Origin of the sequence: Aeromonas genomosp. paramedia, from assembly GCF_023093515.1 — a bacterium.
GTDB lineage: Bacteria > Pseudomonadota > Gammaproteobacteria > Enterobacterales > Aeromonadaceae > Aeromonas.
The window spans coordinates 1-57,671 of record NZ_JAAROG010000016.1 but is presented as its reverse complement, the minus strand read 5'-3'; the positions used below and the strand labels follow the sequence as shown (position 1 = coordinate 57,671).

Sequence of the window (57,671 nt, the reverse complement as noted above, 5' to 3'; positions counted from 1 at the left end):
ATCCGGGTACATGGTGGAGGAGAGGTTGTTGTCCGCCGCCACCTGCCAGCCGGAGAGGTAGATGGCCTCTATGCCTGCCTTGGCCTGCTGCACCGCCTGGCCGCCGGTCAGGGCGCCGAGGCAGTTGACGTAGCCCTTCTTGGCGCCGCCGTGGATCAGCTCCCACAGCTTGTCGGCGCCGCGCTGGGCCAGGGTGTGTACCGGCTGCAGGCTGCCGCGCAGGTTCACCACGTCTTCGGCGCTGTAGCCGCGTTTGATCCCTTTCCAGCGGGGGTTTTCTGCCCAGTCTTTCTCGATAGCCTGGATCTGTTGCTCACGGGTCAGTGCCATATCAGTTCCCTCTTTCATTGATTTCACGTTTCCATTGATTTGTTATGGACGAGCCCCTCCCGGGGCCCGGATTCAGAGCCGCTCGTAACCGGGCAGCGTCAGAAAATCGATCAGGGTGTCGGCGCAGGTGATCTGCTCCATCAGCTCGCTCGCCTCGGCGAAACGACCTGCCTGCCAGCGGGCCTCGCCCACCTCGGCTTTGACCACCTCCTGCTCCTCAGCCAGCATCTGGCGGAACAGCGCCTTGGTCACCACCTTGCCATTGGTGAGGCTCTTGCCGTGGCGGATCCACTGCCAGATGGAGGTACGGGAGATCTCGGCGGTGGCGGCGTCTTCCATCAGGCCGTAGATGGGCACGCAGCCGTTGCCGTTGATCCAGGCCTCCAGGTATTGCAGGGCGACCCGGATGTTGGTGCGCATGCCCGTCTCGGTGCGCTCCCCCTCGCAGGGGGCCAGCAGATCGGCGGCGGTGATGGGGGCATCCTGCTCGCGCAGCACACCGATCTGGTTCTTGGCGCCAGCCGGGATGGCGGCGTTGAACACCGCCATGGCGGTATCGGCGAGGCCGGGGTGGGCGACCCAGGTGCCGTCGTGGCCGTTGTTGGCTTCACGCTCCTTGTCAGCCTTCACCTTGGCAAATACCTGTTCATTCACCGCAGGATCTTTAGCCGGGATAAAGGCAGCCATGCCGCCCATGGCGAGGGCGCCGCGCTTGTGACAGGTCTTGATCAGCAGGCGCGAGTAGGCGGAGAGGAACGGCTTGTCCATGGTCACCACCTGGCGGTCCGGCAGGACACGGTCAGGGTGATTCTTCAAGGTCTTGATGTAGCTGAAGATGTAGTCCCAGCGGCCGCAGTTCAGCGCCACTATGTGATCCTTCATCTGATAGAGCAGCTCGTCCATCTCGAACACCGCAGGCAGGGTCTCGATGAGGACGGTGGCCTTGATGGTGCCGCGGGGCAGACCGAACTTGTCCTCGGTCCAGGCGAACACCTCGCTCCACCAGCGACCTTCCAGGTGGCTCTGCAGCTTGGGCACATAGAAGTAGGGGCCCGAGCCCTTGGCCAGCAGCGCCTTGTGGTTGTGCAGGAAGTAGAGGGCGAAGTCGAACAGGCCGCCGGGGATGGCCTCGCCATCGAAGGTGACGTGTTTTTCCGGCAGGTGCAGACCACGGACCCGGCAGATAAGCACGGCGGGATCGGGATTGAGGGTGTAAGCCTTGCCTTCCGGACTGGTGTAGGAGACGGTGCCATTGACCGCATCGCGCAGGTTGATCTGACCCTCGATCACCTTGTTCCAGGCGGGCGCCAGTGAATCCTCGAAGTCCGCCATGAACACCTTGACGTTGGCGTTGAGGGCGTTGATCACCATCTTTCGCTCGACCGGGCCGGTGATCTCCACACGGCGGTCCTGCAGATCGGCGGGAATGCCGCGCACTGTCCAGCTGCCTTCGCGGATGTGGGCGGTTTCGGGCAGGAAGTCCGGCAACTCGCCGCCATCGATGCGAGCCTGGCGAGCCACCCGTTGTTTCAGCAGTTCATTGCGCTGAGGAGCGAAGCGTTCCACCAGTTCGGATACCAGGGCCACCGCATCCGGCGTCAGGATCTGCGCGTAATCGGGAAGCATCTCGCCTTGGATGCGCAGACGGGTGCTGCTGATGGTCTGGGCCGGTGCCGACATAGGTTTCACTCCTTTGAAAGTTACATTTTGAACTTACTAACTACGACTAACGTCTATATCCGTTTCTCTTAAACTCCCCGTAACAGCGGGGTAACACGACTCATAAGGTGCAAAATAATGCTTGGTTCGTCAACTTGATTTTTAAAACAGGTGTTTTTGGTTGGTATTTAAGTTAATGTTTTTAAAGTGGTTATGTGATTAGCATAAAAGCTCTACGCAGATGGTTATGCTCTCGACTGGCAAGGCTGTCAGGGGGGATGAAAGCGCCGGGTGCGGCACATCAAAAATGTAATTAATTACGTAATAAAATTACCAATGCAAAAACAAATCCCGACCTTACTCCAGGCTTTGCGAAAACAGCTGTATGAAATGCCTGCTACCAACACAGTCAGCATCTGGTATATGACGTCATTGACAGGTGAACTGCCGTTTAAAACGAAATGGTCAAATCTTGCGAAGTGGGGGCATAGGGGGGCGAGTGGTAGAAATGACGAGCAATAACGTAGGTTTGTATCAAGGGGCAGGGGCAGGGGGGAGGGCGATGACGGGGAACGGAGTAGTGAATAACACCAGTCCCTGGATGTTTATCAGCATTTTATGGTTATTTTCGTTGGCGGCTTTTTAGCCGGGTCGGGACGGGGTGCCGGACAACAAAACCGGCCTTTCATCCGCAGGGTTTGGAGAGGGGCTGGGCCAGAATCGCCTCAGTAGTCATCATCCGGCGCGGCGAGATCGATCACATCGAGATGCACTGTGCCGCCGAGGCCGGTGTCGGTGGATTCGAGATCGGAATGGGGTGAGGAGAGAAGGGGCTGATCGGGCTGAGTGTCGACTGCTTGGTTCATGGGTGCTTGCCTCAATGGATTGCAAGCCGGTTGGTGATTCCCTCACCCTGATGCCACCTCCCTGTCTGATGGCCGGCGGAAAAGTTGCGTATCCTAGCGGGACTTTATGAAAGCTTCAAGTGGTTCTGTATAAAATTCATGCCATCACAGCCTCTGTGCAAGCCACCGGGGTGAGACAAGAAGAGGACGTGCAGGGGACGGGTAGAAAGAAGGCAAAAAAATAGCCCAGTCGTTTGACTGGGCTATTTTCGGGGAAAATGGTCGGTGTGAGAGGATTCGAACCTCCGACCCTCTACACCCCATGCAGATGCGCTACCTGGCTGCGCTACACACCGACGGAGTCAGCTCGGCTGACGGGAAGGGAGTCTAATAGGATGAACTCTAGGGTGCAACTCCTTTTTTATCAGGGAGATGCCGATTGCTTCTTTATTGCTCAACCAAGATGCAACTTGGGCCTTGGCAGGAGTTTTGGCATAATCGCCGCCCACCTCGCCCGGTGCAGGTGGCCCTGGATCCGGGCCGAGCGGACAGGGCCGTCTTTGATGATGAATACAGATAAATGAGAGGAGCGGCCGTGGAGCCAGCACAGAAGAACGCAGCCGAGATGCAGATCACCCAGGACGAGCGCTGGATGCGTCATGCCATGGCCCTGGCGGCCAGGGCGGAAGGGATAGGGGAGATCCCGGTCGGTGCCGTGCTGGTGCTGGGGGACGAGGTGGTCGGCGAGGGGTGGAACCGCTCCATCAGCGCCCATGACGCCTGCGCCCATGCGGAGATCATGGCGATCCGTGCCGCCGGCATCACGCTGGAGAACTACCGGCTGATCGACACCACCCTCTATGTGACGCTGGAGCCCTGCTGCATGTGTGCCGGCGCCCTCATCCACAGCCGGGTGAAGCGGGTGGTCTACGGGGCCCGCGATCTCAAGACCGGGGCGGCGGGCTCGGTGTTCGACATTTTGCAGGACCCGCGCCACAACCACAACGTCGAGCTGACGGGAGGCGTGCTGGCAGAGGCCTGCTCGGCCCAGCTGTCGGACTTCTTCAAGCGGCGCCGCGCCGAGAAGAAGGCGGCCAGAGAGGCGCTGAAACAAAGTGGTGGCCCGGCCCTCTGAGGCGGGCGGGGCATCGTCTTGCCCGTCCCGGATTTATTCACATATCCACATATAAAACAGAGGGTTGGCACTTCGGCTTGCCCTCGCTCTCCGGTCAGTATCCCCCCTGAAATAACCTCTTCACAGAGACTCTCGATGTAACAAAACTGTCATGCAACCGCCATATAATGCCGCCAAGCCTAGCTCACATTGAGGTCTTGCATGTCATCGGAATCGTTAAACCTGGTCATGGCGGGCAGTAGAAAACGCCGGATCAAGGATAAATTGGCCAAGTACGGCGTCACCACAGGGGGAGCCCTGGTACTGGTGGCCCTGCTGCTTATCTTCTTCTACCTGCTCTATGTGGTGAAACCCATCTTCAATGGCGCCAGCGTGGAGGCGACCTCCTCCTTTACCCTGCCGACGCAGGGCAAGACGGCCTGGCTCGGCGTCGAGGAGCAGAACGAGATAGGGTATCGCTTCAACGACCAGGGTCAGGTCAGCTTCTTCGCCGTCAAGGCGGATGGCGGCGTCAAGGTGGGTCAGGTGCTGGGTCAGGCCAGTGTGGCCGGTGACGTCACCGCCGTCGCCCCTCCCGCGCCGGGCCAGAAGCTCATCGCCTATGGCTTTGCCGATGGCAAGGCCATGGTGGTGCAGCCCTCGTTCAAGGTCTCCTACCCGAATGACGTGCGCGTCATCGAGCCCAGCCTGCAATATCCCTTCGGCGAAGAGCCTGTGGTGATAGATCCCCAGGGCAAGGCGCTGACCCGCATGGTGTTCGAGGCGACCAAGGACAAGATGGCCACCGCCGCCGTGACCGAGGATGGCCGTGGCGTGATGACGGTGATGAGCGGTGAGGAGAACTTCCTCTCCGGCGAGATCGAGTGGAGCCGCCAGAACTACGCCATTCCTTCCCTGCCTCGTCACGTGGATCAGATGCTGCTGACCCCCAATCTGCGCATCCTGTTCGTGCGTGAAGGCAATCGCCTGTCTGTCTATGACATCCACAACCTGAGCGACATCTCCCTGCGCGACGTCATGGAGATCAATGCCCCCAACGCCGACGTGACCCAGGTTGCCCTGCTCTCCGGCGCCTCCTCCCTGATGGTGGGCAATGACAATGGCGTCATCTCCCAGTGGTTCGAGGTGGCAAAAGATGGCAAGCGCCAGTTCACCCAGATCCGTGACTTCAAGGGCGACGGCCCGGTCGCGCTGCTGACCCCGGAGCATTTCCGCAAGGGCTTCATCAGCGCCGCCAACGACGGGACCATCAACTTCTTCCACGCCACCGGCGAGGCCAAGCTGCTTGGCGAGACCATAGAAGGGGGCGCCCTGGCGGCCCTGGCCATCTCTCCCCGTCACAACCTGTTGCTGACCCAGCAGGGGAATGACTTCAAGGTATTCGAGGTGGAGAACGATCACCCCGAGGTGACTTGGTCCGCCCTGTGGCAGGAGGTGTGGTACGAAGGGTATCCGGAGCCCCAGTATGTGTGGCAGTCCACCTCTGCCAGCAACGACTTCGAAGCCAAGCTGAGCCTGGTGCCCCTGGTGTTCGGGACCCTCAAGGCCTCCTTCTACGCCATGCTGTTTGCGGTGCCGCTCGGCGTCGCCGGTGCCATCTACACCGCCTACTTCATGTCGGCGGGTCTGCGCAAATACGTCAAGCCGACGGTGGAGATCATGGCGGCGCTGCCGACCGTCATCCTCGGCTTCCTGGCGGGTCTGTGGCTGGCCCCCATCATCGAAGGGGCGCTGCCAGGGGTGATCCTGCTGCTGCTGTTGCTGCCGATGGGCATGTTGCTCACCGCCCTGGTGTGGAACTACCTGCCGGAGCGCGGCCGCTCCTGGCTGCCGGAGGGCTGGCACGCCATCCTGCTCATTCCTGTGCTGCTGCTGATTGGCTGGGGCGCCTTCGCCTTGAGCCCGCTCATCGAGAATGCCTTCATGCACGGGGATTCGCGCATCTGGCTGACCCACGAGATGGGCATCAAGTTTGACCAGCGCAACTCCCTGGTGGTCGGTATCGCCATGGGCTTCGCCGTCATACCCACCATCTTCTCCATCGCCGAAGATGCGGTCTTCTCGGTGCCCAAGCACCTGACCCAGGGCTCCCTGGCGCTCGGCGCCACCCCCTGGCAGACCCTGAGCCGGGTGGTGATCCTGACCGCGAGTCCGGGCATCTTCTCGGCGGTGATGATGGGCCTGGGCCGCGCCGTGGGCGAGACCATGATAGTGCTGATGGCCACCGGCAACACCCCCATCATGGACTTCTCCATGTTCCAGGGGCTGCGTACCCTGGCGGCGAACATCGCGGTGGAAATGCCGGAGTCGGAAGTGGGCAGCTCCCACTACCGGGTGCTCTTCCTCGCGGCCTTCGTCCTCTTCGTATTCACCTTTATGTTCAACACCCTGGCCGAGTTCATCCGTCAGCGGTTGCGTGAAAAGTACAGCTCTCTGTAATGAGCCGTTCCATCAAAAGCGGCGCTCTGCATATGAACAAGGAATCGATAATGGGTAAGTGGTTTAAATCGGGGGCCCCCTGGATCTGGATGACGGGGGGCGCCGTCAGCCTGAGTCTGGTGGCTGTACTGGGTCTGCTGTTGCTGATCGGCTGGCGTGGTCTGGTCTACTTCTGGCCGCACCCCATCTATGAGTGGCAGCTTGAAGACGCCAGCGGCAACAAGAGCGTGCTGATCGGCGAGATCAACGACCGCGAGCTGGTACCTGTGGAGCGGCTGCGCGCCGCGGGTCAGGCGCTGGAGGGGGAGGAGCGCGAGCTGCTGACCCGTTATCTGGTCAAGACCGGCAACCGCGAGTTCGTCGACCTCGACTTCCGCTGGGTGCTGGAGACCGACATCAAGTCCCGCACCCAGCCCGCCGAGCTCGCCATGGTGGAGCGTGCCACCAACGGCAACTTCTACGGTTACATCACCTCGGTGAAGGAGGATGGCCGCGAGCTGACCCAGGATCTGCATCCTGCCCTGCAACGGGTACTGGCCCGTGCCAACGCCCTGTCGGAACAGGCCAACGATCTGCAAAAGGGAGACATCGGCGGCATCAACTACCAGCTGGAGCGACTGCGCCTGAAAGAGCGCAAGGCGGAGCTGGAAGGGGAGCTGACCGACGCGCTCAAGGCGGACCTCGCCGCGCAGCGCCAGGCCCTGAACGATCGCTATCAGGTGCTGGAGAAGGAACTTTTCTCCCTGCGTGCCCAGGCGGACAGAGACGCCATCACGGTCAAGGACATGCGTGGCGAGCAGGTGACCATGCCCATGTCCAAGGTGCTGGACGTGGTCTGGCCCAACGACATGAGCCTGCCCGCCAAGGTGGGTCACTGGTTCCACCAGATTGGCAAGTTCGTCTCCGACGATCCCCGTGAGGCCAACACCGAGGGCGGCGTCTTCCCGGCCATCTTCGGCACCGTCTTCATGGTGTTGCTGATGGCCATCATAGTGACGCCCCTTGGGGTGGTGGCTGCCGTCTACCTGCACGAGTACGCGGGCAAGAACAGCCTGACCAAGATCATCCGCATCGCGGTGATCAACCTGGCGGGTGTGCCCTCCATCGTCTACGGCGTGTTCGGTCTGGGCTTCTTCGTCTACACCCTCGGTGGCTCCCTGGACCAGCTGTTCTATCCGGAAGCGCTGCCGAGCCCGACCTTTGGCTCACCCGGCGTCATCTGGTCGGCGCTGACCCTGGCCATCCTGACCCTGCCGGTGGTGATCGTCTCCACCGAAGAGGGGCTGGCGCGGATCCCGAGCACCATACGCCAGGGCTCCCTGGCCCTGGGGGCCACCCAGGCCGAGACCCTGTGGCGCATAGTGCTGCCCATGGCGAGCCCGGCCATCATGACCGGCCTCATCCTGGCGATCGCCCGGGCCGCCGGTGAAGTGGCACCGCTGATGCTGGTGGGGGTGGTAAAACTGGCACCGACCCTGCCGATGGATGGCAACTTCCCGTACCTGCACGTGGAGCGCAAGTTCATGCACCTGGGCTTCCACATCTATGACGTCGGCTTCCAGAGCCCGAACGTCGAGGCGGCGCGCCCCCTGGTCTACGCCACCTCCTTCCTGCTGGTGACGGTGATCGTGGGCCTCAACCTGACGGCCATCGGCATTCGTAACCACCTGCGCGAGAAATTCCGGTCGCTGGAGCATTAATCCAGCCACCCCTGAGACAAGAGATGCGCGGCCCGGCGGCCGCCATCAACAGCATGATGGTCGCCGGAGTGTATCCGGCCACCTTGAACTGATTTGAGGTAACAGATGATTAACGTAACACCGACTTCGACCCAGCATACCGCCCTGGACCTGCTCAACCTGAGCCCGGAGCAGACCGCCCTTGAGGTCAAGGATCTCAACCTGTACTACGGCAACAAGCAGGCGCTGTTCAACGTCAACATGAAGATCCCGAAAGGGCAGGTGACGGCCTTTATCGGTCCGTCCGGTTGTGGCAAGTCGACGCTGCTGCGCTGCATCAACCGGATGAACGATCTGGTGGAGATCTGCCGCATCGAGGGGGAGATCCAGCTGCATGGCCACAACATCTACGACAAGAGCGTGGATGTCTCCGCCCTGCGCCGTCAGGTGGGCATGGTGTTCCAGCGCCCCAACCCCTTCCCGAAATCCATCTACGAGAACGTGGTCTATGGCCTGCGCCTGCAGGGCATCAACGACAGACGCACCCTGGACGAGGCCGCCGAGCGCTCACTGCGCGGCGCGGCCCTGTGGGAAGAGGTGAAGGATCGCCTGCACGACAACGCGTTCGGCCTCTCAGGTGGTCAGCAGCAGCGTCTGGTGATCGCCCGTGCCATCGCCATCGAGCCGGAAGTGCTGCTGCTCGATGAACCGACCTCGGCGCTCGACCCCATCTCCACCCTCACCATCGAGGAGCTGATCAACGAGCTCAAGAGCCAGTTCACCGTGGTGATAGTGACCCACAACATGCAGCAGGCGGCGCGGGTGTCGGATCAGACCGCCTTCATGTACATGGGCGAGCTCATCGAGTACTCGAACACCAACACCATCTTCACCACCCCGGCCAAGAAGAAGACCGAGGACTACATCACCGGTCGTTACGGCTAAGGCATGGTTGGTGCAACAGGGGTTATTGGTATGAACAAGATGAGCATCAATAAACAGATTACCGGTCGGTTCAACGGCTAAGGCATGGTTGGTGCAATAAGGGTTATTGGTATGAACAAGATGAGCATCAATAAACAGATTACCGGTCGGTTCAACGGCTAAGGCATACTCGGAGCAACAAGGATTATTTGTATGGACAATATGAACCTCAATAAACACATCTCCGGTCAGTTCAATGCCGAGCTCGAGAACGTGCGCAACCAGGTGCTGGTGATGGGCGGTCTGGTGGAGCAGCAGCTGACCGACGCCATCTCCGCCATCCACATCCAGGATCTGGATGCGGCGCGCAAGATAGTGGCCAACGACCACAAGGTCAACGCCATGGAAGTGGCCATCGACGAGGAGTGCACCCGCATCATCGCCAAGCGTCAGCCCACCGCGTCCGACCTGCGCCTGGTGATGGCCATCATCAAGACCATCACGGATCTGGAGCGCATCGGCGACGTGGCGGACAAGATAGCCCGCATGCTGACCGACAACGCCAACAAGCCGCAGCCGCCGCTGGTGTCCCTCGAGAACATGGGCCGTCGCACCATCAAGATGCTGCACGACGTGCTCGACGCCTTCGCCCGCATGGATCTGGAGGCGGCCATCGCCGTCTACAAGGAAGATGACAAGGTGGACCGGGAGTACGAGTCCATCATCCGCGAGCTGATGACCTACATGATGGAAGATCCCCGCACCATACCCCAGGTACTGAACGTGCTCTGGGCGGCCCGGGCCATCGAGCGGGTCGGCGATCGCTGCCAGCACATCTGCGAATACATCGTCTACTACGTCAAGGGCAAGGACGTGCGCCACACCAAGGCGGATGAACTGAGCGACCTGCTCGGCAAGCATTGAATCCACGATGAATAAAAAGGCGCGTTGAGCGCCTTTTTTATTGCATTGGGGGACGGCTTAAGATAACGCGCCCCACTGGGCGCTTTTCTGCTAGAATATGGCCCCTGTGTGAGTCCCGGATGGAGTCACGGTCCGGTTTCCCGGGCCCAGTTTGCCGTCTTGTGCTAAGGCGGCTGTCGCAATAGGTTAATCATGAGTTTTGCCGATAGTTTGTTCTTTTTGATGCTGCTGGTCGCCGGCAGTGTGTTCTTCTCGCTCTCCGAGATCTCTCTCGCCGCCTCCCGCAAGATCAAGTTGCAGGTGATGGCCGACGAGGGCAATCGCCATGCCGAAAAAGTGCTGGCGCTGCAGGCCCAGCCGGGCAACTTCTTTACCGTGGTGCAGATAGGCCTGAACACGGTCGCCATCCTGGGCGGCATCCTGGGCGAATCTGCCCTGAACCCCGCCATCAAGGAGCTTATCTCCGGCTTCTATCAGGGCCCCTGGCTCTCCCAGATAAGCTCGATCGCCTCCTTCGTGTTCGTCACCGGCATGTTCATCCTGATAGCGGACTTGATGCCCAAGCGCCTCGCCATGACGATGCCGGAACGGGTTGCGGTGGTGGTGGTGCGCCCCATGCTGCTGTGCGTGACCCTGCTGATGCCGCTGGTGTGGTTCTTCAACGGCATGGCCAACGCCCTGTTCCGCCTGCTGCGGGTCTCCATGGTGCGTAACGACGAGATCACCTCGGACGACATCTACGCGGTGATGGATGCGGGGGCCGAGGCCGGCGTCATCCAGCGCGAGGAGCACCAGCTCATCGAGAACGTGTTCGAGCTGCAGTCCCTCGGCGTCACCTCCGCCATGACGGCCCGCGAAAGCCTCATCTACTTCACCCTGCAAGAGGGGGAGGAGAGCATCAAGGCCAAGATAGCCGAGCACCCCCACAACAAGTTCCTGGTGTGTGACCACAACCTCGACAGCATCAAGGGGTTCGTGGATGCCAAGGAGCTGCTGATCCGCGTCATCAGCGGCCAGAGCATCGATCTCAACAGCGGCTCCCTGGTGCAGAGCGTCATCATCATTCCCGACACCCTGAACCTCTACGAGGCGATGGAGTACTTCAAGAACCACAGGGGCGACTTCGCCGTGGTGATGAACGAGTACGCCCTGGTGGTGGGGATTGTCACCATGAACGACCTGATGAGCACCGTCATGGGGGAGTGGGCCACCCACGTGGTGGAAGAGCAGATCGTCCAGCGGGACGAGAACTCCTGGCTGGTGGACGGGGTCACCCCCATCTCCGACGTCATGCGGGCCTTCGACATCGAGGAGTTCCCGGACGCGCAGAACTACGAGACCATTGCCGGTTTCATCATGTTCATGCTGCGCAAGATCCCCAAGCGTACCGACTCGGTGAAGTACGCGGGCTACAAGTTCGAAGTGGTCGACATCGACAGCTACAAGATCGACCAGCTGCTGGTCACCCGCATTGAACCCAATGTGATCGACAAACCCGCCCTGGAATCGTGAAAGGAGTTACCAAGGAGTCATGAAGATGCTGTCTTATTCCCGTGCGTTGAGCTGTGTGGCTCTAGCCCTGGCGCTGGGGGCCTGCAGCCAGAGCGCACCCCGCAAACCCGCCGCCGCTCCCAAGCCCGTGGCCCCCAAGGCCGCCGTGGTAGCGCCGCAGCCGGACCCCGATGCCGTGGTGCAGAGTGCAGTGGCAGAGCCGAGCCCGGTGTTCGATGAGGAGTACCATGGTCCGGATCAGGGGTCGCTGGAGTCGGTGACCGCCCTGTTCGCCCGTGGCTACATAGAATCTGCCATGCGTGAGACCATGCTGGCGGCGGTGCACAGCGACTACCCCTTGCTCGGCATGCGGGATGTGCGCCTGACCGACCCTGTGGCCAAGTTCCTCACCTCGGCCCAGGCCCGTACCACGGCCCACGACTACCTCTATGCCGGGGTGCAGCGCAGGTTGGGCCGCCCCCTGAGTCCCGCCCAGTGGGAGCAGATCTGGCAAGGCTTCCCCCAGCAGGGGCGAGTCTCCGACTGGGTCAAGCAGACCAAGCGGGTACTGGCAGGACGCTGAGTCGCCAGCCATCCATGCTTCACAAGAGGCCACCCCCGGGGTGGCCTCTTGTCGTTCAGGGCCATGGCCCGGGCCCAGGGTGGCGAGGACGGGGGGCCTTCCTTTGCCGCTATCATCCCGAGCTTGTCCGGATTTGTTCCTCGTTCCCGATTGCCTCTCTCTCTGCTTTGCGCCATGATGCACAGGACGTATAGCCGTCTAGATGTTTTGATGGCTTAATGTTGTTCCACACAATAAACACCCGTCATGACGGGGAGACGCAGAGAGACAGAGATGGATACACAGAATTTGTGGGTACTGGATGGCGGCATGGGGCGCGAGCTGGCACGGCGGGGCGCACCGTTTCGCCAGCCGGAGTGGTCGGCCCTGGCCCTGATGGAGGCGCCAGAGACGGTGCGCGAGGTGCATCAGGCCTATGTTGCGAGCGGGGCCCGGGTCATCACCACCAACAGCTATGCCCTGGTGCCGTTTCATATCGGTGACGAACGCTTCGCCGCAGATGGCGAGCGGCTTGCGGCCCTGGCCGGGCAACTGGCGCGGGAGGTGGCCGACGACCAGGGGGGCGCCGTGCTGGTGGCCGGTTCCCTGCCACCGCTCTTTGGCTCCTACCGTGCCGATCTGTTCGACGCGGGCAGGGTGAGCGAGCTGGCGACCCCGCTTGTTCGGGCGCTCTCCCCCCGGGTGGATCTCTGGCTGGCGGAGACCATGAGCCTCATTGCCGAGCCGCTGGCCCTCAAGGCTCTGCTGCCAGGCGATGGCAAGCCGTTCTGGGTCTCCTTCACCCTGGAGGACGAGGCGCCGGGCAGCGAGCCGACCCTGCGCTCCGGTGAGCGGGTGGCCGATGCCGTCACCGCGTTGGCGTCGGCCGGGGTGGACGCCATCCTGTTCAACTGCTGCCAGCCCGAGGTGATCGAAGCCGCGCTCAAGGTGGCTAGTGCCGGCTTGCAGACTCTGGGTCGCAGCGACATTCGCCTCGGCGCCTATGCCAACGCCTTCCCGCCCCAACCCAAGGAGGCCACCGCCAACGACGGCCTGGACGAGATCCGCGCCGATCTGGGGCCGCTGGATTACCTCGGCTGGGCCGAGCGCTGGCGCGCGGCTGGGGCAAACCTCATTGGCGGCTGCTGCGGCATAGGCCCGGAACACATTGAGGCGCTGGCCAGCCGGCTGCGTTAAGGAGAGCCCATGAAAGAGAGCAAGATAGGGCTCTGGTCCCTCACCGCCCTGGTGTTCAGCTCCATGGTGGGGGCGGGGATCTTCAGCCTGCCCCAGAACATGGCCGAGGTGGCCGGGGCCCGCGCCGTGCTGATCGGCTGGGGCGTGACCGGGGTGGGCATTCTGGCGCTCGCCGCGAGCTTCCTCTATCTGTCGCGGCTGAGACCCGATCTCGACGGCGGCATCTACAGCTATGCCCGCGCCGGCTTTGGCGATCTGGTGGGCTTCTTCTCCGCCTGGGGCTATTGGCTCTGTGCCACCATCGGCGTGGTGGGCTATCTGGTGATCGCCTTCGCGGCGCTGGGCAGCTTCGTCGATACCCCGGAACAGATCTGGTTTGGTGACGGCAACACCCTGGCGGCCTTCATCGGCGAGTCCTGCATCCTCTGGGCTGTGCACCTGCTGGTGGCCCGCGGCGTGCAGCAGGCGGCCCTGTTCAACCTGGTGGCGACCCTGGCCAAGAGCCTGCCGCTGCTGCTGTTCATCCTGTTCGCCTGCTACTGGTTCGATCCTGTCACCTTCGCGGCGGATCAGCAGGGCAGCACCCTGGCGGTGCCGGTCTCCGAGCAGGTGCGCAACACCATGCTGATCACCCTCTGGGTCTTCACCGGCATCGAGGGGGCGGCGGTGCTCTCGGCCCGGGCCAGAAACAGGCGGGACGTGGGCACGGCCACAGTGCTGGGCGTGGTGCTGGCGCTGCTGCTCTATGTGCTCATCTCTGTGCTGGCGCTGGGGATCCTGAGTCGCCCCGAGCTCGCGGCCCTGCCCAACCCCTCCATGGCGGGACTGATGGCCCAGATGACAGGATCCTGGGGCAAGGTGCTCATCAGCGCCGGTCTCATCGTCTCGGTGCTCGCCTCCTACGTGAGCTGGACCCTGTTCTCGGCCGAGGTGCCGTTCAGCGCGGCGCGTCACGGCGCCTTCCCGGCCATCTTCCGGCGTCAGAACCGCAACGGCACCCCCATAGCGTCGCTCTGGCTCACCAGCCTGACGGTGCAGGGCTGCCTGCTGCTGGTGTGGCTGCTCGGCAAGGGGTACACCAATCTGCTGCTCATCTCCACCTCCATGATACTGGTGCCCTACCTGCTGATCGGCCTGTTCCTGCTCAAGCTCTCCTTGAGTGGAGAGGGCAATGGCCTGGTGCGGGCTGTGGCCCTGGTGTCGAGCGGTTACGGTCTCTGGCTGCTCTACGCCGCCGGGATGGAGTACCTGCTGCTCTCCTTGCTGCTCTACGGGCCGGGTCTGCTGCTGTTTCTCTACAGCCGCCGTCAGCTCGGGGCGGATCAGCGGCTCAGCGGGCGCGAGCGGCTGCTGGCCGGGATAACCCTGGTGAGCCTGGTGCCCGCTATCTGGTCCTTTGCCCACGTCTGAGCGACCTGACGATCAAATGCAAGAGAGCGCCCAGGGGCGCTCTCTTTTTGTCTGCGACGCGGACTTGTTTTAGCTGCGGCAAGGACTTAGCGGCTGGCGGGGCCCGCCGGTTTGCCAAACAGCACCTTTAGCTTCTCTGACCAGGGCAGGCCTCGGGCCTCCTGCACCATGTCGCGCCACTCGTGGAAGGTGAGGGTGAGGGGATTGAAGCTGTGGATGGGCTTGGTGATGCCGAAGCGGCAGGGCTCGGCGGGGTCTTCCTCCACGAAGGTGCCAAACAGCCTGTCCCAGATGATCAGCACCCCGGCGAAGTTGCGGTCGATATATCTGGGGTTGCTGGCGTGGTGCACCCTGTGGTGGGAGGGGGTGTTGAAAATCCACTCCAGCCAGCCGAGCTTGCCCACCACCTGGGTGTGGACGAAGAACTGAAAGCCCAGGCTGAGCAGCACGGTGGCGACCACCGCCTCGGGGGGGAAGCCGATGAGGATCATGGGGATCCAGAACAGCCACATGCCGGAGACCGGATACATCAGGCTCTGGCGAAAGGCGGTGGAGAGGTTGAGCCGCTCCGAGCTGTGGTGCACCACGTGGGAGGCCCAGAGCCAGCGCACGTGGTGGCTCGCGAAGTGGAACAGCCAGTAGCAGAGATCCTGCAGCAGGAAGAGCAGCAAGAGGCTCCAGACATTGAGCTCTATGTCGAACAGTCGCCAGCCCCACAGGGCGTCATAGAGGTAGGCGATGGCGATGGCCGCCAGGGCGTCGCCCCCTTGGTGCATCAGGGCCAGGGCGGCATTGGCGAACAGGTCGCGCCACTGGTAGGTGGCGGTGGGAAAGGCCGCCCCGTGTTTGCGCAGATAGAGCATCTCCCAGCCGACGAAGGCCAGAAAGAGGGGGGAGAGGTAGAGCAGCAGCAGTTGCACATCCATGTGAGGCATCCGGTTGGACCAGTTGGGTTCCAGCATACCGAATGGATTTAAAATTTCATTAACATCCTGCCACCGTCCGCGCGACGGGCAGCCAGATGACCGCTTGCTGCTCAGTGAAGGATCAGGGGGAGGTGGCGAGGTGAGAATAGTGAAGAGGGAGCCCAGGGCTCCCTCTTGTGCTCCTGTTTACAGCACCTGACTCAGGAACTGGCGCAGGCGCGGGGAGGGGGGATTGTCGAAGAAGTCGCTGGGCTTTTCATCCACCAGCAGCTCGCCGCTCTCCATGAAGAGCACGCGATCTGCGACCTCACGGGCAAAGCCCATCTCGTGGGTCACCACCACCATGGTCATGCCCTCTTTGGCCAGGCCCTTCATGACGTCCAGCACCTCTCCCACCATCTCGGGGTCCAGGGCGCTGGTGGGCTCGTCAAACAGCATGATGCGCGGCTGCATGGCGAGCGCCCGGGCGATGGCCACCCGCTGCTGCTGGCCGCCGGAGAGCTGGGAGGGGTAGCTCTGGGCCTTGTTCGACAGCCCCACTTTCAGCAGCAGGGCCTTGGCCCGCTCCTCGGCGTCCTGGCGGGACAACCCTCGCACCTTCTGGGGGGCGAGGCTGATGTTGTCCAGCACGTTCAAGTGGGGGAAGAGGTTGAAGGACTGGAACACCATGCCTACCTCTTCCCGCAGCTTGTTGACGTCGCCGGGCTCGGTCAGGCTGATGCCATCGACCTCGATATGGCCGTCGTTGATGGTCTCGAGCTGGTTGAGGGTGCGCAGGAAGGTGGATTTGCCAGAGCCGCTCGGGCCCACTATCACCACCACTTCCCCTTCCGCCACCTGGGTGCTGACGTTTTTCAGGGCGTGCACCTCGGTGCCGTAGAACTTCTCTACACCGCTCGCTTTGATAATGGGATCAGTTGCTGCGCGCATATTTCACCTCCAGACGTCGCACCAGGAAGGCGCGGGGCGTGCCGGTGATGGCAGCACTTCTCGACACAGGTTGAGCCTTGATAATGGGATCAGTTGCTTTTCGCATATTTCACCTCCAGACGGCGCACCAGGAAGGAGAGGGTGCCGGTGAGCACCAGATAGAGCAGGGCCACGGTGAACCACACCTCGAACGGGCTGAAGGTGGAGCTGACCACCTCCCGTCCCGCCTTGGTGAGATCCGTGATGGAGATGACCGACACCAGGGAGGAGTCCTTGATGAGGTTGATGAACTGGCCCGCCAGGGGGGGCAAGACCCGCTTGAACGCCTGGGGCAGGATCACATAGCGCATGGTCTGGGCCGAGGTGAGGCCCAGGCTGCGGCCTGCCTCCATCTGCCCCTTGTGGATGGAGCTGATGCCGGCGCGCACGATTTCGGCCACGTAGGCGCCGGTGAAGACGGCCAGCGCCGCCACCCCGGCGGTGAATCTGTCGAGGTTGAGCACTGTGCCGATGAAGAAATAGACGATGAAGATCTGCACCAGCAGCGGGGTGCCGCGAATGAGCTCCACATAGGTGACAGCCAGGTTGCGCAGGGCGGGATTGGGTGAGAGGCGGGCGAGGCCGGCCAGGGTGCCCAGCAGGATGGCGAAGACGCCAGCCACCAGGGAGAGCTTGACCGTGACCCAGACGCCCCAGGCGATGGGGCCGGCGGTCCAGCTCAGTTGCACATCCAGGGTGTCACCGAGGAAGACGGTATCCCCTTCGGCAACCTGGGCGCCTGTGCTGGCGATGGCCTGGCGACGGTTGGGGTCGAGATCGTCTTGCAGGAAGAGCTGCCCCTTCTCTGCGGCAGTGGTGCCGGTCACCACTGTGCCGTCAAATTCTGCGTACTGTTTCTGTTCGGCCTGGTAGGCGATGTACTGGGGAATGCGTTCCCAGCGCCAGGTGTAATCCACCGCCTGCACGGCCTTGTAGATGCCAAAGATGGCGGCCAGCACCATCAGCAGGAAGACGCCGTGCCAGAGCAGCAGGTTGGGCTGTTTTTCCATCTGTCTTGTGATTTTGGGGTTGATCACTGTCACAACCTCTCTTGTCGTTATTGTGTGGGGTCTGCGTGAAGGGGCGGCGAGCCGCCCCTTGAGAGGTTATTTGAGCTGGTTGAGCCAGGCGTTGGATTCAAACCACTTCTTGTAGAGACGGTCGTAGCTGCCGTCGCCCTTGATCTGGCGCAGGTAGTTGTTGAACCAGTTGAGGGTGTCCTGATCCCCCTTGCGGATGGCCCAGGCCAGCGGCTCGAAGGTGAAGGGCTTGTCCAGGTGCACCACGGCGCCGGTGTTCTGGGAGGCGAAGATGGCGTTGTAGGGCAGGTCGTAGACGAAGGCATCCACCTTGCCGTTGATCACTTCCAGCTTGGCGTCGTCCTGGGTTTCAAACTGCAGCAGGGTGGCCTTGGGGATCATGCGCTTGACCGCCTGCTCGCCCGTGGTGCCGAGCTTGACCGCGATCTTGTACTTGGGATCGTTGAGGTCCTGGAAGGACTTGATCTCCCCCGCCTTGTCCTTGCGAAGGACTATGGTCTGGCCCACGACTATGTAGGGATCGGCAAAGTTGACGCGCAGGTTGCGCTGGGGGGTGACCGTCATGCCGCCCATGATGACGTCGAACTTGTCGGTCAGCAGGGCCGGGATGATGCCGTCCCAGGCGGTGTTGACGAACTCCACCTTCACGCCCATCTCCTTGGCGACCATCTTGGCCAGATCCACGTCGAAGCCGATGTACTGGCCCTGCTTGTTGGTCATCTCGAAGGGTTGATAGCCGGCGTCGAAGCCGACCCGCAGCACACCGCGTTCCAGCACGGCATCCAGGGTGGAGCTGGGGGCTGCGCTGGTGGCAGCATTGGCGAGCCCGCACAGCAGCAGGGTAGAGAGAATGAGTTTTTTGATCATAAGTGACGTCTCTGTCGTAAGTGTGTTCGGCCTTGAACCTGCTCCGTGCGACTCCATGGCACAAGAGACTGCTGCATCCGGCAGCAGGCAAGACAGGATTATTGTCTTGATTGAGGCAAAAGCCCCATATGAGATTCTATTCTCCATCCGGTGAGTGAAAAATGTACCAAAATCCGATTGTGTCAGACGACTCAATAGGTTAGTGGCACTTTTTCCTCGCGGCACGGCTCATAAAACCACATGAAAACAACATATCTATCTAAGGGCGCGGGTTCAAGTGCAAAAATAGTTGGCAGGCATTTTGCTGTGTGGTCGGCGGGAAATCTGGGTCCGAACGAACCTGGAGCGTAGGCATCAGGCCGGCTGGCCGAGTGAGAGGGGGCCAGTCGGCTGTCCGGAAAATATTTCTTCACGCCAGAGGGCTCCCTCTGTGTCTTGTCATGGGCTTCCCATATACTCAGCCATCCCCATAGTAAGGTTCGGGAATGGACGCCTCAATTCTGCTCAATCTGGACGTGTTTACCCTGATGTTGATGGCCCTCGGGGGCTACAGCCTGGGGTTCATCACCCTCTCCATCATCTGGTCGACCCACAGGGAGATCCCCGGCCTCGGGCTCTGGTGGTGGTCCAGCCTCTGTGCCCTGGCGGCCCAGTCGCTCTTCTTTATGCAGGCGTTCGCCCCCCACATCGCGGGGATCTGGTTGGCCAACCTGCTCATCACCCTCTGTATCGCACTGATGCCGCTGGCCCTGCAGCGCTTTTTCGGCGAGCCGCCGGCCTGGCGGGCCTTCGCGCTCTTCATGCTGGTCTACCTGCTGATCCTCTGCTGGAGCGTGCTGTTCAACGACGAGATGGCGCCCCGGGTGCTGCTGGCCTGCCTGAGCTACATGGTGCTGGGTGCCGTGATCGTGTGGCAGGTGTGGCGCCACGGTTACCCCGCCTATCTGCCCGCCATTCTAGTGTTTACCGTGGTGAACATTCTGCTCTACGGCTTCAACCTGATCCGGATGGGGGCCCTGCTCAGCGGCGAGGTGAGGGTGCTGATGGATCAGCACGTGGTCAATGTGCTGCCCTTCCTCTCCATGCTGATGGGCAACTACCTCTCCACCTTCGGGGTGCTGCTGCTCTGTACCCAGTACCGGGCCCTGGCCCTGCGCCGGCAGGCGAGCCAGGATCCCCTGACGGGCCTGCTCAACCGGCGTGGCTTCATGGAGCGCTGTGCACAGGCGCCCAAACAGGGAGCCCTGGTGGTGCTGGATCTCGATGACTTCAAGCAGATCAACGATCGCCACGGTCACGAGGCGGGGGACAGGGTGCTGGCGGCGGTGGGGGCCTATCTGGCCGGTCAGGGGGATCTGGTGGCCAGCCGCTTCGGCGGCGAGGAGTTCGTGCTGCTGCTGCCCGAGGGGGATGCCCCGGCCCAGCAGGCGCGCTGCGAGCAGATCCGCCAGGGCATAGCGACGCTGCCCCTGGACGGCATCCAGGTCACCGCCAGCCTGGGGCTGGTGCCTTACGCCCGGGGCTGGCATCTCGACACCCTGTTCGGGCAGGCGGATCGCGCCCTCTATCAGGCCAAGCGCAGCGGCAAGAACCGGGTCTGCCTGCCGGCCTGAGCTGTCGTGATCATCCCGGCTCGGCGGCCCGCGAGCGCGGCGCCTGGGCTTTCAGAACAGCAGGGTCGGGAGGCGGCCTCTTAGCCCGCTTCGGCTGCGAGGGGACGTGGCGCCTGGGCCTTGAGGAAGGGGAGCAGCAGCAGGGCCGAGACCCCGGCCGCCACCGAGATGACCACGAAGAAGCCGTTCCAGTGCCAGATCTCCATCACCTTGGCCAGCGGATACCCCGACAGCGCCGCTCCCATGTAGGCAAACAGCCCGACGAAGCCGGTGGCGGCCCCGGCGCAATCCTTGTGGGAGCACTCGGCGGCCGCCATGCCGATCAGCATCTGGGGGCCGAACACGAAGAAGCCGATGGTGAAGAAGCAGGCCGCCTGCATCACGTAGCTGAAGAAGGGCATCAGCCAGAGCGACCCGACCGAGAGCAGTATCCCCATGGCGAAGATGAGGTTCATCGGGCCCCGGTTGCCGTTGAACAGCTTGTCCGAGCCCCAGCCCGCCACCAGGGCGCCGATAAAGCCCCCCACCTCAAACATCGAGATGGCCGAGTTGGCGCTCATCAGATTGAAGCCGCGCTGCTCCGTCATGTAGAGGTTGCCCCAGTCGTTGATGGCGGTGCGCACCACGTAGACCAGCACGTAGCAGCAGGCGAGCAGCCAGATGTAGGGGTTGCCGAGCACGTATTTGTGCAGGATCTGGCGCGGGTCCAGGCCGACATCCTGGGTCTGCTGGGCCATCTCTAGAGCGTCATTGCGCCACTGTCCGACCGTGGGCAGCCCCAGGGTGCTCGGGGTGTCCCGCAGCCGCCAGCACAGCAGCAGCCCGGCCAGTATGGCGATGAGGCCGGGCACTATCATGCCGTAGCGCCAGCCGTGCTGCAGGGCTATGGTGCTGACGATAAGCGGGATCAGGGCCCCGCCCACGTTGTGGGCCGTGTTCCAGGCAGACCACCAGAAGCCGCGTTCGGTGCGCGAATACCAGCTGGTGAGCAGCTTGGAGCAGGGGGGCCAGCCCCAGCCCTGGAAGAAGGCGTTGGCAATCCAGAGTGCCACGAACATCCAGAGGGCCGACGAGAGGCCGAACAATATGTTGATGACCCCGGTCGCCATCAGCCCCAGCCCCATGAAGTAACGGGGGTTGGCCCTGTCGCTGATGATGCCGGAGACGAACTTGGAGCAGCCATAGGTAAGGTAGAACAGGGTCCACATCATGCCGATATCGGCCTTGTCCAGGATGCCGCTCGCCAGCATGTCCGGCATGGCGAAGTTGAAGCTCTTGCGGGTGAAGTAGAAGACCGCATAGCCCAGGTACATGGTCAGCAGTATGTGGAGGCGCCAATGGCGATAGCTGGCATCGATCTCGGCCTGATCCCGCACCAGAGGGGCCGCCGGGCGGCTCTTCATAAAGCTCAGCATGGGACACCCTGCCTGCTGGATCCTGGATCAGTCATGGGACTCCTCCCGTTTGCGGCTGGGGAGGTTGACAGTCAGCTGGGTTCCCTGGGCGCAGGAGAGGCGCAGCGTGCCCCCCAGCGCCTGTACCCGCTCGCGAATGCCGAGCAGGCCATAGCCCTGGGGCGTCTGCTCGGGCAGGCCGCAGCCGTCGTCGTCCAGTTGCAGCAGCACCCTGTCGGCCTGCTGGCGGGCCAGTATGGTGACGGCGCTGGCATTGGCATGCTTGACCACGTTGTTGAGCCCCTCCTGACAGACCCGGAACAGGGTGACCCGCTGGGCGTCCGAGAGCGCCTCATCCACGAGCCCCCACTCCAGTCGGGTGACGATGCCGCGCCGCTCCAGCTCCAGCTCCCGCAGCAGGCCGCGCACCGCCTGCTCCAGACTCATGTCGTCGAGCTGGCGCGGGCGAAGGCGACCGAGCAGGCCACGCACCGCATCGTAGATGCCGAGCGACAGGGTCTCGATGAGGGCGCTGCTCTGGCCGACATTGGGGTTGTCCGGCGCCAGGCGGCGCACTATGCCCGCCTGGGTGCGGATGGCGGTGATGGTCTGGCCTATGTCGTCGTGCAGCTCCCTGGCCACCTCCTTGCGGATACTCTCCTCGGTCTCCAGCAGCCGCTCGGTGAGCTGGCGGTTGTGGGTGAGCTGGCGGGTCAGCGCCTGATTGAGCTCGCGCTGGCGCTGGATGCCGGCCCCCAGCAGCAGGCCGGTCAGGCTCTGGGCCAGCAGGGAGAGCAGCAGATCCAGGGGATGTTCGTGCCAGGCCTGGCCCGCCATCAGGGCCACCGTATTCATCAGGGTGGCGAGCAGAGCACCCTGCCAGCCGTAGCGCCAGGCCATGGCCATGATGGGAATGGCGAGGCAGAAGGGGGTGAAACGCACCAGGGAGTCCGGCAGGCCGAGCTGCAGCCCCAGGCTCAGCACGAACAGCAGCAGGTACCAGATGAGGTGGCGAAAGCGCCAGTCCACCGGCTGATCGATGAGGGCAGGACCGAGCGGCACCCAGGTGGCGCGGGTCAGATAGTGCCAGATCAGCATGCAGGTGGAGGTGAGGGTGAGGCCGCCGGTCAGGGTGAGCAGCAGGGCGGTGAGGCCATCCTCCCCCGCCAGATGCCAGAGCAGGGATTGCAGGGCCGCCGCCACAGTGACGGTGGCGAGCAGCACCAGCAGTTGCTGCCAGTCGTCACGAATGCGCTGGCGGCGGGCGATGAGTAGCGGCAGCAGGGTGAGCAGGCTGCCAGCCAGGATGAGGGGCCACAGGGGCATGCCCACCTCCCCATCGAGCCAGTGGAGCAGCAGGGCCTCACACAGCAGCAGGGGCGGCCAGTAGGAGAGGGGGCTCTGCAGCAGCAGGCCCAGACGCAGCCCGAAGGGGAACAGCAGCACCGCCAGCACCGGGCTCTCCACCAGGTGCAGCCCTATGCTCCAGAGGCAGAACCAGCCGGCGGCGAAGATGAAGCAGGCCGCCAGGGCGATGGCGACATAGCTGGCAAACCGGGGGATCACCAGCTGTCCAGCATGCGGTGGGCCAGCTCCACGTTGTTGTTGACGTTGAGCTTGTCCATCAGGTTGGCGCGGTGCACGTGCACCGTCTTGGGGGAGAGGCCGAGGCGCTCGGCGATGGCCTTCACCTCCATGCCGCCGGCCAGCAGCTGGGCCACTTCCCGCTCCCGGTTGGTGAGGGGATCCCTGTGGCTGCTGGCGAGCTTGTGGGCGATGTCCGGGGTGAGGTAACAGCCCCCCTGGGCGGCGGTGCGCACCGCAGCGATCAGCTCCTCCGGGCTGCAGCGCTTGGAGAGAAACCCCTTGGCGCCGGCCTGCAGGGCCTGCTCGATGAGGGCCGGGCTGTCGTGCACCGACAGCATCACCACGGCGAGGCCGGCGGGCAGCTGCCTGAGCAGGTCCAGCCCGGATTGATCCGGCATGGAGATGTCGCACACGCACAGCTGGACGCCGCTGCCCGGCAAGCCGGCGAGGGCGTCGGCGGCGCTGCCAAATTCGGCGACGACCCGCAGATCGGGTTCGAGATTGAGCAACTGGGCAAAGCCGGAGCGGACTATCTGGTGATCGTCGATGAGGGCAATTTTTATCATGATGTCAGCCTGAAATCTGCGGCCAGGGCGCTGGCGCGGCCAACAAGATACTCCCGCTCGCCTTCTTGCTCAAGGGGAGGCTCAAGGGGGAGGAGAGCCCCGGGGCTGGAGATGCGGCGATGGGTGCTTCACCCGAGTGCGGTTTTCAGGGCGGCAATATAAGGAGAGGCACGCCCTGCTCGCCTGGGCGGCAGAGCGTGCCCGGCACTGTCAGCGGTGCAGCTCGCCCGCGCGCTCCGGCTGATAGACCACCTCCAGTATCTCCACCTGTATGGTACGCCCGGCCGGGCCCGGCCAGGCGATGCTGTCACCCACCTTCAATCCAAGCAGGGCGCTGCCGACCGGTGCCAGCACGGAGATCTTCGACTCGTCCCCCTGCACGTCCTTCGGGTAGACCAGGGTCAGGCAGAAGTCGTTGCCGCTGTTCTGCATCTTGAAGCGCACCGTGCTGTTCATGGTCACCACGTCCGGCGGCATGTCGGCGGGGTCGCGGATCTCGGCGCGGTTCAGCTCCTCCTGCAGGGCCAGGTGTTGCGGGTGGTTGCCGAGCAGTTGCTCGATGCGATCCAGATCCAGGCTGGAGATGACGAGATGAGGCTGTTGCATTGGGTATTCCTTATCAATGACTGAAAGGACCAGGATGACGGACAAGCTGGTCGAAAAAGGGTTCGGATTGTGAGAATAGATCGCAAGCGCGATGCCCCCGAGCGACTCGCTGTCAGGGGCGAGGGCGGGGGCTCAACGGGGTGTGAGCAGACTGGAAAAAATCATGAGCGCTTTCATGGGGATACCATAACCATTCTGAATGGCTTTGGCAAATGTCCGGCCCGGGGTCAGGGCGCCTGATAATCGTACTGCTTGAGGATGTGCGCCAGGCTGCCATCCTCGCGCATCCCCTCGATCGCCTTGCGCCAGCGCAGCGCCTCGGCCGCAGGAAACCGCGGGCTGGCGGCCAGATAGAGGGCGCTCTCTTGCAGGGTGTCGCCGCGTACCAGATCCCCCAGGGGCAAGCCGGCCCGCTGCTGGTTGTAGCGGGCCGTGTTCCAGGCAACGGCCCAGCCCTGGATGCGGCCCAGCGCCAGCTTGCTGGCATTGTTGACCTCCTCGGTGACCAGCTCCCGGGTCACCCCCTTCAGGGGCTGGATCAGGCTCTGACCATGAGAGCCACGCATCGCCCCCAGGGTCAGGCCGGTCAGTGCCTTGGCCGAGAGGGGTGCCGGGTGGTGCTGACGGTGGCTGACCAGCACGAAGGCCTCCTCCAGCAGGGGGGCAATCCAGAGGAACAGGGGTTCGCGCTGGGGATTTCGGGCCGGTGGCAGCAGCAGGACGTCCGCCCGGTGGCGGGTCTGGCTGAGGGCGCGGGCCAGCGGCATCAGCTCTATCTCCAGGGGCTCCCCGAGGCGGCGGGCCGCCTCCTCCAGCACCTCGATGGCCATGCCGCTCGGGGCCCCCTGCTGGGAGCGAATGACATAAGGGGGAACGTCTGCGGCCAGGACCACCACGGCGTGGGCGCCGGGGCCCGGGAAGAGGAGGGCGCAGCAGAATAGAAGCAGTAGGGGAAGGCGCATAGGAGACCGGGTCAGGGATGAGTACACAGAGTGTAACATCCCGTTACCCCAAGTCAGCCAACCCATCGGGGGGAGCGGGCCGTCAGTCGAAGAAGTCCCGCAGATCCAGGGTCTGGTAGCCGTCCAGCTGCTGCCAGGGCAACTGCCTTGGCAGGGGTTTGAGGGTCACCTCCATCCGGTAGCTGCGATAGCCGTCCAGGCTCGCGGACTCCACCACCAGGGGCAACTGCCATTGGCTCGACCAGAGGATGCGGGTGCGCTGCCTGCCCTCGCGTTTTTCGTACCAGCGGGCCTGCTCGGGGGCCGCGTCGTCGAGGGGGGTCATGCCCTGCAGCAAGGCCGGATCCACCAGGTGGCGAAGCTTGTCCCAGTGGGGGGTGAAGGCCACCTGGCCATACTCCTCCGGCGGCACCTCCACCAGCTGGTTGTGCCAGGCGTCAGCGTAGCGCAGTTGCAGCTCCCCCTCATCACTGCGGCTGACCCAGCGGGCCGCCATCTGGTGGGTGAAGTGCTTGTGGCCCGGGGTGGCATCGTGGCTGGCGTGATAGGCGCGGGCGAGCGGCAGGGGGATGAGCCGCTGGCTCCACACCTGGTTGCCGACCCGGATCCATTTCTCCTGCCAGTGGTTCTCCCGGGCTATGCCGTCGCTGCTGGTGACCCTGTCCTGATAGCGGATGCGGGCGGCCAGATCGGGCGCCTCGTCGGCCAGCAGGGGGAAGCAGAGGCTGCAGCCAAGGAGCCATAACGGAAGTAACAGTCGCATCATGGGTGATCGCTCGAAAGAAGGGGCCCGGTGTGACACCGGGCCCGCTTTCTTACAGGCCGAGCGCCTCCCTGAGCTTGCCGAACACCAGGGTGTTGTCGAGGGTGCCCTTGAAGCGGCCGCTGCCGGCGCCGCCTGCAAACAGCATCACATCACCGCCGCCGTGGGTCTCCGAGCCCAGCTTGACCCCGGTCTCCTGCAGGTAGTCGTCCCCCATCACCTCGTTGCTGGTGAGGGTGGGGCGCTGGTCCGCGCGGTTCGGGCCGTTGCCGAACACCAGGGTAGTGAAGGGCTTGCCATCCACGTCGTTCTGGGTCGAGCCGTCGCCGTTTTTCACCAGATCCAGCACAGGGTTGCCCTTGGCGGAGTAGCCGTTGATGGTCATGGTGTGGTCGTGATCGGCGGTGACCACGATCAGGGTGTCGGTCAGGTCCACCTTGCCCAGCGCCGTCTTGACCGCCTCGTCCAGTGCCACCGCATCGGTCAGCGACCGTTTGGCGTTGGTGGCGTGCAGGGCGTGGTCGATGCGGCCCCCTTCCACCATCAGGAAGTAACCCTGGCTGTTCTGGCTCAAGAGATCGATCGCCTTGGCGGTCATCTCGGAGAGGGACGGCTGGGTGTTGGCCGCTCCCTTGGCGACACGGTCCAGCTCGTAGTCGAGGTGGGACTTGGCACTGAACAGACCCAGCACCTTGCCGCTCTCTACCTTGGCGAGATCGCTCTGGGTGGTGACGTACTGATAGCCCTGGGCACCGAGCTCGGCGGTGAGATCCCGGCCATCGGCCCGGCCCCCCTTGTTGCTGGCGCTGTAGGGGGTCCAGTGATTGGCACCGCCCCCCATCAGCACGTCCACCCCGTCCCCGAGCGCGGCGTTGAAGCCGGCGCCGCCCGGTACCGCCTGCTCGGCGATGGCGTAGGCCGCATCCCGGTGGCAGATGTGGGAGTAGGTGGCCGCCGGGGTGGCATGGGTCAGCTCGGTGGTGGTGACGGCTCCCACCGACTTGCCCGCCGCCTTGGCCAGCTCGAGTATGGTCGGCACCGGGGTGCCGTTGTCGCCGGTGCAGTTGTTGATGCCCTTGTTGCCGTTGGCATCCTTGGACGGCGCCACGGCCCTGGTGTCGCTGCTCATGGCGATCACCTCGTTGTTCATCTTGACCCCGGTGGTGTAGGCCGCCATGGAGGGGGCCGAGTCCGTGGTCTGGGCGTCGTGGGAGAAGGTCTTGATGCGGGCGCTGCGTGGCAGCTTCATCATCTCGAGATCTCCCTCTTCCCCCACCTTGAAGAGGCGGGTGGCGGTGAGCACTGTGGGGCCCATGCCGTCGCCGATAAAGAGGATGACGTTCTTGGCGTCGGCGGCGTGCGCCTGGGAGAGGCCGCCGAGGGTGGCGAACAGGGCGGTGCAGACCAGGGTCTTGTTCATGGTTTTTCTCACGGGAATGATCCTCACAGCTTGGCCGCAGCCTTGACCTTGCCGAACACGGCGGTGTTATCGAGTGAACCGTGGAAGCTGTCAGCTCCCTGGCCTATGGCACCGAGGAAGACGTCGGTGCCGCCGTGGGTCTCGTTGCCTATCTCGCCCACCTTGACCACCACCTCCTGGTGATAGTCGTCGGCGGAGACGGTGGCATCGTCGAGCGGCGCCACGCTGCTGCGCGGGCCATCCACCCGGTTGTAGCCGTTGCCAAAGCCGATGATGGTGTAGGGCATGCCGTCGCTGTCCTTGCTCGGCTCGCCGGTCTCGTAGTTCTTCACCAGCCCGAGCACCCCGGGGTTGCCAGCCGTGGTCTTGCCGGTGCGCTTGGCGTAGCCGTTCAGTACCAGGGTGTGGTCATGGTCGGCGGTGACCACGATCAGGGTGTTCTTCAGCTCGGGGTCGGTTTTCTTCACCTCGTCCAGGGTGGCCTTGATGGCGTCGTCGAAGGCGAGGGTGTCCTGCAGGGCGCGCTTGGCGTTGGTGTCGTGCAGGGCGTGATCGATGCGGCCCCCCTCCACCATCAGGAAGTAGCCCTTCTCCTTGTCCTTGAGCTGCTTGATGGCGGCCAGGGTCATCTGGGCCAGCGACGGCTCGCTGGCGGGCCTGTCGAGGTCATATTTCATGTGGCTTGAGCCAAACAGCCCCAGCAGCGGCTTGCCCGCCTCGGCCTGGTTCAGCTCGTCCAGGGTGCTGGCAAACTGGTAGCCCTTGGCCTGCATCTCGTCGATGAGGTTGCGACCATCTTCCCGCTTGCCCTTGTCGGCTTTGGGCAGGAAGAAGCTGCTGCCACCACCGAGCACCACATCCAGCCCCTCCTTGAGGGCGCTGTTGTAGCCTTTGCCGCCCGGCACCAGCTGGACGGCGATGTCATTTTCCAGATCCCGGTTGCAGATATGGGCATAGGTAGCCGCCGGGGTGGCGTGGGTCACCCGGGTACTGGTCACCACGCCGGTGCCGCGGCCATCGGCTTTCGCCAGCTCCAGCAGGGTGGTGACCGGCTTGCCGGTGCTCTTGCTGCAGTCGCTCTCATAGGTGGCGTCGCTGTCCATGCTGATGACGCCGTTGTTGCTCTTGACCCCCGTCATGTAGGCCGCCATGGAGGGGGCCGAGTCGGTAACCTGGGCGTCGTGGGAGAAGGTCTTGATGAAGGCCGTTTCCGGCAGGGTGTCTATGGTGAGGCTGCCCTCTTCCCCCACGCCGTAGATGCGGGCGGCGGTCAGGGTGTTGAGGCCCATGCCGTCGCCGAGGAAGAAGATGACGTTTTTGGCGCTGGGCTCCGGGGGGCTGCTGTCGTTGTTGGAGTTGCAGCCGGCGACCAGGGTGGCGCCTATCATCACTGCAAGTCCTGCCATGTTTCTCATTGGGGTTCGCTCCTTGTAAAACCTGAGCGCAGCCTAGAGGGGGCAGATGACACTTTTAGTGAGTCTGGATGACAATACGGTGAAGGTGCCAGATAAATGTTATGTTGTATCAATGAGTTATTGATTACTGTCTGGCCTTCTGCCCCGGGCGGTCGTGGTGGCACCGGCGCCGCTGCCGCGTACGCCCGTTGCCACAATGGCCTGTCAAATCGGGGCCGCAGCAGGTAAAATGCGCCCCCTTGCGATGAGTGCCAGCGGTTTGGCGCATCACCAGGCGCCCGCAGCCCCCGACGGGAGCCCGCATCCCCAATGAGAGAGTAACGGATATGTCCATCAACTGGTTCCCCGGCCACATGCACAAGGCCCGCAAAGAAATTGCCGAGGTCATGCCCCAGGTCGATGTCATCATCGAGATGCTCGATGCCCGCATCCCCTTCTCCAGCGAGAATCCCCTGGTGCCCGAGCTGCGTGGGGATACTCCCGTCATCAAGGTGCTGAACAAGGCGGATCTCGCCGATCCGGCGATCACCGAGCTGTGGGTGGCGCACATGGAACAAGAGAAGGGGATCAAGGCGTTGCCCCTGACCCAGCAGGAGCCGGAGAAGATCAAGGCGCTGCTGACCCTGTGCCACGAGATGCTGCCGGAGCGCAACTTCGACCTGCGCGGGGTGCGCGCCATGATCATGGGCATCCCCAACGTGGGCAAGTCCACCCTGATCAACACCCTGGCGGGGCGCATCATAGCCCGCACCGGCAACGAGGCGGGGGTGACCAAGTCCCAGCAGCGGATCAAGCTGGACAACAACGTCATCCTGACCGATACCCCGGGTTTCCTCTGGCCCAAGCTCAACCCGCCCTCCTGCGGCTACCGGCTGGCCATCACCGCGGCCATCAAGGACACCGTCTTCGACTACGCCGACATCGCCATGTTCGCCGCCGATTACTTCATCAAGGCCTACCCGGAGCGGATCAAGGCGCGCTACCAGATTAGCGATCTGCCCGAGACCGAGATCGAGCTGCTGGAGCTCATCGCCCGCCAGCGCGCCTTCATGCGCAAGGGCGGCCTGGCGGATTTGCACAAGGCCTCCGAGATCCTGGTCAACGAGTTCCGCTCCGGCATGCTGGGGCGTATCTCCCTGGAGACCCCGGAGATGGTGAGCGCCGAGATCGTGCTGGCGGCCGAGGAGGCGGAGCAGAAGGCCAAGGAGAAGGCGGAGCGGGAAGAGGAGCGCCAGGCGCGGGCCCGTCGCAAGTACGCCAGAAAGCGTCAGAAATAGCGTCTATTGTGCTGGTAGAAAGAGGAGGCGACCCCGGGGTCGCCTCTTCTGTTATGGCCTTTATGGTCAGGGACCAGGCAAGGAAAAAGTAGCCGAAACGATGGCGCGCCCATAGCGCAAGGGAGCAGCCCCGCTTCGCCTTGATGCCGCCGCTAGCAGGGGGATGAAGATCCCCATCCGGCCCTATCCCTTCCAGTCCAAGGCTCCTTTGGTCAGTGGGTTCATCCTGCTGCCGGGCAGGGGTTGCAGGGGGCAGCACCAGGGCGCAAGGCCTGTGCGAAGCAAACCTGGCTGCGGTTCGTTCAGCGCCGATTGACAATAGCTTTGGCGGTGGCATGATGCGCTCGCATTTTGACTCTCCCCACGGTTTTATCCATGACCACATACTCCCGGCCAGTGCTGTTATTGCTCTGTGGCCTGCTGCTGTTGACCCTGGCCATCGCAGTGTTGAATACCCTGGTGCCGCTCTGGCTCGCCCATGACCAGCAGCCGACCTGGCAGGTGGGCATGGTCGGCTCCGCCTATTTCTGCGGCAACCTGCTGGGGACCCTGCTGGCGGGGGCGCTGATCAAACGCGCCGGGTTCAACCGCAGCTACTACCTGGCATCCCTGATCTTTGCCGCAGGCTGTGTGGGCCTAGGAGTCACCCTGGGGTTCTGGAACTGGCTCGCCTGGCGCTTCATCGCCGGCATCGGCTGCGCCATGATCTGGGTGGTGGTGGAGAGTGCGCTGATGTGCAGCGGCAACGTTCGCAACCGGGGGCGCCTGCTCGCCGCCTACATGATGGTCTATTACCTGGGGACTGTGCTCGGGCAACTGCTGGTCAGCACGCTGCCGACCGCGCTGATGGACGTGCTGCCCTGGGTGACTGGCCTGGTACTGGCCGCTATCCTGCCGCTGCTGTTTACCCGCATTGTCAGCGAGCAGGGGGAGCCGCAGGGGGCAACCCGGGTGTGGCCCATGCTGCGCCTGCGTCAGGCGCGCCTCGGGGTCAATGGCTGCATCATCTCTGGCATCGTGTTGGGGTCGCTCTATGGCCTGATGCCACTCTACCTGAACCATCAGGGGGTGAGTGATGCCGGTATCGGTTACTGGATGGCGGTGATGGTGAGCGCCGGCATCCTGGGGCAGTGGCCCGCCGGCCGTCTGGCAGACAGGTTCGGTCGTTTGCCGGTACTGCGGCTGCAGGTGCTGGTGGTCATCCTGGGCGCCTTGGCGATGCTCGGCAACCTGGCGATGGGGCCGGCGCTCTTCATCCTGGGCGCCGCCGGTTTTACCCTCTATCCGGTGGCCATGGCCTGGGCCTGCGAGAGGGTCGAGCAGCATCAGCTGGTGGCCATGAATCAGGCGCTGCTGCTGAGCTACACCATAGGCAGCCTGCTGGGCCCGGCCTATACCGCGCTCTTGATGCAGCACTACTCGGATAAGCTGCTGTTTATCATGATCGCCAGTGTCTCCTTCATCTATCTGCTGATGCTGCTGCGCCCCATGGGTGAGCATCCGACGCCGGTGGCCCATGCCTGATGGCTGTGTCTGATGGGAAGAGGCGCCGAGAGCCAGGCATGATGCCCTGTGCTGTCTCTGGTGACAGGGGCAGCAAAAGGCAGCCGTGCCCGATACAACAAGGCGGCACCTGGGCCGCCTTGTTGTTATCAGGGGCTGGGGAGGGAGAAAGGGGCGCTAGCCATGGCGTTTTTTCGCCTCTTCGAACAGGGAGAGGTGCAGCGGGATCAACTGCCGCCAGTCGCGCCGGTAACCGCCCCCCGGTACGGCGGCGATGGGCAGGCCGTGGCTTAGCGCACAGTCAAACACCATGGCGTCCCGCTGGCGCACCCCGGCGTCGCTCAGGGAGAGGTAGCCGAGCTCGTCGTCCTGGTGCACGTCGACCCCGGCCTGATAGAGGATGAGATCGGGACGGTAGAGGCGCAGCGCCAGAGAGAGCGCCTGGGCCAGGGTCTCGAGGTAGGCGTCGTCCTCCATGCCGCTTGGCAGGGCGAAGTCCAGATGGGAGGCGGGCTTGTGGTGGGGGAAGTTGTGCTCGCCATGCAGGGAGAGGGTGATGATCTCCCGGCTCCCCGTGCACAGGGCGGCGCTGCCATCCCCTTGGTGGACATCGAGATCCACGATGAGCACCTGCTCGCAGCACCCCTCGTCGAGGCAGGCCCGGGCCGCGATCACCAGATCGTTGAACAGGCAGAAGCCGCTGCCAAAGTCCCTGTGGGCGTGATGATAGCCGCCGGAGATCTGCAGGCCGCAGCCCTGCTCGAGGGCGTGGCGGCTGGCGGCCAGCGTGGCCCCGACCGAGCGCAGGGTGCGCTCCATCAGCATGGGTGACCAGGGAAAGCCGAGCCGGCGGATGGCGCCGTCATCCAGGGTGCCGGCAAGGGCCGCTTCCACATAGCCGGCGTCGTGTACTCTTTTGATCTGCTCAGGCGTGGCGGGCGCGGCCTCTGCCAGCGGATAGCCCAGTGCTGCCAGGTGCTGGTAGAGCGCCTGGTACTTGGCCAGGGGAAAGCGGTGCCGCTCGGGCAGTGTCAGGGAGGAGTAATAGGGGTGGTAGAAGATGCGCAGGGACATGGCAATAGGCCCGAACTGATATGAAAAAGGGGAGCCAGGCTCCCCTCTATGCATAAAGCGACGCGCTGCGCCCTTATTGCTGCTGGATCACCCAGATCTGGAAGGCTTTGCGGGTTTCCGCATCGGCCTTGTTGTACCAGTTTTGCAGCTGGGTCAGGGCTTCCGGATTGCTCTGGGCCTTGCTCGGCGCCACTTCTACCGGTGCGCTGGCGGCGGCCATCACGGCAGCGGTGGAGACGGCAACGGTCGCTGGCTGGTTGAAGGCCTTGCCCATCTTGATCAGCTCCTGCTGATAGTCGCGGGTCAGCTGGAAGCCACCCACTTTCGGCATGACGAACTGCTCGCTGGCCAGGACCTGACCGCTGACCTTGTCCTTGAGCACGACTTTCTGCTCTTTCACAAATTGCTGGGCTTCAGACTCGTTACGGGGCTTCTTGAAATCCAGCACCAGGGTCTGGTTGTCACCGGCGGTGAAGTTGATCACCAGGGGCTCGGCGGTTACCAGCTTGATCTCGCTGCGGCTGGAGTAGTTGCCTTCGAAGGCCACCACTACCTGGTGCTTGCCGGCACTGATGGGGAAGCTGCTGGTCTTGTCCAGCAGTTTGGGATTGATGGATTCGCCATCGAGCAGCTGCATCACGTAGGGATTCTGTATTTCCAGTTGGCTATCAGCCAGGGCGCTACCTGCCCACAACAGACCAGCCAGAGCCGGCACCAGAACAGTCAGTTTCATTTCATCTCCTTGAACAGTCAGGCGATTGCCCACTGAAAAATAGGGGCTCATTTTTACAGGTTTGCCCCACAGCAGCAATAGCGGTTTATGGCGCCGCCCGGCAGCAGCTTGATGATGCATCTGTCAAATCAACCCGGCGTGTTTCATTCGATGCGTCGGGTGAAGGGGGGGAGGGCGTCCAGCAACCCCTTGCCGTAGCGCTTGGTAAGAAGGCGCCGATCGAGAATGGTTACCCGGCCCCGATCGGCCTCCTTGCGGATCAGGCGGCCACAGGCCTGGATGAGCTTGCGGGACGCCTCCGGTACCGTCAACTGCAGGAAGGGGTTGCCGCCGCGTTTTTCGACCCACTCGGCGGTCGCCTCCTCCACCGGGGAGTTCGGCACCGCGAAGGGGAGCTTGGTGATCACCAGGTTGGTGAGGTAGTGACCGGGGAGATCCAGCCCTTCCGAGAAGCTGCCGGTACCGAACAGGATGCTGGCCTGGCCGCCGTCGCACTTCTGTCTGTGCAAGGTCAGCAGGGCGTTGCGGGACGCTTCCCCCTGCACCAGCAGGGAGAGCCCCTTGGCCCGCAGCCCCACCGCCACCTCGTTCATCTGGCGGTAGGAGGAGAAGAGCACCAGGCTCGCCTCCTTGCCCGCCAGCAGACGGGGCAGGGTATCGACCAGCTCCTGGGTAAAGCCGGGTGCGCTCGGTTCATGGGCCATCTTGGGCAGATAGAGCTCGGCCTTGTGGTACTCGAAAGGAGATCGCAGGCGCAGGTAGCGGGTTCCGTCGTGCTCCTTGAGTCCCACCTGGTGGCGGAAATAGCTGAAGGAGGAGAGGGCGGTGAGGGTGGCCGAGACCAGCACGGCGCCCAGACAGCGGGACCAGAGCCACTCTTCCAGCAGATAACCCACCTCTATGGGAGAGGCGTGCAGCCAGATGTCCCCGTCCTCGCTCCTGGCCATCCAGCGGGCCAGCGGTGTCTTGCCAGTGGGCACATGGCGGCTCAGCATCTCCCACAGGGCGCAGAAGCTCTCCAGCCGCTGCAGGTGAAAACCGCTCTCCGCCAGCAGGGGTTCGGCCTCCTTGCGACGGATTTCGCCGTCCTTGAGCGCCTCGCCGATGGCGCCCTGCATCCTGTCCAGCGCCCGCAGCGCCTTCTTGCTCGCCTCCTTCAGGTTCTCCGCCAGCATGGGCAGGGGATCGGGCAGGACCCCTTCGGCAAATCTGTGGTGCTGCTCTGAGCCAAACAGGTGATCGTTGCCGGCGAGCCACTGCTCCAGCGCCTTGAGATCCGGCTGCAGGGAGGCCAGGGCATCCTGCAGCTTGAGCTGGGGGTCGAGCAAGCTCTCCTTGTTCAGCGCCCTGGCCAGCTTGCCTGCGCTCTGCACCAGCTTTTCCAGCCAGCGGCGGGATCCCTTGATGCTGGCCGAGGCGGCGCCGTGATCCCGGGCTATGGTCGGCAGGTGATGGGCCTCATCCAGCACATAGATACACTCGTCCGGTGGCGGCAGTATGATGCCGCCCCCCATGGTGAGATCGGAGAGCAGCAGGGCATGGTTGACCACCAGCACATCGGCGGCGTCCATGTCGTTCCTAGCCCGGTGGAAGGGGCAGTGCTGATGATGGCTCAGCGCCTTGTTGCAACTGTGGCGATCGGCGGCGATGCGATCCCAGCAAGTGTCCGGGATGGGCTTGGGCCAGTTGTCCCTGTCCCCGTCCCACTTCCCCTCGGTGTAGGCCTGCCACAGCGCCTGATAGCGCTCCTTGTCGGAATCTGACGGCTTGTGCTTGCTCAAGCTGCCGAAATCGAGCTCGAAATTGGCCATATCGGCGCCACTTGCCGCTTGTTCAAGCAGATGTTCGCAGCAGTAACGCTGACGCCCCTTGACCAGCATGAAGCGAAACGGCAGCTCGCTGTGGCGATGGTAGAACGGCAGGTCCTTGTGGATCAGCTGCTCCTGCAGGGCGACGGTGGCGGTGGAGATCACCAGCTTCTTCTGGGTGAGCCGCGCCACCGGGATGGCGCCCTGGGCATAGGAGAGGGACTTGCCGATGCCGGTGCCCGCCTCGGCCACCAGGATGCGGCGACTCTTCTCATACTCTCCGGTGAGGGTCTTGGCGATTTCGGCCACCAGAAAATTCTGCTCCTTGCGCGGCACAAAACCGGGTAAACCATCGGCAATCTGTCGATAGGTATTGCGAATGGTGGCTTTGAGGCGAGTGGATAGCATGAATGGGGCGTGACCGTGTCTGGGATGAATGGTCACAGGATACCCGCAACAGGCGGCCGGGGTCGAGGCAAGGCGAGGCAGGGGTTGCGGGCCGGGATCCGCACTTATGTCATGGGGCTGATTTTGCGTGCAATAAACCACCAAAAAAAGGCTGTTCAGGCAGCAAGTATCGCTGTAAACGTTTTCCCTGGGAGGGCAAACAATATGGGATTCAGCTCACAATTTTTTCCCTATGACTATGGTTTTCTCAAAAAGTTCCAAGTTTTTTCGTTGCGGATCGTAAAACCCGGTGATAGTCTCGGCGGCATAGTGATGCAAAGAACATCGCTAACACAGGGAATAACAAGGACTTAGTGTTTAATTACAGTAGGCATTGGAAACAACTATGAAAAAGACAATTCTGGCTATTGCTATCCCGGCTCTGTTCGCATCTGCCGCTAACGCCGCAGTGGTTTATGACAAAGACGGTGTTACTTTTGATATCTACGGCCGTGTTCAGGCTAACTACTACGCGGATCACAACAAAGCGGTTGATGGGACTGAAGCTCATTATGAGTTCAACTCTGCGACCGGTGGTTCTGATCTCGTAGCTGCTACACCTGGTCGCTACGAAGACGTAGATGGTGAAATTGTTGGTTCCTCCCGTCTGGGCTGGTCCGGTAAAGTTGCGCTGAACAACACCTGGTCCGGTATCGCCAAGACCGAGTGGCAAGTTTCTGCTGAAAACTCCGACAACAAGTTCAACTCCCGTCACATCTGGGTTGGCTTCGACGGTACCCAGTACGGCAAGATCATCTTCGGCCAGACCGATACCGCGTTCTACGACGTGCTGGAGCCGACCGATATCTTCAACGAATGGGGTGACGTAGGTAACTTCTACGACGGCCGTCAAGAAGGTCAGATCATCTACTCCAACACCTTCGGTGGTTTCAGCGGCAAGCTGTCTTACCAGACCAACGATGATGTAGCTGTCAAAGTGACCGACATCGGTCAAGGCATCAAAGAATCTGCCGTATATGGCAAAAACGTGAAGCGTAACTATGGTTATGCCGCAGCAGCCGGCTATGACTTCGACTTCGGTTTGGGCTTCGATGCTGGTTATGCTTACTCCGACCTGGAAAGCACCACTTCCAGCGCTTCTGGCGACAAGAAAGAGTGGGCCCTGGGCGCACACTACGCCATCAACGGCTTCTACTTCGCCGGTGTTTACACTCAGGGTGATCTGAGCTACGACAACACCACTGGTGGTGACAAGGACAAGGGCCGTGGCTACGAGCTGGCTGCTTCCTACAACGTTGACGCCTGGACCTTCCTGGCTGGTTACAACTTCAAAGAAGGCAAGATTGCTTCCAACTCCGCCGGTGCTTCATACGAAGACCTGGTTGACGAAACCCTGCTGGGCGTTCAGTACAACTTCACTTCCAAGCTGAAGGCGTACACCGAGTACAAGATCCAGGGTATCGACGAGCTGGACGACGAGTTCACTGTTGCCCTGCAATACAACTTCTAATCCAGTCTTAGTACGGATTTAGTTGATAAACGGCCAAGCTTGCTTGGCCGTTTTGTTTTGTCTGTCTTTCACCTCTTTCAGTTCCCCGCCGTTTGGCCCTGCGCCAGGTCACGTTGTCTCTTTTCCGTCCTTGGCTCCTTGGTCGTAAATCGCTAGATTATTCAATTCGTTGAAAGATGGTCTGCCGACAGGGAAGGATGCGTGTGATCGATTTCAGTCACCCCGAGTGGCGAGCGCTGGCTCAGCAGTTGCTGGACGAGGCGCCCCAGGTTATCCGCGGTCGCCAATGGCAGCCCCTCATCGGCATGCTCAGGGACAATCAGCTGCTGCTTCCCCTTGGCAATCACCGCTACGAGCTGACCCCGGCCGGACGGCGCTATCTCACCCGTGAGCTGATGCTGGCCGAGCTGGCCTGTGCCCCCCCCGAGCCCGAGGAGTGGCTCCATGCCCAGGGTTGGCAACTGGGGGAGCGGGTCAACGAACGGGTGCTGGCGGCGCTCTATCGCAAGGGGGAGGCGAGCTTCAGTCCGGTTGAGCAGATCAACTTCGAAGACAAGGGGATACGGCTGTGCAGCGATCTGCCGCTGCGGCTGCGGGCCGCTCGCCCGTTCAGCCTGTTCTTCAGCGGTGGCACCCTGCTCGATGCGGCTCCCTGGTTGCGCACCCTGGGAGAGGTGGCGCTACCCGCCCGCACCCTGGCGGGTCTTGGCAAGATCCTGTGGGGGGAGGGGGAGATCCAGCGGGTGATCAGCACAGATTCCGTTGGCGTCTTCGCCGAGCTGAGTCTCCCGGATGATGCCTTGCTGGTCTGGCTGCCCGCCCAGGATCCCGGTGCCCTGCAACCCCTGATTGCCGCCTTGCCTCCCCAGACCCTCTGGAGCCACCTCACAGCACTGGACCCGGCCGGTGTCGACAGGGTCCTGGTATTGGCCCAGCGGCTGGGGCGCCCGGCCAGCTGGTGGCTGCCCCGGGAGCTGTCCCCCATCAAGGAGGCCTATGCCGCCCCTCTGCAGGATGCTCGTCCCTGGGAGCCGAGCCGGATCCCCCGTCCATTGCGGGCCTTGTGCAGCGATCTGGTGGAGTCCAACCGTGGCCTGTCGGCCGAAGTATGTGCCCTGGCATCGGGCTGGCATGCCATCGGCTGACGAGGCCGTCATCCCCCTTGAGAAAGCGGTTTTCCCCTATGGAAGGCAGTGGTATAAAGAGTTGACGGAGCGCTCGCCAAAGGGGCGCTTTTGTTTGCCAACCTACTTTGCCAGCCAACGAACTCAACGGAATACAGGGAATACCATGTTTGAAAAGGTTGTTGCCGCCCCAGCGGATCCGATCCTGGGCCTGACCGAAGCCTTCCGTGCCGACTCTCGCAGCCACAAGATCAATCTGGGGGTCGGGATCTACAAGGATGAGACCGGTGCCACTCCTATCCTTCATTGCGTCAAGAAAGCCGAGCAGAAGCTGCTCACCGACGAGAAGACCAAGAACTACCTCGGTATTGAAGGCAATATCGAATATGGCCGCATAGTGCAGCAACTGCTGTTCGGGCAGGACTCCGCCCTGGTCGCCAGCGGTCGCGCCAAGACAGCCCAGGCGCCGGGTGGTACAGGGGCCCTGCGCATCGCCGCCGAGTTCGTGGTGCGCAACGGTCTGGCCAAGACCATCTGGATCTCCGATCCCACCTGGGCCAACCACGTCAGCGTGTTCCAGGCCGCCGGCCTCACCGTCAAGTGGTACAAGTACTACGATGCGGCGACCAAGGGTCTCGACTTTGCCGCCATGCAGGCCTCTCTCTGCGAAGCACAGGCCGGCGATCTGGTGCTGCTGCACGGCTGCTGCCACAACCCGACCGGCATTGACCCCACCGCGGATCAGTGGCGTGCCCTGGCCAAACAGAGCGCCGCCGCCGGCTGGCTGCCGCTGTTTGACTTCGCCTATCAGGGCTTTGCCCGTGGTATCGAAGAGGATGCCGAGGGGCTGCGCATCTTCGCCGAGTGCCACGACGAGCTGCTGGTGGCGAGCTCCTTCTCCAAGAACTTCGGCCTCTACAACGAGCGGGTCGGCGCCTTCACCCTGGTGAGCGCGACCAAGGCGATTGCCGACGTGGCCTTCACCCAGGTCAAGACCGTCATCCGTGCCAACTACTCCAACCCGCCGTCACATGGCGCCGCCGTGGTGACCACCATCGTCAGCGATCCGGCCCTCTATGCAGAGTGGGTGGAAGAGGTGGCGGCCATGCGGGTGCGCATTCGCGAGATGCGGGAGCTGCTGGTGGAGAAACTCGGCGCCCTCGGCGTGAGCCAGGACTTCAGCTTCATCCGCGAGCAGAACGGCATGTTCTCCTTCTCCGGTCTCTCCAAGGATCAGGTGGAGCGCCTCAAGAGCGAGTTTGCCATCTACATCGTCGGCTCCGGCCGGATCAGCGTGGCCGGGATCACCCGCGCCAACATAGATCCCCTGTGCGACGCCATCGCCAAGGTGTTGTAACTGAGGCGAAGAGGTTCTATGCGGGAATCACCCGCGTCAATATAGATCCCCTGTGCGATGCCATCGCCAAGGTGCTGTAAGGACGGTGAGGGTTGCGGGAGTGCGATCTCCCGAGTGATGCCATCACCAAGGTGCTGTAAGCACAACCATCGGCATCCGCTCAGTAAAAAGCCCGCCAGGTGTCCCCTGGCGGGCTTTTTCATGCCTGTTTTCCGGTATCAGCGGCGCCGTTTGCTGCCCCCGAGCAGAGAGCCCAGCACCCCCCGTACCAGCTGACGACCCACCTCGTTGCCCAGGGTGCGGGCCACGCTCTTGGCGGCGGTCTGCACCACGCCGTCATGTTGGCCCCCGCGCGGGCCTGTGCGCCCGAACAGGATGCCGTTGAGGGCGTCGAGCAATCCGCCGCCCTGCTCCGACGGGGATGGGGGGGCATCATCTGAGGCGGCCGGTGCCCCGCCATTGAGCCGCTCGAAGGCGGATTCGCGATCCTCGCGGGTCTCGTATCTGCCGTGAAGCACTGACCCCTGGATCAGGGCCTGCCGCTCGGCGTCGTTCAGGGGACCTATGCGACTGGCGGGCGGGGCGATGAAGGCGCGCTCCACCACGCAGGGGCGTCCCTTCTCATCGAGCATGGAGACCAGGGCCTCGCCCACCCCGAGCTCGGTGATGACGCCGGCCGCGTCGAAGGCCGGGTTGGCGCGCAGGGTGTTGGCGGCGATGCGTACCGCCTTCTGATCGCTCGGGGTAAAGGCGCGCAGGGCGTGCTGCACCCGGTTGCCGAGCTGCCCCAGCACGCTGTCGGGAATGTCGGCCGGGCTCTGGGTCACGAAGTAGACACCGACCCCCTTGGAGCGGATGAGGCGCACCACCAGCTCTATCTTCTCCAGCAGCGCCTTGGGGGCGTCGTTGAACAAGAGATGGGCCTCGTCGAAGAAGAAGACCAGCACGGGTTTATCGGGATCCCCCACCTCCGGCAACTGCTCGAACAGCTCGGAGAGCAGCCAGAGCAGGAAGCAGGCATAGAGGCGGCTGGACTGGGTGAGCTTGCCGGCCGCCAGCACATTGATGTGGCCGTGGCCAGCCCCGTCGGTCTGCAGCAGGTCCTGGATGTCCAGCATGGGTTCGCCGAAGAAGTGATCGCCGCCCGCGCTCTCAAGGGTGAGCAGGTTGCGCAGTATGGCGCCGATGGAGGCGGTGGACACATTGCCATAGCGGGTGGTGAGGGTCTTGGCGTTGTCTCCGGCAAACTGCACCATGGCGCGCAAGTCTTTCAGATCGAGCAGCAACAGCCCCTCGTCGTCCGCCACCTTGAACACCAGCTCGAGCACCCCGCTCTGGGTGTCGTTGAGGCCGAGCAGACGGGCCAGAAGCAGGGGCCCCATGTCGGAGACGGTGGCCCGCACCGGGTGCCCCTGCTCCGCAAACAGGTCCCAGAACAGGGTCGGGCTGGGGGCAAAGGCGGGGGCCGGGATGCCGAGCTGGGCCAGCCGGGCATCCAGCTTGGTCGACGGGGTGCCGGCGGCGCCAAGGCCGCTGAGATCCCCCTTCACATCCGCCAGAAAGACCGGCACCCCAAGGCGGGAGAACCCCTCTGCCAGCACCTGCAGGGTGACTGTCTTGCCGGTCCCGGTGGCGCCTGTGATGAGGCCGTGGCGGTTGGCCAGGGCGGGCAGCAGTGAGATGGGTTGGCCATTGGCATAGGCCAGCGTCAGGGGTTGGGCCATGGTGAACTCCTTGTCTTTGCAGGTAGCGGCAAGCTGAGGGCTACAAGGAGTGTGGTGGCAGAGCCAAACGATGGCAAGGCGGCGCGAATTGCGCCCTGTGGCGAAACCGAAGGGCGGGGAGGGGGCTCAGCGGGCGCGAGTCAGCCTGCCCAGCTGCAGCAGCATGAGGGTGAGCAGGGCCCCGGTGGCGGCGGTCAGCAGTGCCAGCAGCAGGCTGCCGAGCAGGAAGGGGGGCACCAGGGTCGCCGCCTCGTGCTCCAGCCAGTGCAATGACCAGGTGAGGTGGAAGGGCTCCGGCGTCTGGTGCAGCACCAGGCAGCCGGTGCGGTAGGCATAGAGGTACATGAAGGGCAGCGTCAGCGGGTTGTTGAACCAGACCGCCAGCAGGGCGAGCGGCAGGTTGAGGCTGAATGCCAGCGCCAGCGCGACGGCGACGAGGGAGTGCATGGGGATGGGGATCCAGCTGGCGAAGAGGCCGGCCGCCACGGCGCCGCTGAGTGCCCGGGTGCCCCCCTGCCAGAGGGCGGGGGTCAGCAGGCGCTCACCAAAGAGGGCGAACCACTTCTGCTGGCGCAGGGTGTCCGGGTCTATCTTGAAACGGGCCAGCCAGCGGCTCAGCATGCCCGCGCCTCCTTGCGCTTCTGCCACTGACGCACCGTGTTGATGCGCCAGAAGGTGCGGATGAAGGTGTAACCCATCAGTGAACTCAAGAGCGCGAGCACCAGGGAGCCCAGCAGCAGCGGCGGGGCCAGGGTTTCAAATACCGAGACCAGCCATGCCCAGGTGAACTGGATCTCGATGTGCTGGGCGGGGTGCCCCAGCAGCTGGCAGCCCACCAGGTAGGCGCCATAGAACAGCGGCGGCATGGTGAAGGGGTTGGAGAGCCAGACCAGGGCGACCGAGAGGGGCAGATTGACCCGAAAGAGGATGGCGCCACCGGCCGCCAGCAGCATCTGGCAGGGGAGGGGGATCCAGGCCATGAAGAGGCCGACCGCGAAGGCACCGGCGGCGGAGCGGCGGTTGAGGTGCCAGAGGTTGGCATCGAGCAGCAGCTTGCCGAACAGCCGCAAGTGCTTGTGTTCCTTGAGCTTGTCCTGATCGGGCAGCCAGCGTTTTATGAGTCGTTTGGGCATGTTTGAAACCTTGCTAAATACTTGCTCCATGGATCTGCGTCTGTTGTCGTTTGCCCTGGGGGCAAGCTCCTCACTGCTCTGGCCCTGGTTACCCTCTACTGCATGGGGCGGCGCGCTGCTGGCCCTGGCTATCCTGCTCGCCCTTGGCCGCCACTGGCGGCTCTTGTTTCTGGTGCTCGGGGTGCTCTGGATGCAGCTGAACCTGCAGTATCGGCTGGCCTGGCTGGACAAGCTGGAGACACAGACCAGCCACATCATAACCGCACGGGTGCAAAGTACGGAGTCCTCCGGTGATAAGCCACGAGATAAATTTGCCCGCCTGCTGCTGCGGGTCGAGACGCTGGACGAGCAGCCCCTCGGGGTGGCCCCCCTCGTCAGGATCAATGCCTACCAGGCAGTGCCGCACTTGCCCGCCGGCAGCCGCATCACCCTGGTGACTTCCCTCAAGCCCGCCCACGGGCTGGCCAACGAGGCGGGCATGGATGGGCGGCGCCTGCTGCTTGGCAAGGGGATCACGGCGACCGGCAACCTGCGTCGTCTCATCGAGGTTCAGGGGGCGGCCCCCGGGATGCGGGAGCGCTGGCTGGCCGCCGCCAGCACCGCCTGGCAGGGGCTGGAGCAGGCCCCCTTGCTGGCGGCCCTCAGCTTCGGGGAGCAGGGGGGCATCACGGATGCCCAGTGGGATCTGTTTCGCGGCAGCGGCCTGACCCACATCATCGCCATCTCTGGCCAGCATATCGCCCTGGTGGCGGTGCTCGGCTGGTGGCTGGGGCGGCTGCTGGGATTGCGGGGGGCCATTCTAGTCTCCCTGTTGTTTGCCGCCGTCTACAGCTGGCTGGCGGGATTTGCGGTGGCGACCGAGCGGGCCCTCATCATGGTGCTGGTGTGGAGCCTGCTGCGCTGGCTGAGGCGGGACTGGCCCAGCCACCGCATCTGGCTGTGGGCCTTCGTGGTGCTCGTGCTCTGGGATCCCTTTGCCCTCTACTCGGCCGGCTTCTGGCTCTCCTTCATGGCGGTGGCCCTGCTGTTGCTGGCGAGCCTGCTGCACGCGCGTCCCGGGCTGGTGCGCCTGCAGTGCCTGCTGCTGCTCGGCCTGCTGCCCCTGCAACTGCTGCTGTTCGAGGGCATGGCTCCGCTGGCGCTCTTGCTCAATCTGCTGGCGTTGCCGCTGTTCTGCCTCGGCATCATTCCGCTGGCGCTCGTCGGCGTGCTGCTGGCGCCGCTCTCCACCGCCCTGGCTCATGGCCTGTTCTGGCTGTCCGATCTGGGGCTGACGTGGGTGTTGTGGGGACTCGACCTGCTGGCGGACCACCTGCAGCTCTGGTGGCCGGTTCCCGGCTGGCTGATGCCCGTCAGTGCCCTGCTGGTGCTGCTGTGGGGGGCCTGGCAGTTGCCGGGAGGGCGCGGCTTGCTGCTCCCGGTGGGAGCCGCCCTGCTGCTGGGAGCCTGGCCTGCCCCCACGCCCTGGCAGGTGCGGGTGCTGGACGTGGGGCAGGGCTTGTCGGTGCTCGTCACCCGCGGCGATCGCGGCATCCTCTACGACACCGGGGATAGCTACCCCGGCGGTTACAACATGGCGGAGGCCGCCATGTTGCCCGTGCTGAGCCGGCTCGATGTGCGGGTGCTCGATGCCCTCATCATCAGCCACAAGGACAGGGATCATGCGGGCAATCGACGCGCCATGCTGCAGGCGATGCCGGTGCGCCGCGAGCTCTCCTCGTTCGGCTTCGCACCCAGCACGACCCTGTGTCGCCGTGGTCAGCGCTGGCACTGGCAGGGGTTGGAGGTACGGGTGCTCTGGCCCGAGCGGCCGGGGGCGGGGCGCAACAACGACAGTTGCGTGGTGCAGATAAGCGACGGCCGGCATCGCATCCTGCTCAGCGGCGACATAGAGCAGGGGGCGGAGCGCCGTCTGCTGGCGCTGGAAGCGAAAGGAGAAGGTGAAGAACTCGCCAGCACCTTTTCCGGCGCTCGCTTCAGCACCCTCTCCAGCGCCGTGCTGGTGAGCCCTCACCATGGCAGCCGCACCTCCTCGACCCCAGGCTTCGTGGCGGCGGTGAACCCGGATGTCGTCATCCACAGCGCCGGCGACAGGAACCAGTGGCAGTTTCCCCGCCCCGAGGTGGTGGCGAGATACGAGGGGGCTCGCCAATGGGTGACGGGGCAGGATGGTGCCATCCTGATCGAGGCGGGGGAGGCCGGGCTCGAGATCCGGGCCGAGCGCGAGCAGGGCCCCTGGTACAGGCGCAATGGCCACTGGTGGCGGCCCAGGCTATGGCGCTAGGACTCTCCCTCGGCCGTTATTTCTCTTTGGGATGGGGCAACGCCCGATGGATGCCCAAGCGTTGGCCAGGGCAATAATCCGTCATTTCCCGTTAAGTAAGGGGGAGGGAGATGGCCAGACGATGGCAACGCTTGGTGTAATCCTGCGCTTTGGCTAGAATACCCCGTCATTTCCCTTATTAACGGCTATTCATGCAACAAGAAACCTCACAAGAGAGCTGGCCCGTCTTCAAGCGCCTGCTCGGTTATGTCCGGGATCGCAAACTGGGGCTGGTGGGCGGCATCATCGGCATGCTGGGTTATGCGGCCGTGGATACCACCTTCGTCTACTCCATCAAGCCGCTCATCGATCAGGGCCTCAACGGCAACGATAGCAGCGTGCTCAAGTGGATGCCCTTCTTCGTGCTCGGCATCGTCGCCCTACGCGGTTGCGCCGCCTTCCTCTCCAACTACTGCATGGCCTGGGTCGGCAACCATGTGGTGATGCGGCTGCAGCAGCAGGTGTTCAGCCACCTGATGGCCATGCCCATGAGCTTCTTCGACCGCCAGAACACCGGCAACCTGCTCTCCAAGGTGACTTATGACGCCGGTCAGGTGTCGTCAGCCGCGAGCTCCACCCTGGTCTCCCTGGTGCGGGAAGGGGCCACCGTCATCGGCCTGCTCGGCCTGATGTTCTGGCACTCCTGGCAGCTGTCGGTGATCTTCCTGGTGGTCGGCCCCGTGGTGGGCATACTGATCGGCCTCATCAGCCGTCGTTTCCGCAAGATCAGCCGCCACATCCAGCAGGCGGTGGGTGACATCACCACCTCCACCGAGCAGATGCTCAAGGGCCATAAAGAGGTGCTGATGTTCGGTGGCCAGCAGGTGGAGGACAAGCGCTTCTATCAGGTCAGCAACCGGATGCGTCAGCAGACCATGAAGATGGTGGCGGCCGACGCCATCGGCAGCCCCATAGTCCAGATGGTGGCCTCGGTCGCCCTGGCGGTCTTCCTCTATGTGGCGACCATAGACTCGGTCAAGGCGACCCTGACCGCGGGCACCTTCACCGTCATGGTCACCTCCATGATGATGCTGCTCAAGCCGCTGAAAAGCCTGACCGACGTGAACAACCAGTTCCAGCGCGGCATCACCGCCTGCCAGAGCCTGTTCGGTCTGCTGGACTCCACCCCGGAGCAGGACACCGGCACCCGCACCCTGGAGCGGGCCCGTGGGGAGATCGAGTTTCGCAACGTCACCTTCACCTACCCGACCAAGGAGACCCCGGCGCTGCACAACATTAGCTTCAAGGTGGAGGCGGGCAAGTCCGTGGCCCTGGTGGGGCGCTCCGGCTCCGGCAAGAGCACCATCGCCAGCCTCTTGACCCGCTTCTATGACATAGAGCAGGGGGAGATCCTGCTGGACGGCGTCAACATCCGCGAATATCGCTTAAGCGAGTTGCGCAAGCAGTACGCCCTGGTCTCCCAGCATGTCCACCTGTTCAACGACTCCGTGGCCAACAACATCGCCTACGCGGCAGAAGACAAGTACAGCAGGGAAGAGATCCAGCATGCCGCCCGCATCGCCCATGCCGACGAGTTCGTGCGCAAGATGCCGGAGGGCTATGACACCGTCATCGGCGAGAATGGCGCCTCCTTGTCCGGTGGCCAGCGCCAGCGCATCGCCATCGCCCGCGCCCTGCTGCGGGACTCCCCGGTACTGCTGCTGGACGAGGCCACCTCGGCCCTGGATACCGAGTCCGAGCGCCACATCCAGGCGGCCATCGACGAGCTGTGCAAGGCGCGCACCTCCCTGGTGATCGCCCACCGTCTCTCCACCATAGAGAAGGCGGACGAGATCCTGGTGATCGACGAGGGTCATATCGTCGAGCGCGGCAACCATGGCGAGCTGATGAGCCAGCAGGGCACCTATGCCCAACTGCGCGCCATCCAGTTCGGCGGCGCCGTGAGTCATTCGGCCTGATGCTGGAGCGTCTCTGGTACGGCAAGAGTGGCTGGCGCTGGTGGCTGGCCCCCTTGGCCCTGCTGTTTGCCCTCGTCAGCGGCGGGCGCCGTTTCGCCTACCGGCGCGGCTGGTTCAGCGCCTATCGCGCCAGCCTGCCGGTGATAGTGGTGGGCAATATCTCGGTCGGTGGCAACGGCAAGACCCCTGTGGTGGTCTGGCTGGTAGAGCAACTCCAGGCCCGTGGCTATCGCCCCGGCGTGGTCAGCCGGGGTTACGGCGGCAAGGCGCCCCATTACCCTTACCGACTCGATAAGCAGAGCACCACGGCCCAGGCGGGGGATGAGCCTGTGCTCATCGCAAGGCGCTGCGGCTGCCCCGTGGTGGTGGCCCCCAGGCGCGCCGATGCGGTGCGTCTGCTGGAGCAAAGCGGTGAGGTGGACATCATCATCACCGACGATGGCCTGCAGCACTACGCCCTGGACCGGGACATAGAGCTGGTGGTGGTGGATGGGGCCCGGCGCTTTGGCAATGGCTGCCTACTGCCCATGGGGCCGCTGCGGGAACCCATGACCCGCCTCAAGCGGGTCGATGCCATCATCTGCAACGGCGGCACCCCGGCCCAGGGGGAATACCCCATGGCGCTGGTGGCGGCTGCGCCGCGCCGCGTGTGCGACGATGCGCCCCTCGAGGCTCCCCTTGCCGGACCTGTGGATGCACTGGCGGGCATAGGCCATCCTCCCCGCTTCTTTGCCACCCTGGCCGGACTCGGCTATGAGCTGGCAGAGCGTGTCGGTTATGCGGATCATCAGGCCTTTGATCGGGATGAGCTGCTCGCCCGCTTCGGCGAGCGCCCCCTGCTGATGACGGAGAAGGATGCGGTCAAGTGCCGGGCCTTCGCGCCAGCGCACTGGTGGTATCTGCCGGTGAGCGCCGAGTTGCCCGCCTCCCTGCTCGATACCCTGCTGCAGCGGTTGACCCCGCCGCAGGCGTCCGGCCCTGACCATGCACACTGAATGGCGCAAGATCATCGCCTGCACGGCATAGCCCGTGCGGCGCCGTTGCAAGGAGCCGGATGCCGGCTCCGGCGATGGACCATTAAACTGCTCGGCAGCCTAGCCCGCCCGAGATCGTCGCTTGCTCGACATCGTTGAAGGAGTTTCGTTTTGGCACTGGATATCAAATTGCTCGACATCATCGCCTGCCCGGTTTGCAAGGGGAAGCTGCACTATCAACCGCAATCGGACAAGGCCGCCCATGAGCTCATCTGCCGCTTCGACAGACTGGCCTATCCGCTAGAGGAGGGGATCCCCGTCCTCCTGGAGAACCGGGCCCGTCATCTGCCCCTGGAAGAGCTGAAGCCATGAGTTTCGTCGTCGTCATTCCGGCCCGTTACGCCTCGACCCGCTTGCCGGGCAAGCCGCTGGCGGACATCCATGGCAAGCCCATGGTGCAGCACGTGGTGGAGAAGGCCCTGCAATCGGGCGCCGATCGGGTGATAGTCGCCACCGACGATGAGCGGGTGCTGCAGGCGCTGCAGGCAACCGGCGTCGAGGTGTGCATGACCTCACCGGATCACCAGTCCGGCACCGAGCGCCTGGCCGAGGTGTGCCGTCACTACGGCTTCGCCGCCGATACCATCATCGTCAACGTGCAGGGGGACGAGCCGCTCATTCCGCCCGCCATCATCCGTCAGGTGGCGGACAACCTGGCCGCCGCCACGGCCCCGATGGCGACCCTATCGGTGCCGATCAAGGACGCCGAAGAGGCGTTCAACCCCAATGCGGTCAAGGTGGTGACCGACAAGGATGGCTACGCCCTCTACTTCAGCCGCGCCAGCATTCCCTGGGACAGGGACCGCTTTGCCAAGAGCCACGAGCAGATTGGCAGCCACTACCAGCGCCACATCGGCATCTACGCTTATCGCGCGGGCTTCATTCAGCGTTACGTGGACTGGGCGCCGAGCGCGCTCGAGCAGATTGAGGCGCTGGAGCAGTTGCGGGTGCTCTGGTACGGGGAGAAGATCCACGTGGCCCAGGCGCTGGAGGCCCCCCCGGTCGGGGTGGATACCCAGTCCGATCTGGACAAGGTGCGTGCCCTGCTGGCCAACTGAGGCTGGCGGCACGAAAGTTGACCGATACGGCGCCTTCAGGCGCCGTTTTTTCGTTGATTATTTATATAATAATTTGATTTAAAACGGCTTTTACGAGCACTTTCAAACTTTTCCCGGCCATGGTTTGCCAAATCATCGAGTTTGGTTATGATGCAAGACGCCGTGTTAACCCTAACTGGCATATAACGAGATAAAAAACGGGGTGTTTGGGTGATTAATGTATTCCTGGTCGATGATCATGAGTTGGTGCGTACAGGGATAAGACGCATTTTGGAAGATGTCCGCGGGATCAAGGTGGTGGGCGAGGCGCAGAGCGGGGAAACCGCCGTGGCCTTCTGTCGGCAGCATCACCCCGACGTGATTTTGATGGACATGAACATGCCGGGTATCGGCGGTCTGGAAGCGACCCGCAAGATCCTGCGGCTGCGCCCCGATGTGCGCATCATAGTGCTGACCATTCATTCCGAGAATCCGTTCCCCACCAAGGTGATGCAGGCGGGCGCCGCCGGATACCTCACCAAGGGGGCCGCGCCGGACGAGATGATCCACGCCATTCGCCTGGTGCACTCCGGCCAGCGTTACATCTCCCCCGAGATCGCCCAGCAGATGGCCCTGAGCCAGTTTGCCTCGGCGGACGAGAACCCCTTCAAGTCCCTCTCCGAGCGCGAGTTGCAGATCATGATGATGATCACCAAGGGACAGAAGGTGACCGACATCTCGGAGCAGCTCAACCTGAGCCCGAAGACGGTCAACAGCTATCGCTACCGCCTGTTCAGCAAGCTGGGGATCAACGGCGACGTGGAGCTGACCCATCTGGCCATTCGCTATGGCATGCTGGATGCCGACACCCTGTAAGGGATGCCTGTGCCCACCCAAGGCGGCGAGTGCCGCCTTTTTGCTTTTCGCAGGCCCGGCGCAGTATGCTCTCCCCGTCTTTTTGCATTCATCCGTTGAGTCGAGTTGCCGATGACCCTCTCTCCCGATCCCCATTTTGACAGCAAGGCGTTTTTGAGCGCCGTCACCCACCAGAGCGGCGTCTACCGCATGTATGACGGTGGCGGCACCGTCATCTACGTGGGCAAGGCCAAGGATCTGAAGAAGCGGCTCGCCTCCTACTTTCGCACCAATGTGGACAGCATCAAGACCCGTACCCTGGTGCGCCAGATAGCCGACATCCAGGTCACGGTCACCCACACCGAGACAGAGGCGCTGATCCTCGAGCACAACCTCATCAAGCAGTACCAGCCGCGCTACAACGTGCTGCTGCGGGATGACAAGTCCTACCCCTGGATCATCATCACGGCACACCAGCACCCGCGCATCGGCGTGCATCGCGGTGCCCGCAAGGTGAAGGGGGAGTACTTCGGCCCTTACCCCTCCGGCGGCGCCGTGCGCGAGAGCCTACACCTGATGCAGAAGATCTTCCCGGTGCGCCAGTGCGAGGACGCCGTCTATGCCAACCGCACCCGTCCCTGCCTGCTCTATCAGCTCAAGCGCTGCGCCGGCCCCTGCGTGGCCGGGCTGGTGAGTGAGGCCGAGTATGCCCAGCAGGTGGAGCTGGCCAAGCTGTTCCTGGCGGGCAAGAACCAGCAGGTGATAGGCGAGCTGGTGGGCAAGATGGAGTCCGCCAGCGGCGATCTGCGCTTCGAGGAGGCGGCCCGCTACCGGGATCAGATCCAGGCCCTGCGCCGGGTCACCGAGCAGCAGTCGGTGAGCGGCAACGTGCTGGACGAGCTGGACGTGGTGGGGGTGGCCTTCGATCAGGGGGCGGCTTGCATCCACGTACTTTTCATCCGCCAGGGCAAGGTGCTGGGCTCGCGCAGCTACTTCCCGAAAGTGCCGGCCGATACCCCCCTGGACGAGGTGGTGCAATCCTTCCTGCTGCAGTTCTATCTGTCGGGGCAGGGGGGACGACAGATCCCGAGCGAGGTGCTGCTGGACGTGGCGCTGGAAGACGAGGCGGTGATCGCCGAGACCCTAAGCCAGACCGCCGGCTACAAGGTGCGGGTGCAGAGCCGCACCCGGGCTGAGCGGGCACGATTTATCAAGCTCGCCTCCATCAACGCCCAGACGGCGCTGCGCTCGCGGCTGGCCCACAAGAGCACCATCACCGCCCGCTACGACCAGCTGGAGGAGCTGCTGGAGCTGGAGCGCCCCATCGCCCGCATGGAGTGCTTCGACATTTCTCACACCATGGGGGAGCGCACCGTCGCCTCCTGCGTGGTGTTCAACCGGGAGGGGCCGCTCTCATCGGAATACAGGCGCTTCAACATCGACGGCATCACGGGGGGCGATGACTATGCTGCCATGGAGCAGGCCCTGGAGCGGCGCTTTGGCAAGCAGCAGGAGCCGGACAAGGTGCCGGACGTGCTCTTCATCGACGGCGGCCTCGGCCAGTTGCGCCGCGCCGAGGAGATCCTGGCCCGTCAGCTGGAGTTTCTGGGGGGCAAATACCCGCTGCTGGTGGGCATCGCCAAGGGGGTGACCCGCAAGGCCGGGCTGGAGACCCTGATCATGGGGGAGAGCCACGAAGAGCTGCACTTGCCGGCAGATATGCCCGCTTTGCACCTGATTCAGCACATTCGCGATGAATCTCACCGTTTTGCCATCACAGGCCACCGCGCGAGACGGGCGAAAGCCCGTACCACCAGTACTCTGGAGGACATTCCGGGGGTGGGGCCCAAACGGCGGCAGGCCCTGCTCAAATACCTGGGGGGCCTGCAGGAGGTGAAAAAGGCGGGGGTGGACGAGCTCGCCAAGGTGCCCGGCATCAGCCAGGAGCTGGCCCAATCCATCCACGACGCCCTGCACTCGCTCTGACCCTGGATTAACGTTGCTGTTCTGGGGGATATACCCAGGAGCTGGCGGGTTCATACCATTCAGGGGCCTTGCATTCGTTCCCGCCTGGGTAGGCGTTGTTGTTCAGGACAGGGGATGCCTGGTACCCGTCAGGAGCGGGTCTGACCCGAGCCACCTTGAGTGGGTGGCATTTGATGTGGATCCCGCAAACCGGCCCCGGCAGCACAAGAGCCGTGACGCAGGGGGCCCGCAAATGCCATAATGGCATGCATCCTGAGGTTATTGATGGATTAATGGACCAAGGCGGGCGCCTGTCCGGTTGCAACGGTGATCGGCTTGGGGCTACCATGTAGCGGCATACAAGAAGTGGCTGAAAATAATGACAAATATTCCTAACCTGCTGACGTTTTTTCGGATTTTGCTCATCCCCGTCTTCGTCATCCTGTTCTACCTTCCCTATCAGTGGTCCTACCTGGCGGCTGCGCTTGTCTTCATCCTGGCGGCCGCGACCGACTGGTTTGATGGCTATCTCGCCCGCAAGCTGAACCAGTCCACCGCCTTCGGTGCCTTCCTCGATCCCGTTGCCGACAAGATCATGGTGGCGGCCGCCCTGGTGGTCATCGTCGAACACTACAACACCATCTGGGTCACCATACCGGCCATGACCATGATTGGCCGCGAGATCATCATCTCCGCCCTGCGGGAGTGGATGGCAGAGCTCGGCAAGCGCTCCTCGGTGGCGGTCAGCTGGATCGGCAAGTGGAAGACCATGATCCAGATGGTGTCGCTCACCGGCCTCATCTGGCAATACGATATCTGGATGGTGTGGCTCGCCTACGTGCTGCTCTATGTCGCCACAGTGCTCACCTTCTGGTCCATGTTCCAGTACATGAAGGCCGCCTGGGGCGATCTGACCTACCACTCCCGCTTCTAGTCCACCCATGGGCAAATGGCCGTTTCCTTGCCGTTGGGGCAGAGAAACGGCCATGAGTGGCAAAAGTGTGGGAGAAGGGCAAAAAATGCCCGAACGATCAGCGTATTAAATGTTTTTGGTTGACTGGACGAGGAACATCGCTAGAATGCGTTCTCGTAGTCAGGCAGTCAGCCAGACCGATGCGGGAATAGCTCAGTTGGTAGAGCACGACCTTGCCAAGGTCGGGGTCGCGAGTTCGAGTCTCGTTTCCCGCTCCAAATTCAGACAATCGAGAGCCAACTCTCTTTTGCATGGCGCGTTAGCAAAGCGGTTATGCAGCGGATTGCAAATCCGTTTAGTCCGGTTCGACTCCGGAACGTGCCTCCATATTGACAAGCCCGCCCGCGGACTTGATACCGATTGCGGTGCCTGAGTGGTGAAATCGGTAGACACAAGGGATTTAAAATCCCTCGACGTTCGCGTCGTGCCGGTTCGATTCCGGCCTCAGGCACCATTAAAATTGAAGAAAAAAGCCTTACAGATTAAACAGATACGACGCTTCATTGCGTCGTTTTTGTTTCTGCCCCCCAGCGTTTCCCCTCTCTCACTTTTCCTTTCTTGTCCATTTCTTGTCTAAGCGACTAACTACTTCCTGCTACTCGCTGCAAACAATCTGCCCAGCCTTCCAACATAGCCAAGGACGTTTGGTAGGCCACTGCTCCGGGCCTTTCCGGGGTCTATCTCTGGTGCTGAGACAAGTGCCGCTCACCGTTACCCCTTCCGCTTCACCCCCTCCCAAACCCGCATTGAACCCCCTTTGAAACTGAATCGCCCCTACTTTCCTAGACACCTCAAGAGCCTCAAACTTCAAACTGAGGTCATTCAGGAGGTGTTATGAGCAAGCAGCAACGTTACACGGAAGAATTCAAACTGGCCGCCGTCAAGCAGGTGACTGAGCGCCATTACCCAGTGGCAGAGGTCGCTGAGCGACTTGGTGTTTCCAGCCACAGTCTTTACGCCTGGATCAGGCGCTACAGCCAGCCCGACGTGCAGCAACAGCATGACTCCAGCCTGCAAGCCGAGATTCGGCGCCTCAAGGCTGAACTGCGCCGCGTCACCGATGAGCGAGATATCTTAAAAAAGGCCGCCGCGTACTTTGCCAAGCTGTCAGGGTAAGGTACGTCTTCATCCGGGCGCACGCGTCCACACATCCCATCTGCCGACTGTGTCGGATGATGAATGTCCACCCGAGCGGTTATGACGCCTGGCAGCACCAGCCTTTATCTTCCCGCGCACTTGAAGACCAACGCCTCTTGGGCCAGATCAAGCAATGCTGGCTAGAAAGCGGGGGCGTCTATGGTTATCGCAAGATCCGGGACGACCTGCGAGAGATAGGCGAGACCTGTGGGAAACACCGGGTGGCGCGATTAATGCGTCATGAAGGTTTACGTTCACAAACCGGTTATCGTCGCCGTCCCGGTCATTATGGTGGCCGGCCAACGGTGGTTGCACCGAACCATCTTGAACGCCAGTTCGATGTGACTGAGCCAAATAAGGTCTGGGTAACGGACATCACTTATATTCGAACCCATGAAGGCTGGCTTTATCTGGCCGCGGTATTGGATTTGTTCTCACGACAAGTCATTGGTTGGTCAATGGGGCCACGGATCAACCGAGAGTTGGCCATCAGCGCGTTACTGATGGCAGTGTGGCGACGGCGACCCGAGCAGGAAGTGCTGGTTCATTCTGACCAAGGGAGCCAGTTTAGCAGCCATGACTGGCAGGATTTTTTGCGGGAGCACCGGCTCAAGGCCAGCATGAGCAGACGTGGCAATTGCCATGATAACGCGGTGGCGGAGAGTTTCTTCCAACTCCTCAAACGCGAGCGGATCCGACGTAAAACCTATGCAGATCGCGAGGAGGCTCGGCAGGATGTGTTCGATTACATTGAAATGTTTTACAACCCCAAGCGTCGGCACAGTTTCAACAATGGGCTATCGCCAGTAGAGTGTGAAAAGCAATATTTCGAACGGCTCAAAAGTGTCTAGAGAAGCCGGGGCGATTCAATTGTACTAATTCTTTTTTGCACAAGGAGTGTGCTCGATGTCTATCTCGCCTATGGATCTCGCAACTTATTACGGTGTCGATGACATTCCTGCTGCCCTATCGATAGGCGATAACCTCCATAGTTTGCTCGTAGCCATATTCAGGAATGAGCCTCTGACTTCGCCCCGCTACGACATTCTAGCCAGCTACGATCTCAACGCCTTGAGGGGCTTTATCAACGGCGATATGACTCTCCCTGAGTTCAGACGCCAATCTGCGGTAGAACAGGAGCAGCGCCGTTCTAAATCTCTTTACTATAAGGGCCGAAAGATTGTGCATCGCTACCAACCTTCAATCACGAAGCCCTTGGCTGGTCAGCTAGACGACAAGCCTCATATAGAGAAGACCAGCCAAAATCCCACTTGGGATTACCTGCAGAAATTCCGGATCAAAAATGGTCTGGCCGATGGCCAGAAGTCTGTGTCCCTCCCCCCGCATGAACTGGCCAGACAATTCTGGGTGGATGATATCACCAGTGCGATCACGGGCGGTGCCAGGTTGCACAGCCTCCTTGTCGCTGCCGGACAAGGCGCGACGATATCAGCAGCTAACAGACAATTTCTCTTGAACAGAGGGTTGAATGCCTTGCTGTGCTTCTTGACCGGCGAACTCTCCCAAGAGCAGTTCGACCAAAAAGGGAAAGCGGAACAGGAGCAACGAAACGAGCTTGCGCAACAGAAACAACGCGAGATCGCCGCTCAGAAGGCCGCAGATGAAGAACGTTATAAAGCCGAGCAGAAAGCCCGAAGTGTGCGACTTGAGGCTGAGCGGATTCAGCGTGAGAGTGACCCCAAGTACATCGCACGGATGAAGAACCAAGCACTCAGGGAGAAGTATGGTGTCACTGGATATGTCGAATCACATCACCTCAAACAGCTCATGGCAATCCTTCTCAAGCTGGATGCAGGTACACGGCTACTGGAGACTGAAACCATCTGGCTCAAGAGCAATGGCCGTGAGTACGAGACAAAGGAGATTCTGCATAGCTACAACCGACTCGAAGCTGATCACTGGCTAGCAGAGTACCGCAACAGCAAGAACCCATGGAGTGCAGTCAATGCCAGCGGACACTTGCGCAAATGTGCAGCATCGAATGAGGCGATTGCTCTGCTGAATGCCATCCCAGCCAAGCGGCAGGTTCAGCCTAAGCTGAAATCCGCCATTCTCACCACTCATGGTGGTGCGATGCGTGACCATGGCGACCATACTGCCGCATTGAACATGGGCGCTGAAGCTCACCGTCTTCAACCCAACAACTTTCGCCCCTGCACACTACTTGGCGCAGTCTGTATCGAGCTTGGCAACATTAGTGAGGGACATGAGTGGTATTGCAAGGCGGAAGCCAGAGGCGCTGGTCGTGACAGTATTATGTCGGATGTCAGGTCGCTTCTTACCCGAATGACAGCCGATAAACGTGAAGCAGTTATCGCAGAGCTGTTACGCATTCATCCCGAACAGTATCGATGGCTAACTAAGTGGCGTCAGACCAAAGCGTAACAGACATTATTGCTAGCGAACTGAAAGTGAATCGCTACCCGTTACTGAGAATCTACAGGGATGTGATTATGGCACGGGTGGTAATTCAGTCCGGTGAATACAACTCCATACACATAGACCACTTCACATCTATCCCTAGAGCAATAATAACTTTCACTTCTTGGAAGTATTTGTAAATTATTTTTTTATATTGATTTCCTTGAGACATTGAGATAACTGAGATTGGTGGTTTTTACTGATGTTCAGTAAGCCAGAATAGGTAGTTGGTTCTTTGTCACTCTCTGCAACATTAATCCAGATCGGTACGTCGCTTTTGATACCAGCCAGTGATTCCAAGGCTATACCATTTATATCTTCGGCGCTCCAAGAAGAATACCCATTCGACCACACACTCATCAGGTTTGTAGGAACAATCGATAGCGGAGCTGCACTACCAATCTTGATCCATCGTACAACAGAATGATTAGTGTTTGGTTGCCAAACCGGATTACTGATCAGAAATACTCGATGATATAATTGAACGTTATAGATGCCATCTCGACTTAATCCAACGCCTAATCCAAAGGAAAATCCATCATCATTAGAAGATCCCACTTGAGCTCCTTCCATGATGGCAATACAGGAAGTAAATATACCCTGGCTCTCAGCTCCAACCTCGGTGCGAACAGTAAAATTAATCTCATTATTATATTCGCTACTAGCATACACCTGAAAACAAGCTGTCAGTGCCATCCATGCGATCATTGGTCTCGCGTTTGATTTCCTTGCGTCTATCCATAGACTCATGCTAGTTCCCCTCTACAAAATAAGTAAACTAATTTAGAACAAAATAAAGAGAAGGTCACTATGACTGCTCATGTGCGTATTTAACTTGCTGAGATGAGAATGTATTGGATATCCGAGTCGAATCGAATTCATCGGCTCGAACAAATGGATCGTGTGATGAACCATTTATCGCTCTGACAAGCCCATTTGGATATGTGACTTGATAATTTGGCTTGACTCCAGTACCTGTCTCACCAAACTGGACTTTAGCATCCTCGTACCCTCGCATGTTGCTCAGAACATTGAGCAAAAAAATACGACCTAATTTCGGAAGGTTCTCTTCATTCCAGCATAATTTTGACATAACGAACGCCCCTCATTAATTGACTATATACCGCAAGAAATCAGATGTTTTTCTGATATCTCGCGCCAATCGAGAATAGATCTCTGACACGAATTTTGACTCCGGTCTTTTCCAGATGATACCCGCGTCGCTCCATAATCTGTCTCACCATTTTCCCAACGACCTGCTTTAATCTGTCGTCCCACACATCATGGCCAAAGTGACTTAGCAATAATGGCTGGATCCCCTCAATAGCTGGCCTCTGGAGATATGTTGTTGTTTCAAGGCTCGCGACAACTAGCTCGGAATTTAAAAAAGACCACAGCTCTTTACCCTTATCACTAGTCGCAATTCCGGTGAAATTACCTGCATCGAAGTCTTTCATACAGCTCCTCTAAAGTGGACTTACCGAAACAATAGATCACAGGTGGTTTATTTGCAACGTGTAAAAATTAGCAGGTATGTGTAGTGGTCTAATCGTCCCGGACACCATTTTAGGTGGTACAGTCGCCACCATGACCTGAGGTGTTCAATGACAAG

At 62.0% G+C, this 57,671-nt stretch carries 48 protein-coding genes and 4 tRNA genes (1 of these 52 running past the window's edge); 28 read left to right on the top strand and 24 right to left on the bottom strand.

The genetic code is table 11. The features are described from left to right. The 4 genes from aceA to HB860_RS10230 all read right to left on the bottom strand — a co-directional run. Positions 1–330 carry the 5' portion of an isocitrate lyase gene (aceA, locus tag HB860_RS10245; protein WP_182788447.1) on the bottom strand. 984 nt of this gene lie to the left of the window's left edge, so the window shows 330 of its 1,314 coding nt (coding positions 1–330); the start codon lies at positions 328–330; its stop codon lies beyond the left edge, outside the window. A 72-nt stretch (positions 331–402) separates the two neighbouring features. Then, a complete protein-coding gene (gene aceB, locus HB860_RS10240; protein ID WP_247626564.1) occupies positions 403–2,010 on the bottom strand; it encodes a malate synthase A in 1,608 nt (535 codons plus the stop codon). 704 nt (positions 2,011–2,714) lie between these two features. After that, positions 2,715–2,855 (bottom strand): hypothetical protein, encoded by a 141-nt coding sequence (locus HB860_RS10235; protein WP_163153711.1) that lies wholly within the window; start codon positions 2,853–2,855, stop codon positions 2,715–2,717. 258 nt (positions 2,856–3,113) lie between these two features. Further along, a tRNA-Pro gene (locus tag HB860_RS10230) sits at positions 3,114–3,190 on the bottom strand. A gap of 269 nt (positions 3,191–3,459) precedes the next feature. On the opposite strand from HB860_RS10230, the gene tadA reads away from it, so the two are divergent. From tadA to HB860_RS10185, 9 genes are all read left to right on the top strand, one after another. After that, entirely contained in the window at positions 3,460–3,969 is a 510-nt protein-coding gene (tadA, locus tag HB860_RS10225) for a tRNA adenosine(34) deaminase TadA (protein ID WP_282101199.1), read from the top strand. Positions 3,970–4,170: 201 nt separating this feature from the next. Next, positions 4,171–6,408, top strand: a complete 2,238-nt coding sequence (locus tag HB860_RS10220; RefSeq protein ID WP_139437000.1) for an ABC transporter permease subunit — start codon at positions 4,171–4,173, stop codon at positions 6,406–6,408. Between the two features lie 50 nt (positions 6,409–6,458). After that, complete coding sequence (gene pstA, locus HB860_RS10215) at positions 6,459–8,108, top strand: phosphate ABC transporter permease PstA (protein ID WP_247626563.1); 1,650 nt, start codon at positions 6,459–6,461, stop codon at positions 8,106–8,108. A gap of 105 nt (positions 8,109–8,213) precedes the next feature. Further along, a complete protein-coding gene (gene pstB / locus HB860_RS10210) occupies positions 8,214–9,032 on the top strand; it encodes a phosphate ABC transporter ATP-binding protein PstB (protein ID WP_005328825.1) in 819 nt (272 codons plus the stop codon). 192 nt (positions 9,033–9,224) lie between these two features. Then, complete coding sequence (gene phoU / locus HB860_RS10205) at positions 9,225–9,935, top strand: phosphate signaling complex protein PhoU (protein WP_025327511.1); 711 nt, start codon at positions 9,225–9,227, stop codon at positions 9,933–9,935. A 192-nt stretch (positions 9,936–10,127) separates the two neighbouring features. After that, complete coding sequence (locus tag HB860_RS10200) at positions 10,128–11,447, top strand: hemolysin family protein (protein ID WP_139437003.1); 1,320 nt, start codon at positions 10,128–10,130, stop codon at positions 11,445–11,447. A gap of 19 nt (positions 11,448–11,466) precedes the next feature. Beyond that, complete coding sequence (locus HB860_RS10195; RefSeq protein ID WP_247626562.1) at positions 11,467–12,009, top strand: hypothetical protein; 543 nt, start codon at positions 11,467–11,469, stop codon at positions 12,007–12,009. A gap of 273 nt (positions 12,010–12,282) precedes the next feature. Then, a complete protein-coding gene (locus tag HB860_RS10190; RefSeq protein WP_247626561.1) occupies positions 12,283–13,185 on the top strand; it encodes a homocysteine S-methyltransferase family protein in 903 nt (300 codons plus the stop codon). Between the two features lie 9 nt (positions 13,186–13,194). Further along, positions 13,195–14,595, top strand: a complete 1,401-nt coding sequence (locus HB860_RS10185) for a basic amino acid/polyamine antiporter (RefSeq protein WP_247626560.1) — start codon at positions 13,195–13,197, stop codon at positions 14,593–14,595. Between the two features lie 86 nt (positions 14,596–14,681). Here HB860_RS10185 and HB860_RS10180 read toward each other — a convergent pair whose 3' ends face one another. The 4 genes from HB860_RS10180 to HB860_RS10165 form a co-directional block, all read right to left on the bottom strand. Then, entirely contained in the window at positions 14,682–15,521 is an 840-nt protein-coding gene (locus HB860_RS10180; protein WP_247626559.1) for a sterol desaturase family protein, read from the bottom strand. 186 nt (positions 15,522–15,707) lie between these two features. Continuing rightward, positions 15,708–16,451, bottom strand: a complete 744-nt coding sequence (locus HB860_RS10175; RefSeq protein ID WP_247626558.1) for an amino acid ABC transporter ATP-binding protein — start codon at positions 16,449–16,451, stop codon at positions 15,708–15,710. Between the two features lie 89 nt (positions 16,452–16,540). Continuing rightward, positions 16,541–17,500, bottom strand: a complete 960-nt coding sequence (locus HB860_RS10170) for an amino acid ABC transporter permease (protein WP_247626619.1) — start codon at positions 17,498–17,500, stop codon at positions 16,541–16,543. 96 nt (positions 17,501–17,596) lie between these two features. Continuing rightward, positions 17,597–18,397 carry a transporter substrate-binding domain-containing protein gene (locus tag HB860_RS10165; RefSeq protein ID WP_162519227.1) on the bottom strand — a complete coding sequence of 267 codons (801 nt, stop codon included), beginning with the start codon at positions 18,395–18,397 and terminating at the stop codon, positions 17,597–17,599. A gap of 485 nt (positions 18,398–18,882) precedes the next feature. Here HB860_RS10165 and HB860_RS10160 point away from each other — a divergent pair, with 485 nt between their 5' ends. Continuing rightward, positions 18,883–20,010, top strand: coding sequence for a GGDEF domain-containing protein (locus HB860_RS10160; RefSeq protein ID WP_139437019.1), 1,128 nt, complete (start codon positions 18,883–18,885; stop codon positions 20,008–20,010). Positions 20,011–20,090: 80 nt separating this feature from the next. On the opposite strand, the gene HB860_RS10155 is transcribed toward HB860_RS10160, so the two are convergent. The 8 genes from HB860_RS10155 to HB860_RS10120 all read right to left on the bottom strand — a co-directional run bounded on the left by HB860_RS10155 (position 20,091) and on the right by HB860_RS10120 (position 28,723). After that, positions 20,091–21,425, bottom strand: coding sequence for an MFS transporter (locus tag HB860_RS10155; protein ID WP_247626557.1), 1,335 nt, complete (start codon positions 21,423–21,425; stop codon positions 20,091–20,093). A gap of 27 nt (positions 21,426–21,452) precedes the next feature. Continuing rightward, positions 21,453–22,970 carry a signal transduction histidine-protein kinase/phosphatase UhpB gene (gene uhpB, locus HB860_RS10150; RefSeq protein WP_247626556.1) on the bottom strand — a complete coding sequence of 506 codons (1,518 nt, stop codon included), beginning with the start codon at positions 22,968–22,970 and terminating at the stop codon, positions 21,453–21,455. Next, positions 22,967–23,557, bottom strand: coding sequence for a transcriptional regulator UhpA (gene uhpA / locus HB860_RS10145; RefSeq protein ID WP_139437025.1), 591 nt, complete (start codon positions 23,555–23,557; stop codon positions 22,967–22,969). Before uhpA ends, uhpB begins: the two co-directional genes overlap by 4 nt. A gap of 210 nt (positions 23,558–23,767) precedes the next feature. Beyond that, a complete protein-coding gene (gene rnk / locus HB860_RS10140) occupies positions 23,768–24,163 on the bottom strand; it encodes a nucleoside diphosphate kinase regulator (protein WP_247626555.1) in 396 nt (131 codons plus the stop codon). Between the two features lie 227 nt (positions 24,164–24,390). Continuing rightward, complete coding sequence (locus HB860_RS10135) at positions 24,391–25,125, bottom strand: substrate-binding periplasmic protein (RefSeq protein ID WP_247626554.1); 735 nt, start codon at positions 25,123–25,125, stop codon at positions 24,391–24,393. An 82-nt stretch (positions 25,126–25,207) separates the two neighbouring features. Then, a complete protein-coding gene (locus HB860_RS10130) occupies positions 25,208–25,891 on the bottom strand; it encodes a hypothetical protein (protein ID WP_247626553.1) in 684 nt (227 codons plus the stop codon). A 49-nt stretch (positions 25,892–25,940) separates the two neighbouring features. After that, positions 25,941–27,308 carry an alkaline phosphatase gene (locus tag HB860_RS10125; protein WP_247626552.1) on the bottom strand — a complete coding sequence of 456 codons (1,368 nt, stop codon included), beginning with the start codon at positions 27,306–27,308 and terminating at the stop codon, positions 25,941–25,943. A gap of 23 nt (positions 27,309–27,331) precedes the next feature. Continuing rightward, positions 27,332–28,723, bottom strand: a complete 1,392-nt coding sequence (locus HB860_RS10120; protein ID WP_247626551.1) for an alkaline phosphatase — start codon at positions 28,721–28,723, stop codon at positions 27,332–27,334. Between the two features lie 326 nt (positions 28,724–29,049). Here HB860_RS10120 and ylqF point away from each other — a divergent pair, with 326 nt between their 5' ends. After that, a complete protein-coding gene (gene ylqF, locus HB860_RS10115; protein ID WP_139437034.1) occupies positions 29,050–30,000 on the top strand; it encodes a ribosome biogenesis GTPase YlqF in 951 nt (316 codons plus the stop codon). A gap of 375 nt (positions 30,001–30,375) precedes the next feature. Further along, on the top strand, positions 30,376–31,524 hold the full coding sequence (locus HB860_RS10110) for an MFS transporter (RefSeq protein ID WP_247626550.1): 1,149 nt from the start codon (positions 30,376–30,378) through the stop codon (positions 31,522–31,524). A 156-nt stretch (positions 31,525–31,680) separates the two neighbouring features. Here the strand turns inward: HB860_RS10110 and HB860_RS10105 are convergent, their stop codons facing one another. The 3 genes from HB860_RS10105 to dinG all read right to left on the bottom strand — a co-directional run bounded on the left by HB860_RS10105 (position 31,681) and on the right by dinG (position 35,526). After that, positions 31,681–32,577, bottom strand: a complete 897-nt coding sequence (locus HB860_RS10105) for a histone deacetylase family protein (RefSeq protein WP_247626549.1) — start codon at positions 32,575–32,577, stop codon at positions 31,681–31,683. A gap of 73 nt (positions 32,578–32,650) precedes the next feature. After that, positions 32,651–33,310, bottom strand: a complete 660-nt coding sequence (locus HB860_RS10100; RefSeq protein WP_139436930.1) for a YccT family protein — start codon at positions 33,308–33,310, stop codon at positions 32,651–32,653. A 143-nt stretch (positions 33,311–33,453) separates the two neighbouring features. Next, on the bottom strand, positions 33,454–35,526 hold the full coding sequence (dinG, locus tag HB860_RS10095; protein ID WP_247626548.1) for an ATP-dependent DNA helicase DinG: 2,073 nt from the start codon (positions 35,524–35,526) through the stop codon (positions 33,454–33,456). Between the two features lie 385 nt (positions 35,527–35,911). Here dinG and HB860_RS10090 point away from each other — a divergent pair, with 385 nt between their 5' ends. From HB860_RS10090 to HB860_RS10080, 3 genes are all read left to right on the top strand, one after another. After that, positions 35,912–37,036: a porin gene (locus HB860_RS10090; RefSeq protein WP_247626547.1), complete on the top strand. Its 1,125-nt coding sequence runs from the start codon at positions 35,912–35,914 to the stop codon at positions 37,034–37,036. 203 nt (positions 37,037–37,239) lie between these two features. After that, entirely contained in the window at positions 37,240–38,181 is a 942-nt protein-coding gene (locus tag HB860_RS10085; RefSeq protein WP_247626546.1) for a hypothetical protein, read from the top strand. Between the two features lie 145 nt (positions 38,182–38,326). Next, the gene (locus tag HB860_RS10080; RefSeq protein WP_247626545.1) at positions 38,327–39,517 is read left to right on the top strand and encodes an amino acid aminotransferase; all 1,191 of its coding nucleotides are present in this window, start codon (positions 38,327–38,329) and stop codon (positions 39,515–39,517) included. Positions 39,518–39,735: 218 nt separating this feature from the next. Here the strand turns inward: HB860_RS10080 and HB860_RS10075 are convergent, their stop codons facing one another. From HB860_RS10075 to HB860_RS10065, 3 genes are all read right to left on the bottom strand, one after another. Next, positions 39,736–41,241: a helicase HerA-like domain-containing protein gene (locus HB860_RS10075; RefSeq protein ID WP_247626544.1), complete on the bottom strand. Its 1,506-nt coding sequence runs from the start codon at positions 41,239–41,241 to the stop codon at positions 39,736–39,738. 126 nt (positions 41,242–41,367) lie between these two features. Beyond that, positions 41,368–41,862, bottom strand: coding sequence for a DUF2062 domain-containing protein (locus HB860_RS10070; protein WP_139436939.1), 495 nt, complete (start codon positions 41,860–41,862; stop codon positions 41,368–41,370). Then, positions 41,856–42,374 (bottom strand): DUF2062 domain-containing protein, encoded by a 519-nt coding sequence (locus tag HB860_RS10065; RefSeq protein ID WP_139436941.1) that lies wholly within the window; start codon positions 42,372–42,374, stop codon positions 41,856–41,858. The genes HB860_RS10070 and HB860_RS10065 overlap by 7 nt, the downstream gene beginning before the upstream one ends. A gap of 28 nt (positions 42,375–42,402) precedes the next feature. Here HB860_RS10065 and HB860_RS10060 point away from each other — a divergent pair, with 28 nt between their 5' ends. The 13 genes from HB860_RS10060 (at position 42,403) to HB860_RS10000 (ending at position 56,023) form a co-directional block, all read left to right on the top strand. Continuing rightward, a complete protein-coding gene (locus HB860_RS10060) occupies positions 42,403–44,658 on the top strand; it encodes a DNA internalization-related competence protein ComEC/Rec2 (RefSeq protein ID WP_247626618.1) in 2,256 nt (751 codons plus the stop codon). 191 nt (positions 44,659–44,849) lie between these two features. After that, complete coding sequence (gene msbA, locus HB860_RS10055; RefSeq protein ID WP_247626543.1) at positions 44,850–46,616, top strand: lipid A ABC transporter ATP-binding protein/permease MsbA; 1,767 nt, start codon at positions 44,850–44,852, stop codon at positions 46,614–46,616. Beyond that, positions 46,616–47,611, top strand: a complete 996-nt coding sequence (gene lpxK / locus HB860_RS10050) for a tetraacyldisaccharide 4'-kinase (RefSeq protein ID WP_247626542.1) — start codon at positions 46,616–46,618, stop codon at positions 47,609–47,611. Before msbA ends, lpxK begins: the two co-directional genes overlap by 1 nt. Before the next feature lie 150 nt (positions 47,612–47,761). Beyond that, positions 47,762–47,962, top strand: coding sequence for a Trm112 family protein (locus HB860_RS10045; protein ID WP_005331987.1), 201 nt, complete (start codon positions 47,762–47,764; stop codon positions 47,960–47,962). Beyond that, the gene (gene kdsB, locus HB860_RS10040; RefSeq protein ID WP_247626541.1) at positions 47,959–48,708 is read left to right on the top strand and encodes a 3-deoxy-manno-octulosonate cytidylyltransferase; all 750 of its coding nucleotides are present in this window, start codon (positions 47,959–47,961) and stop codon (positions 48,706–48,708) included. Before HB860_RS10045 ends, kdsB begins: the two co-directional genes overlap by 4 nt. 210 nt (positions 48,709–48,918) lie before the next feature. Beyond that, positions 48,919–49,563, top strand: coding sequence for a UvrY/SirA/GacA family response regulator transcription factor (gene uvrY, locus HB860_RS10035; RefSeq protein WP_025327477.1), 645 nt, complete (start codon positions 48,919–48,921; stop codon positions 49,561–49,563). 111 nt (positions 49,564–49,674) lie between these two features. Next, complete coding sequence (gene uvrC, locus HB860_RS10030) at positions 49,675–51,528, top strand: excinuclease ABC subunit UvrC (RefSeq protein WP_247626540.1); 1,854 nt, start codon at positions 49,675–49,677, stop codon at positions 51,526–51,528. 358 nt (positions 51,529–51,886) lie between these two features. After that, positions 51,887–52,441, top strand: a complete 555-nt coding sequence (gene pgsA, locus HB860_RS10025) for a CDP-diacylglycerol--glycerol-3-phosphate 3-phosphatidyltransferase (RefSeq protein ID WP_139436951.1) — start codon at positions 51,887–51,889, stop codon at positions 52,439–52,441. 181 nt (positions 52,442–52,622) lie between these two features. Continuing rightward, positions 52,623–52,698: transfer RNA gene (locus HB860_RS10020), tRNA-Gly, on the top strand. Between the two features lie 35 nt (positions 52,699–52,733). After that, positions 52,734–52,807: transfer RNA gene (locus HB860_RS10015), tRNA-Cys, on the top strand. A gap of 40 nt (positions 52,808–52,847) precedes the next feature. Next, positions 52,848–52,934: transfer RNA gene (locus tag HB860_RS10010), tRNA-Leu, on the top strand. 380 nt (positions 52,935–53,314) lie between these two features. Continuing rightward, positions 53,315–54,468 (top strand): IS3 family transposase gene (locus tag HB860_RS10005; protein ID WP_247626539.1). Its coding sequence is split into 2 segments (ribosomal slippage): positions 53,315–53,552 and positions 53,552–54,468, totalling 1,155 coding nucleotides; the frame shifts between segments, so codons are not numbered across the junction. A 55-nt stretch (positions 54,469–54,523) separates the two neighbouring features. Then, positions 54,524–56,023 (top strand): hypothetical protein, encoded by a 1,500-nt coding sequence (locus tag HB860_RS10000; protein WP_247626538.1) that lies wholly within the window; start codon positions 54,524–54,526, stop codon positions 56,021–56,023. Positions 56,024–56,200: 177 nt separating this feature from the next. On the opposite strand, the gene HB860_RS09995 is transcribed toward HB860_RS10000, so the two are convergent. Further along, on the bottom strand, positions 56,201–56,809 hold the full coding sequence (locus tag HB860_RS09995; RefSeq protein ID WP_247626537.1) for a hypothetical protein: 609 nt from the start codon (positions 56,807–56,809) through the stop codon (positions 56,201–56,203). A gap of 383 nt (positions 56,810–57,192) precedes the next feature. Beyond that, positions 57,193–57,516, bottom strand: coding sequence for a hypothetical protein (locus tag HB860_RS09990; protein ID WP_247626536.1), 324 nt, complete (start codon positions 57,514–57,516; stop codon positions 57,193–57,195). Positions 57,517–57,671: the final 155 nt, after the last annotated feature.

Bases quoted from the DNA above. Each gene is read 5' to 3' on its own strand.
- HB860_RS10165 (WP_162519227.1), bottom strand. From the start codon at position 18,397: ATGATCAAAAAACTCATTCTCTCTACCCTGCTGCTGTGCGGGCTCGCC.
- HB860_RS10175 (WP_247626558.1), bottom strand. From the start codon at position 16,451: ATGCGCGCAGCAACTGATCCCATTATCAAAGCGAGCGGTGTAGAGAAG.
- HB860_RS10075 (WP_247626544.1), bottom strand. From the start codon at position 41,241: ATGGCCCAACCCCTGACGCTGGCCTATGCCAATGGCCAACCCATCTCA.
- HB860_RS09995 (WP_247626537.1), bottom strand. From the start codon at position 56,809: ATGAGTCTATGGATAGACGCAAGGAAATCAAACGCGAGACCAATGATC.
- HB860_RS10135 (WP_247626554.1), bottom strand. From the start codon at position 25,125: ATGCGCCTTCCCCTACTGCTTCTATTCTGCTGCGCCCTCCTCTTCCCG.
- HB860_RS10105 (WP_247626549.1), bottom strand. From the start codon at position 32,577: ATGTCCCTGCGCATCTTCTACCACCCCTATTACTCCTCCCTGACACTG.
- HB860_RS10185 (WP_247626560.1), top strand. From the start codon at position 13,195: ATGAAAGAGAGCAAGATAGGGCTCTGGTCCCTCACCGCCCTGGTGTTC.
- HB860_RS10100 (WP_139436930.1), bottom strand. From the start codon at position 33,310: ATGAAACTGACTGTTCTGGTGCCGGCTCTGGCTGGTCTGTTGTGGGCA.
- tadA (WP_282101199.1), top strand. From the start codon at position 3,460: ATGCAGATCACCCAGGACGAGCGCTGGATGCGTCATGCCATGGCCCTG.
- pgsA (WP_139436951.1), top strand. From the start codon at position 51,887: ATGACAAATATTCCTAACCTGCTGACGTTTTTTCGGATTTTGCTCATC.
- ylqF (WP_139437034.1), top strand. From the start codon at position 29,050: ATGTCCATCAACTGGTTCCCCGGCCACATGCACAAGGCCCGCAAAGAA.
- HB860_RS10110 (WP_247626550.1), top strand. From the start codon at position 30,376: ATGACCACATACTCCCGGCCAGTGCTGTTATTGCTCTGTGGCCTGCTG.
- aceB (WP_247626564.1), bottom strand. From the start codon at position 2,010: ATGTCGGCACCGGCCCAGACCATCAGCAGCACCCGTCTGCGCATCCAA.
- uhpA (WP_139437025.1), bottom strand. From the start codon at position 23,557: ATGATAAAAATTGCCCTCATCGACGATCACCAGATAGTCCGCTCCGGC.
- HB860_RS10235 (WP_163153711.1), bottom strand. From the start codon at position 2,855: ATGAACCAAGCAGTCGACACTCAGCCCGATCAGCCCCTTCTCTCCTCA.
- dinG (WP_247626548.1), bottom strand. From the start codon at position 35,526: ATGCTATCCACTCGCCTCAAAGCCACCATTCGCAATACCTATCGACAG.
- pstB (WP_005328825.1), top strand. From the start codon at position 8,214: ATGATTAACGTAACACCGACTTCGACCCAGCATACCGCCCTGGACCTG.
- HB860_RS10125 (WP_247626552.1), bottom strand. From the start codon at position 27,308: ATGAACAAGACCCTGGTCTGCACCGCCCTGTTCGCCACCCTCGGCGGC.
- HB860_RS10130 (WP_247626553.1), bottom strand. From the start codon at position 25,891: ATGATGCGACTGTTACTTCCGTTATGGCTCCTTGGCTGCAGCCTCTGC.
- HB860_RS10060 (WP_247626618.1), top strand. From the start codon at position 42,403: ATGGATCTGCGTCTGTTGTCGTTTGCCCTGGGGGCAAGCTCCTCACTG.
- HB860_RS10200 (WP_139437003.1), top strand. From the start codon at position 10,128: ATGAGTTTTGCCGATAGTTTGTTCTTTTTGATGCTGCTGGTCGCCGGC.
- HB860_RS10065 (WP_139436941.1), bottom strand. From the start codon at position 42,374: ATGCCCAAACGACTCATAAAACGCTGGCTGCCCGATCAGGACAAGCTC.
- kdsB (WP_247626541.1), top strand. From the start codon at position 47,959: ATGAGTTTCGTCGTCGTCATTCCGGCCCGTTACGCCTCGACCCGCTTG.
- HB860_RS10190 (WP_247626561.1), top strand. From the start codon at position 12,283: ATGGATACACAGAATTTGTGGGTACTGGATGGCGGCATGGGGCGCGAG.
- msbA (WP_247626543.1), top strand. From the start codon at position 44,850: ATGCAACAAGAAACCTCACAAGAGAGCTGGCCCGTCTTCAAGCGCCTG.
- HB860_RS10120 (WP_247626551.1), bottom strand. From the start codon at position 28,723: ATGAGAAACATGGCAGGACTTGCAGTGATGATAGGCGCCACCCTGGTC.
- pstA (WP_247626563.1), top strand. From the start codon at position 6,459: ATGGGTAAGTGGTTTAAATCGGGGGCCCCCTGGATCTGGATGACGGGG.
- HB860_RS10195 (WP_247626562.1), top strand. From the start codon at position 11,467: ATGAAGATGCTGTCTTATTCCCGTGCGTTGAGCTGTGTGGCTCTAGCC.
- HB860_RS10000 (WP_247626538.1), top strand. From the start codon at position 54,524: ATGTCTATCTCGCCTATGGATCTCGCAACTTATTACGGTGTCGATGAC.
- HB860_RS09990 (WP_247626536.1), bottom strand. From the start codon at position 57,516: ATGAAAGACTTCGATGCAGGTAATTTCACCGGAATTGCGACTAGTGAT.
- lpxK (WP_247626542.1), top strand. From the start codon at position 46,616: ATGCTGGAGCGTCTCTGGTACGGCAAGAGTGGCTGGCGCTGGTGGCTG.
- HB860_RS10080 (WP_247626545.1), top strand. From the start codon at position 38,327: ATGTTTGAAAAGGTTGTTGCCGCCCCAGCGGATCCGATCCTGGGCCTG.
- HB860_RS10170 (WP_247626619.1), bottom strand. From the start codon at position 17,500: ATGGAAAAACAGCCCAACCTGCTGCTCTGGCACGGCGTCTTCCTGCTG.
- HB860_RS10155 (WP_247626557.1), bottom strand. From the start codon at position 21,425: ATGCTGAGCTTTATGAAGAGCCGCCCGGCGGCCCCTCTGGTGCGGGAT.
- rnk (WP_247626555.1), bottom strand. From the start codon at position 24,163: ATGCAACAGCCTCATCTCGTCATCTCCAGCCTGGATCTGGATCGCATC.
- HB860_RS10180 (WP_247626559.1), bottom strand. From the start codon at position 15,521: ATGGATGTGCAACTGCTGCTGCTCTACCTCTCCCCCCTCTTTCTGGCC.
- HB860_RS10160 (WP_139437019.1), top strand. From the start codon at position 18,883: ATGGACGCCTCAATTCTGCTCAATCTGGACGTGTTTACCCTGATGTTG.
- HB860_RS10070 (WP_139436939.1), bottom strand. From the start codon at position 41,862: ATGCTGAGCCGCTGGCTGGCCCGTTTCAAGATAGACCCGGACACCCTG.
- phoU (WP_025327511.1), top strand. From the start codon at position 9,225: ATGGACAATATGAACCTCAATAAACACATCTCCGGTCAGTTCAATGCC.
- HB860_RS10220 (WP_139437000.1), top strand. From the start codon at position 4,171: ATGTCATCGGAATCGTTAAACCTGGTCATGGCGGGCAGTAGAAAACGC.
- HB860_RS10090 (WP_247626547.1), top strand. From the start codon at position 35,912: ATGAAAAAGACAATTCTGGCTATTGCTATCCCGGCTCTGTTCGCATCT.
- uvrC (WP_247626540.1), top strand. From the start codon at position 49,675: ATGACCCTCTCTCCCGATCCCCATTTTGACAGCAAGGCGTTTTTGAGC.